The sequence below is a fragment of the Marinobacterium iners DSM 11526 genome, from assembly GCF_900107855.1.
Lineage (GTDB): Bacteria > Pseudomonadota > Gammaproteobacteria > Pseudomonadales > Balneatricaceae > Marinobacterium > Marinobacterium iners.
The window spans coordinates 180,079-234,191 of sequence record NZ_FNRJ01000002.1 but is presented as its reverse complement, the minus strand read 5'-3'; the positions used below and the strand labels follow the sequence as shown (position 1 = coordinate 234,191).

Below are 54,113 nucleotides of genomic sequence, written 5' to 3'. Positions count from 1 at the left end.
GTAGGACTTGTGTGCGGCACGGATCTGTTCCGCAAACACGCTGCCCAGCCAAAAGGCGCTTGCCACCACCCCGGCACTGCCAAACGCCTGTGACACCTGGCTGGCCCAGTGCGGGTTGTACTCGCTGGTATCGGTGTTAACGTAGATCTCGGGTGCTGGTGCCAGCGTCTTGATCGATAACTTGCCGAACTGAAAAAAGTCTTCATCGTTGATTGCCACGTTTTTTCCATCCTTTATTGCTTGCTCAGTGAACAGATACACGCTGTGTTCCTTGGTGTAGCCGATGTAATCAATGGTCTCGACGGTGCGCAGACCAATCATTTGATCGTGCACAATGCGGTCGAGCTGTTTGGTGCTGCCGGTGAACTGGGCACCTTTGATGTTCATCAGGCGGTTTTTGAACTCGCCTGCAGTGGTGATCTGTTTGGGTGTCATGGCGAGCTGGTGGACCGCCTCATCCGGTGTCTCAATGCGGTAGTAATAGGCGCTTTCGTCCGTGGTCTGGTTGCGCTGGAAATACAGCGGGCGTGGCACGGCGTTGCAGATGTGGGTTAGTACACCGGCGTTTTTCAGGGCTCCTTCGCGCTCCTCTGGTGTGAGGCTTGTAGCGTTTTCGGCATCACACATCCGCATCTCGCGGTCATAGGCATTCATGTCCAGCTTCCACCACCAAATCTTGCCGGCAAAATCAAACCAGAACTCGCGCTGTTCGCGTTGGTTGTACATCAATAAGGCTTTCTCGCCGGGGCTCTTGGCCAGCAGCAAATCCCCGTGATAGCGGTACTTGTCCAGATCCTTCGTGCCCAGGCGGTCCAGCTGCAGCAGGTCGTTCCAGTCGTAGCGGCGGCCATCCATCATCGGGATTTGTGCCGCTTCGCACGTCCAGCCACCGGCCTCGGCACGGTCGCGGTGCTTCAGCGTGGCCTTGCGGCCGGCGTGATCACCATCCTGTGCCCACACCAGCGTGGGCAGCTTGCCGCCGGCGGGGACTTCTTTGCGGATCGATTCCAGCAGCTGGTCGATATAGTTGGCCGAGCTGAGGTTCGACACCGCCGTAATGCCCACATGCATCAGCGCGATCGCGTCGAAGATGCCCTCGGTAATCCAGATCTCTTTCGCCTCGGCCAGCTCTTTCACGCTTAGGATCGGCGGCACCCAGGCCTGCCCCTTATAGGCACCGATAATGCGTGCCTTTTGTTTGCCGAAGCGCTGCGGCTTATCCAGCAGGCGTTCCCAGTGGCCGTTGGGCAGGGCGAAGCGCACAGTGGTGGTGCCCTGGTTAATGGTGTGGTCGTGGTAGAACTCTTGGGTGTACCAGCCACGGATGCGCATCAGGTCAAAGCCGCGGCCGTCGCGCAGGTAACCGTCTGCCACGGCAGTGGGGTTGGCCTGCCGCTCGGCTTCATCCTTCGGGGTGTAGCGCTCTGTCCAGCTCTCGAACAGTTCGGGGAACAGGTCTTTTACATGGTGCTGGGCACCGCAGCGGTTCTCGCGGCCGCATTTGATCATCCAGGGAGCGTCCGCATTGGTGAACGCTTCAGGCTGGTTGCAAGTGGGGCACTCGATCTTGCTGATGTAGTGCTTAACCACCTTGCCCTTTAGCTGCTTTTCCAAGCGGCTAACGATGTCGTCACGCAGTTGTGGGTTCATACCTGCTCGCCTTGTACTGCATCGTCCTGGAGGAGGTCGTCTATATCCATCTGCTTGCTGTTTTCGCGCTCGATCGCCGCTTGGCGAATGGCCGCGTCAGCCAGTGGCAGGTCGATCTCGGGGTTGGGGCAGCCTGATGGACTCATTGAGTGGGTAATCTCCATCTGGCCACGGAACGTCGCGCCACAGCCCACGTTGGTGCATTGCAAATAAGTGGACCGCAGCAGGGGATGCATGGCCACTGAGTTGCGCACACGCAGGCCGTGATGGCAGTGCGGGCACCGGAGTTTGTAGACGCTTCCGCTCATGGTGGAACTCCTTGTTAAACGTCCAGGCCCTGCTGATTGCCGATAGGTATCTCGATGGCGAAGGCCGCATTCGCCTTCTGGGCGGCGATGCGCTTGATGGTCGGATCTTTGATGCGGTCGATCTGAGAGAGGGTGTTGATCAGCTGACGTGCATCCTGGCTTTCTTTGATGGCGAAGCCGTCTGTTTCGTAGTGGTGCAGGGCGTCATCCCATTCGGAGTGCTTGGCTTCCAGCCAGTCGGCGGCTTCGTGGTTGCCCATACCGCGAATTTTGAGGGGGTTAATTATGTTCAGAAAGGCCGTTACTCGGTCGACTCTGATGCAGTACTGTGCCTTTTCACCCTGTGATTCAGGATTCTGGTAGGGCTTAACCCCTACCAGAAGTAGACCCAGCCTGTTAGTGAGGTACTCGTTATCTTTTATCTTGCGGCGCTGCGATACCCAGTCCAGACCGATCTGATCTGAGATCGGTTTCAACGGCACACGCTTATAACCGTCTTCACAGTCGATCACCGGCAGGATGGCATCACCAAAGGCGATGGAAATATGGATAGGGCTTTTCATGGCGTTACTCCTCAAACTGGCGGGCGGTTTCGGATACATGCTGGGCGGCCTGATTCAGGCGCATAAAGCGTTCATTGAGGCGAGCACGTTCCTCGGCGTCGATCTTGCCGTCGGCCAAGGCGTCTTCCAGCTCCTCGATAACCGCTACTGAACGGCTCATCAGGCAGGTACTGCTGCTGAGTACATCAAGGTCAGCCGGTGCGGTGGGCACCTCATCGGGGCGGAACCATACGGCGTCACCCTCGGCACCCAATGCATCAAGAATGCGGGCATCTTTGGTAATGCGCAGGATGTGTGCGGCCTCTTCCAGTGTGAGCAGGTGGGTGTCCACATTGGGGTTCAGCTTTTTCTGCAGCGTGCCCAACGGTTTGTTGAGCAACGATGCCAATACCGGCAGGCCACCGGGGTAGTCATGGGCCGCGTGGTAGCAGGCCATCAGCGGGCTGAGAATGCCGCCGTGGTCGGTGTGTCGCTTTTTCATGGGTATGTCCTCATGCCTGTTTATCGGGACAAGGCCCCGTGGCAGACGTGGGTAGTGGCCGTAGGTTAAGAGGCAGCAGACTGCCTGGCTTCGAGGGCTTCGCCGACCAGCAGGCGTCCCATGCTGGACATGGAGCGCACTTCACCTGAAGCCAACGCTTCTACTTGGGCGAACTCTTCAGGCTTAAGCATGACGGTCAGCGGCAGGTGGTTGCCACGTTTGGGTTTGCGATGACTGGCAGTGGTGGCTTTCATGGGTATAATCCTATTAACTGTTAATAACGGTTATGAACGGCCAAAGGCCAAGGAGCTGGTATGTCGAAGAAACAGAAGCGTTTGTTCCCTCGCCTGAGCGTGATGGACACGGGCGGTTTGGGTGACAACCTGTATGCCGCTGCGCAAGACGTTGAAGAGGTGCTGTTGGCCGGTGGAGCCGTGCCGGGTGAGGATTACACCCGGCTTGACCTGCTGAACCTGGTACAGCCTTTTGTGCGCGATGCAGTACGTGGGTTTGAGTCATCAACGCAGCCCTGGTCCTTTTCGGCTGATGAGGTCAACAAATGATGACCGGCCACCGGGGTACTGATCTGGCAGCAGTTGGCTCTCCAGCTGGTCCAGGGCCTCGGACTCACGCTCAAACAGGTTGTCGAGCAGGTCATCTAGCTGGCCCCAAACTTGATCAATGCCGATCTTTATTTGGTCTTCGTCAGATGTTTTCTGGCATAGCTTGATAACCAGTTGAGGTAAGTACTCAGCGCAGATCTGTGCTTTGAGGTTGGCGAGTTTCATCCGCGCACGTATCGGTGCGTTGTGAGCTTCAGCTTTTTTCAGGTTGTCATAGGCGGCTTGCTCTTTTGGTGGCAGCAGGCCTTTGCTGGCCGCAGCGGCCCGCGTCATACGCATGGCGGCTGGATCAAAAGTGTCGGCTGTGTTGGTGTTCATGATTGTTCGTCCTTTACTTGGCGGTTAGGGCGATGGGTAACGGTTAATAACCGTTCATGTAGGTAATGATGGTGAAGATTTCTTCACGCGTCAATAGATTGGTGTGAAAAACTTTTCATGAGTGATCTTGGCAGTCGTTTGAAACAGGAGCGTGAAGCTCAAGAGTTGAGCCAGCCTGACTTAGCTCAACTGGTCGGCACGACCAGACGAACGGTTATCGCGTGGGAAAAAGGTGACTCATCACCAACGGGTGTGCAACTTTCTTCACTGGCAAAAAACGGCTTCGATGTGCTCTACATCTTGACCGGTGAGCGGGCTGGTGAACCGGAGCCATTGAAACCCGACGAATCAGCATTGCTGGACAACTACCGCCACCTCTGTGACGAACAGCGCGAGGCGGTCTTCAGAGTCAGCGAGGTGATGTCCGCTGGCACCAAACAGGAAAAAAATTTCAGCCAGGGCTGAACATTTGATGTAACCAAAAAAGGAATGACGACATGGAACAGGGACGTTCTAAGACAGCAGTAGCACACGCCATCACTGAACGGTTTGCAGAAGAGATCAGCAAACTGGAACTCAGCATCGCTGAGATCGCCAGGCGTATCGATGTGAAGAAATACCGAATTCACGATGTATTGAGCTTTAAGCAACGCCTACCGACAGACCTTTTGGCACGCGCTGCCAGCCTGGGAATTGATGTCAATTATGTACTGACAGGCGTAAAGCCCGCGCTGAGCAGCCGTGAGGCGGCTTTAATTCAGAACTACCGCAGCGCCAGTTCGCAACAAAAAGACCACCTCGAAGCGGCTTTCAATGTGCTTGCGGAACCGCACAGACCGCGTCTCGTGAAACCAGAATCCAAAACAGTAAAGGAGTGCCGTTATGGCCATGGCTAAGTGTAAGGAATGTAAACAGGAAGTATCGAGCAAAGCCAAAGTGTGCCCGCATTGTGGGGTGAAAAACCCGACGATAACGGCCAAAGACCAGTTTGTTGGCGCGATTATTTTGGTCGTGATCATTGCAGGTTTATGGATATGGCTGAGCGGCGATAGTGAGCCAGAAAAGGCACCTGATCAGATAGCCGCTGAAAAGACTGAGCCTCAGCCAAGTCAGGCTAAAACCCTTAAGGGTGGCTATGGCGCCTGTATCTCAGAAGACCTATTTGATCAGCTGACCAGTGCGGCTGTTAATAATGATGAAAGGGCTATCAACTATCTGATGAGCAACGGGTGCCTGATGACAAAAGCCGGTGTCCCGATCTCTGTACTCGATACATCGTGGGGGACTGCCAAGGTCCGTGCTTACGTTGGTGATCAGGCGGTTGTTCTGTGGACGAACATCGAAAACATACAGTAACAGGCTTTCTTCAACACCTTGAACTGTCGGGGCGCTGATATGACCGACACGCAGGTTGTGACCATCACCTATACCGACCTCGGCGGGAACACCATCTCGAAGCGGTTGGCGATGCGTATGCGTAATAACCTCACGAGCAATATAAAAACCAAACCAAAAGTGGATGCACATGGAAATTAAAGTATTTCAAGGTGATGCAAACATTACTGATGTGGGTATTAAAAACCTATTCTCAGGGAAACGTAATGACCCTGTGTATGCACTTGTGGAGCTGGTTGCCAACGGATTTGATGCAGGTGCTACAAGAGTAGACGTAAAAATAAATTGGAATGACGCGCATGGTTTAGAGTCTGTCACAGTTCTTGATAATGGACATGGGATAGATACTGAGAAATGCGATGAGCATTTTGGAAGATTTAATGAGTCAAGCAAGGTTGATGACGATGACACGCAAGGTTCACAGGGCCGTGGTCGCGTTTCGTTTCATTTACTATGCGATTTGGCTCAGTGGTTTACCCGTTGTAATGGGGTGGATGCCTGCCTAAAAATTGAAAGTTCTAATGTTCGTCACTACGAAGGTAAATTTTTAGAAGAAAAGGAGCAGCATGCTCTTTTATATGACTGCCAGAATGGAACATGTGTTGAGCTAAGCCGTTTCCATAAAAATCTTCCGAGTGCTGAAGAGATAATAAAGCGTTTTTCTTATGAGTTTGGTTGGCGGCTTTTGCTTAATAATGAAGGTCGTAGTTTGTTTGTTAATGGTAGTGAAGTACCTATCCCACCATATGAAAAAGAAAGGCATGTTTTAAAAATAGATGACTATGATTTTGTTATCGATTTTGTCCGGTGGATAAAGAAGCCAGGTGAAGAGAAATCTTATAATTATCTAGTAAATAATAGTGGTCGAATTGTACATAGAGAATATAGTAAATTTAATAATAAAGCATCTTTCCATCTAAGTACTTACTCTTCATCTATTTGGAATGAATACTTCAATAAACATGGTGGTATGAATTTTGATCATGACGTTGATGCAAGCCCGACGACCCCTGTCTATCGTAAATTAAGATCTGAGATTGAAGCTAAGGGCCGCGAGATATATGATAATTTCTTGCGTAGAATGGCAGATCAGAAAATGGATGAGTTTGAGGAGAAAGGATATTTCCCAAGTTATAAAAAGCTTGATTCGTCATATGCAGAGTGGAGGAAGAAAAATACTCGCAACACTCTTAAAGAAATATATTATGCAGACCCGACTATATTTAATAATATAAAGTCAAAGCAGATTAAAATTATAATTGGATTGCTTGATAAAGTTCTTGTTTCCAACGAAAATGATGCTTTGTTAGATGTTCTTGAAGGCGTTATTAAATTGGAGCCTGAAAAAATGGAGCAGTTTGCTGATCATATCAGAAAAAGCTCGCTCGATAACATTGTAAGTACTATTGAAACGCTCAGTAAACGTGAGAGCATTATCAATGCACTAAAGTATGTTATGGAGGAGCAATATAAAGAAATACTGGAAACGCCTGATCTCCAGAAAGTGATAGAAGCTAATACTTGGCTTTTTGGTAATAAGTACACAATCATAGGTGCAGAGGAAGATGACTTCTATAAGACTTCGAAAGCACTCCGAGATAAAGTGGAAGGTATAAATTTTATTGACGAAAGTGACCTTGATAAAAGTGATCTCTTGTCGGAAGGATTTGATATAGAAGGTATGCGTGGTCAAGTAGACCTATTCCTTGCGAGAAAAAATATAGAGTTTGATACGAATGGTCGAGAATATTTCAAGGCAACTATTATTGAAATAAAAAGGCCGATTGTTTCACTTAATGATAAACACCTTGATCAGATTAAAAGGTATGCCAAAGTTATTAGTCAGTGCTCAGGATTCGACGCAAATAATCTAAAGTTTGATATTATTCTGGTTGGCAGAAAAATATCTGAAAAGTCTTTTGATATACCAAATTCATTAAAATCATGTGAGAAAGAAAATGATCCGGGTAGAGTATATATAACTTCTGACGAACGCATTAAATGTTACGTGAAGACTTGGGCTAGTATTTTTAATGAGTTTGAGTTATCCAATAGCTATCTTTTAAGAAATCTCAAAATGAAAAGGGACGTGCTTGAGGGTAAAGCAGGAAAAGAAGTTATAGCTGATGCTCAAGTTTCTATTCATTAATAAATCAATTGGCCACATGGCTTAGCTTAGTTAGCCATAAATACTCGTATGTAAGTTGATGTGAAAATAATTTAAGGACTGATAATGGATGATGAGTTTGAGTTCTTTTCGAAGCAAGAAAATAGAACAGTTCTTAATTCATTTAGAACTAGACTTGATATGTATTCGGAAAGCGATGAGTTTGCTAAAACAAGAAATTCTTATATTAGGCTTGTTGTCAATGCAATATCAAGAAACCCTAAGGAGTGGGATAGAAATTGCGAAATAAATATAAGCTGGATGGGTGAGCATTTCATCGATGAAATATCTGGAGATATTGATTTCTCAGATAAAAACAAAATGGATATTATCTTTTCCATATGTTTTAGGCTTGTTTTTGAATATTACCTTTCTGTTAAAAATGAACTATCGAATGACTTTAATAGGCTTAAAGATTTTGCTTTGAATAATATTGGTTTTTTTTCAGATGATGCAAGGTTTCAAATTGATTATGCATTCAGAGATATGCCTGTTGCAATATTTAAAGATATTGCAAATAGCGAATCCATTCAGAGTATAAGAAATCTTCATCAAGTCTCTGAATATGTGAAGAATACAATTGATAAATTTTCAAAAGAACTGGCTGCTAAAGAAAAAAGAGTGTCTGATCTTCAGGAATCATTATCAAAATATGAGTCAGCTTTTAACTTTGTTGGTTTGTATGAGGGGTTTGACGAGCTGTCAAAGGAAAAGAAAAAGGAAAAGCTCAACTTGTTTCGTGCGCTTTTGGCATCTGGTTTTTTTTGTTTGCTGCCATTTTTGTGTGAAGTTTTATTTATATATAAAAACTGGATCAATCTGGATATTTACATAAAGGCAGTCGCATTGTCCTTTATTCCTATGATCTCGATCGTAGCAATAAGTATTTATTTCTTTAGGGTGATATTGCATAGCTATAAAGGAGTCAGAGCACAGCTTCTACAGATTGAAATACGAAAAACGCTATGTAGATTCATTCAGAACTACAACGAATATTCATTTGACCTGAAATCACGTAATTCGGCTGCATTGGAAAAGTTTGAAAATATAATATTCGCGCCCATAGTGTCCGATGAAGAGAACCTACCGAGTGCTTTTGATGGATTAGAACAGCTTGGGAAAATTTTTCAGTCAGTTAAGAAAGGTGGGTAAAGTAACATGCGTACTATAAAAGTATGCTAGCCCTTCACCTCCATCTCCACCTTCGTCGTAAACCCACTCTCATTCAGTGAATGAGCCAGGCGCACGATGATCCAGTCGGCCCCGTCGATATCCGGCTTGTAACCCCTGACGGTTACAGCCGTTTCGGGTTTTAGCGTCGCTTCGCCCTTTGCCCGGTTAATAGTCAGCTTTGACAGTGCCCGGTTCAGTGCGCGCAGCTCGGCCGTTGCGGCCAGCATGGCCTCTTCTTGTGACGAGTAAGTATGGCTATGGCGCAGCACTTTTGTGACGTCTTCAGTGCCGGCGGTTTCGGTCTTTTGTTCGCCGGTTTCCGTGTCGTGCCAGTGCGCTTGTACACCGGTGTAGCGGTTGGGCCTGTCAGACCTACTGAAATGATGGGTGTCGCCATCCTGTCGGTGCAGTGTAATGCCTGGTACCGGTTGGCCCTCGGCAGTTTGCCCTGATCCGGCAGGCGAGAACAGCAGGCGCCCGTCTTTGATGGCATGTAACGCATCGTATCGCTGCCCCAGGCGTAGTAGCAGGTTGTGATCGGATTCATCGGTCTGGTCGATGTGCTCAATCACCACGTTTGCCAGGTCGGCGTGCAATACGGGCATCAACCCACTGCGTGCCGCTACGATGCCTAAAATGCCGCCCAGGGTGGTTTTATGCCAGCTCTCTTGCCGCTTTTGTTTCAGTGGGCTGACAAAGTCGGCAGATCGGGCGCGAACGGTGAGGATATCCGGTGGGCCTGAGAGGCTTGCCTCGTCGAGCAGGTATTTGCCCTTGTATGTCAGGTCGCCATCCCAGCCGATCCAGACCTGTATTTCAGCGCCACTGGGGGGGATGGGCACGCGGCCATCGTGGTCTGATATGACGATGTCCAGCTGGTCGGCTTTGTCGCCGCGCTCGTCGGTCAGTGTCAGGTTGACAAGGCGGCCACTGACCTGTGGGGTAATGTCGTTGCCATTGACCTGTAGCCGGTAGCTGGGTTTGTAGCCCCTCATCGCAGCAGCTCCCTGGCGTTGGTTAGCATGCCCACCATGTCGATCAGGTTGTCATCAACCCGGGCGATCGTCAGCGAGAATTCCAGCCGGCGTGGCCGGCTGTCGATTCTGTGCAGGGTGCCGGTTTCGGTCAGGCCTTCCATCACCCACAGCCCGAAAACGGTGCCGGTGGCGTCGACCAATACCTGTGGCAGGCCCTGATCGGCCTGAACGCGCAGTTGACCAATCGAGGTGGCATCGCCGGCCAGCTCAGGTGCGATCCAGCCGCTGAGGGTTATTACGTCATCCCCCTGGCCCACGTACTGCCGGGCAGGGCGTTGCCCCACCCGGTTGTTTGCAGCCCACCGCCAGTTGTTCTGGCGCTGCAACTGCTGGTAACTCAGGGTGTTAATGCCGAATACAAACCGGCCAAGGCACATCAACATGGTCAGTCCTCATCACTGAAGTGTGAGCGGGTAGCGGCCAGCTGCTGCTCGTGCAGGCGCTGAACCTCCACAGCCACCAGGCGTGCAACGGCATGTTCATCCATGCCAGGTGCGGCATGGACATGGATCTCGCCAATGCTCAGGCTATTGCTGGCCGGTGCGGCCTGCCGCGGTTGCAGGGCAGGGCGGTTGTCGAGCTGGATGCCGCCGGCGCCTGCAAAGGCTGGTTGTGCGGCAGTGTCATTAAAGCCCAGCTGCTCACCCAGCCAGCCGCCTGCGGCTTTGAGTTTGTCGAAGGCGCTGTTCTTCAGGTTGCCCAGGGCACTGCGCAGCTTGCCAGCCAGCTCACGGCCTTTTTCCAGCAAACGGTTGCTGATGCCTGCGATGCGCTCTAAAACGCCGCCTTCGCCGTCACCCAGCCCCTGCTGCAGGCCGCCCATCACATCACCGCCGTGTGCGGCGAATACGCGGCTGGGGGAGTGGATGCCCAGCTTTTCTTTGAACCAGCCCGATACGGATGCGGCGATGTTCGTGATTTTGTCCTTCACCTGCGTAATGCCACCGGTCAGGCCGTTGATCAGCCCCTGAATGAGGTTGCCACCAAACTCGCTGAACTTGGCGGGCAGCTCGATACCTATCAGCCCCAGGCCTTTTTGAATGGCGGTATACATCAAACTGATGGGGTTCCAGTTGAGAAGCAGCTGACCGGCTGCGCTGAGTGCCTTGCTGAATACTTCGCTCAGTTGGGCGGGCATTTCAATGCCCAGCTGTGACAGCCCTGCGCGTATACCCTTGTACAGCAGGCCGATAGGGGACCAGTTGATCAGCAAGGCAGTGACGCCGGCAATGCCGCCATCGAACGCCGCTTTCACTTGCTGCCATAGGCTTGCAAAAAATGCCTTGATTGGCTCCCAGTTGCGGTAGATCAGATAGGCAGCGGCGGCGATCGCGGCGATGATCAGGCCGATCGGGTTTGCAATCAGTGCGGCTGTGATGGCTTTAATGCCACCGGCAACCAACGGTAATGCAATTTTGCCCAGTGTCAGCAGCACGGGGCCCAGTGCTTTGAACATGCCCAGCAGGGGTGCCATTTTCATCAGCCCCGATATGCCAAACATGACGGTGCTGGCTGCGAGCCCCAATGCGCCAAGCACTGTGACAACAGTGGCCGTGATGGCTGCTATTCTGACTAGCCAAGCGGCGAGTTCCGGGTTCTCTTTCACCCAGGCAGTAACGAGCCTGACGGTGCTTGAGAGGGATTGAACCAGCTCACGCAGCGCGCCCGTTTCTTTTTCGAACAGTTGGGTTTTTAGATCATGCCAGGCACCGGTCAGCTTGCCGAAGTCGCCGTTCAGATCTTCATGCAGAGTTTTACCCAGCCTGTCAGCAGCACCTGTGGTCTCACCCAGAACATCCTTGGCGCCGCCCAATGCTTCCAGAAAGTCGGGGATTTTATCGATAGCCAGATCTTCAACCGGTGTGCCGAACAGGGCAACGGCCGCGTTGGCACGCTCAGCCGGGTCGGTCAGTTCCAACAGCCCTTTGACGGTTGCCTGCAGGGCCTTTTGGGCATCATCACCCCCCGTTGCTATGGCACCCGACATTGTGTGTGCATTCAGCCCGATCAGCTCGTATGCCTCAACACTGGCCTTGGACATGTCAGAGCCACGGATAGAGAACTCTTTGATGGCATCGCCGGTTTTGTCCAGAGCGTACCGGCCTTGTCCCGCCATCTGAACCAGAAGGCTCATGGCTTCCTGGCCGTTAAAGCCCATGCCCCTGAAGTGGGTGCTGTATTCATGCAGGATATCAGGCAGTTCACCTCGCATTTCGGCGGTGACGTTCTGCATGCCGCTGGTGATGAGATCAAAGGCCTCATCGGCACTGCTTGCCAGCCCGTTTTTCAGCATGAGCTGGGCCATCTGAATTGACTGGTTGGTATCGGTTCCAAAGGCACTGGACATGTGCAGGGCGTGGCGGGCAATGCGCTGCAGTTCGGCTGCACTGGTTTCGCCCAGGCGGCCAAAAGCCGACGCGGCACCATCAAGCGCGTTGGCAATTTCACCCACTTCAGCCAAGCTGCCATCGGCTTTGATAGCGTTGATAATGTCGGTGTAGCCCTCGGCCTGTGTGCTGTCTTGCCCCTGCCGGGCAGCGATCAACGAGCCACCGGCCTGTGCCTGTACAACGGGTGCCATCATGCCGCCCATCCCGCGCAGGGCCAGCGTGCCACCACCCAGTGCTGCAGCACTGTGGCCAGTCAGGGTCATGGCGTTACCACGGATTTTATCGGCTTTGGCCTTGATGGCGTTCAGGCGCTTTTGCTGGTCGGCCAGTGCGGCCAGCTTTTGTTTCTGTTCGTCGATGATGCCGTTGGCTTGCCGCATCTGTCGCTGCAGGCTGTTTTGGTGACGGTCGAGCCGGTCGGTATGGATACCACTTTGGCGAAGCTGTTGGCTTAACTGCTGCAATTTGTGTTGGTTGCCCTGGTGGGCAGTTTTCAGCTTGCGGGCCGCCGCACTGGCTTGCTCAAACTCGCGTTGCAATTTTTTGGTAGGGTTGGCCGTGCTTTTTAGTTCGCGTGCCAGTGCAGCCGCTTTCTGTTGTTGTTCACGCAGGGCATTACTGCTGTCACGGGTGGCTGACTCTAACTTGCGAAAGCTGGAGATATCCCGCTGTTGCTGCTTGAGGGCTTGAAGCTGCTCTTGCGCGGCCTTCAATGCATCGGCTGTTTTGCCACCGTCACGGGTAATGGCTTTGAGTGGGGCGCTGGCTTTGTTGATGGTGTCCAGGATCAGCTGGACGCGCAGATCACGCGCCATGGCGGCGCGCCTCTGAAGGATGGATCAGTCGCGAGGGGTACGGAATACGTTGCGCAAGGTGGCCGCGATGAACGAGCCCGCGCCGTACAATGCGCCAAAGCACATAAACAGCAGCAGTGCTACGAGTGTCCAGATAATCAGGTGCTCCATGGGGCTGGCTCCTGTGTGGGTGTGTGGTCATCATAGCAAATTCACGCTCCTGTTGCTGTTACGTGCCGCCGGAATCACCCTCCCAGCGCCTGCGCGCCCGTTCTCGCCAGTCCATCAGTTCAACCAGTTCCATGTCGGCCATGTCGCAGGGCCGCCAGTGGAACACCATGGCGATGTCCGCCATGGCTTCGTCTACGCTTACAGGTACGCTTCTTCCTTGCGCTGCTTCTGCACGAAAAAACCCACCAGCTCCGTGCCTACGGCGGTCAGGTCGGCGGGGTCCATGTTGTCAACGTCCTGCTCGGTCAGGGTGGGGTGGCTGATGCGCGGCAGCAGCTTTTTCAGGCTGTTCACGTCCAGCTGCAGCACATCCTGCAGGCTGAGGCCGCGCAGCTCGCCTGATTTCGGCTTGCGCAGTGTAATGGTGTTAATGATCTGCTCGCCGCGCTTGATCGGCTCGTCGAGCATGACGGAGTAGGGCGGTAGCTCTTTGGCTGTGGTGGTGACTTCGTTCAGGTTCAGATCAGATTTTTCGGTTTTCATGGTGTGCATCCCGTTGCAGTGAAAAGGGCCGGGCAGTTGCAGCTGACCGGCCAACGTCGATGATTAAAGGCCGATTGCGCGGCGCTGGTTTGCGAGGCGGTCTTCCCCGTCGACGATCTCAACCATGTTGATCAGGTCGATCTCGATCACGGGTTCACCGTTGATGCTGAGCTTGTAGTAGCTCAGTTCTGAGGTGACTTTAAATTCGGTGCCTTCGCCAGGCTTGGCGGTGCCCATGTCAATCTTGCTATGACGGCCGCGCGCGACTACTTCAACGGCATCAACATCGCCGGTGTCATCGCGCTGATATGCGCCGGCAAAACGCAGCTGAACGCCATCGTGGGTGGTGATGCCATACTGGCGCAGGGCATCGTCCATGAGCCCCCCGCAGGTCCATTCCATGGACAAGGCCTCCTGGCCATGATCCGTCTTGACGGGGCCGTTCATACCGCCACCCCGCCAGTCTTCCATTATTCGTTCCAGCCCCGGCAGGGTGACTTCACCCACTTCACCGACATAGGAGAGGCCATCGTTAAACAGGTTCATGTTCTTTAGTTTGCGTGGCAGAGCCATGGGGTGTCCCTCCTGTTATGCGGTGATCTGGCTGGCCAGATCGACCAGGTAGCGATCAGTAATGCGCTGGTGGAACATGAGGTTTTCCAGCGGCGGCACCGGGGTGTAGTCGTAGTCGATATAGAGCTTGCCGCTCTTCAGTGTTTCAGGACTGTTGACGCTGTCGTCATACCAGGCGGTGCCGTCGATGATGTACCCCAATGACTTCAGCTCGCGGAACTTGGCATTGATGCTCTCGATGATGTCGCGGATCAGGCTGGCATGCATCGGCTTGTCGATCGCCCACATGTGAGCATCGGCCATGGTGTCGGCGAGTACTTGGGCCGTGCGAACGTGGCTCTCAAACGCAAACAGCGGATCGTCTGTGCAGGTGCGCGACCCCCAGAAACGGAAGCCTTTGCTGTTGACCAGGGTGGTGACTTCGGCCGCGTTCAGGTAGCCGGCATCGGTTGCAGGGTTAAGCAGATCCCAGTAGATGTCTTTACTGATACCCGTCACCCCGTTTACAGGGACGTTTGACAGGGTTTTGTGCCAGCCTTGTTCTTCATCGATTTTGGCGCGCAGGCCCAGCGCACGGGCCGTGGCGTGCAGTGTTGTCGATGCATTGGCTTCGGAATCCCAGCCGATGAAGTCAGGCCAGATCACCATGACTTCACGCTGGCCGAAATTCTCGCGGTAGGTGACAGCCTCTTCTTTTGTCGCGGCCCCAAATGCACTGATATAGGCAAACGCTCGCAGCTGCTGTGCAATGCCTGCCAGCTCAGTCGCCACGGGCAGATCATCAAGCCCTGGCACACCCAGAATGCGTGGCTTCACACCCACGCTAGACTCGGCGGCCAACAGTGCTTTCATGCCGGTGTATTCACCCGTGGCGGTTACAGCACCGATCAAATTGGTGGTGGTTTCGGCTGCGTCGGCTCCTTCGGGCACACGTACAACGACAATCACGGGGTTGGTCTGATCTGCGATCGCGTCCAGGGCTTTTGCCAGGGTGCCGGTTGTGCCGGCTTTGCTGATCGCACGGGGCATGCTGGTGACAAGTACCGGTTTGTTGGCTGGGAAAAAGTCGGCATCTGCATCGTCAGCGGTGGCAACCAAACCGATCACGGCCGTCGATACGGCCCGGATCGAGCGGGTGCCTTCGTTGATCTCGATGACGCGGACGCCGTGATGGAAATCGGTCGCCATGGGGCTCTCCTGTTGATTCAGTGTCACCAACAGTGTGCCCCTGACACGCGCGCGGACGCACGGGGTGGGACTTGTATCGATACGCTATACAAGCCCGCCCTGTGATTTATTCGATAGAAAAGGTGGGGTTGTCCAGAATTTCGCGGGCACGTTCCAGCGTTAGGATGCCCTGGGCGACGACATAGGCGATGCCCTGGTTAAGCTCCGGGTCGTCTTGCGCGACCACCGGGGTAGCCTCAAGGTCGTCCATGAATATCTTGATCATGATATCGGTTTCAGTGGCTTGGTACAGTGCGACTTTCTCGGCGGTATAGAAACGCTTGCGGAAGTCGATTAATGGCCAGCGGAGTGGTTCTGGGGTGGTAGTTATAATAGGATCAGGTGCCTGCTCATAAAAATCGTAGTTATCTGCGACAAAGTTTTCTGAGGCGACTATACGGTTTATCTCTTCGCCGTTTGTATCTTTGATTATGTAAGTTGGCATATTTTTAACCCCACACTTTAAATAAAACTATTCCATCGCCACCATTACCTGAAGATGCACTCACATCCGTATTATTTGCCCCCCCAGAGCCCGCCCCTGCGATAGCATTTGCACTAAATCTTGTGGCTGAGGTTCCACCAAATGCCTCACTAATACCTCCGATACCTCCAACATTTAGCAAGAATCGATCTCCCGAAAATATCTGAGCTGAGTTTCCAATAGCGGTCGCAGGTCCCATATTTGCGGGCGCGCCTGCTGATAAACTATTATCTGAAGCGTTTGCCGCAGCTATGCCATCACCCGCAAGGCCTACTGACCCGCCGCCACCAGCAGCGTTGGCGTTTGTGACCGAAGATTGCGAATACGCATCACCGCCTTTCCCGCCGGTAAAATTAAAGTCGCCTCCAGAACCTACACCACCGAGACCACCTATACCGTCACGGCCAGAGACTTCGCCTTTCAGACCACCCGTGGCTGACATTGAGAAGCCGGCGATATTTATTACTGTTGTACCGCCATCGAATCCGTTTGCTAACGGACTGTTTTGGGATGCAGAAACACCTGCACCACCTGCACCGATAATAATTGAAACAGTATCCCCAGCCTTTAACTGGAGCTTTAATTTAATCGCCGACCCAGCAGCACCACCGCCGCCACTGGCATAATACAAGACACTACCACCTGAATTCCGTCGTACACTGGCAGCGCCCGAACCGCCACCTCCTACAACCAAAATATCGACTACCATGTCTGCAGGTACTACAAATGTCCCACTCTCTACAAACTCAATAAAAAAACCGCCGCCACCGCTGCCACCAAAGAACCGACTCAAATGACTCATTAAAATACCCTCCAGTCACCGCCAAAATAGATCAAATCAATCGCAGCGTTTTCAATATCTATATTCATGTTTTCCGCGAGTCCCATGATGGTTTTGCCATTGCGATTGATCACACAGTTATGTGTGCCGAAACTGCCGGTGGCATCGACAATACCGATTTTGTCACCGTTGCTCGGCGTATCAGGCAGGGTGAGCGTGACGGCACCGGCCGAGGTGTCTACTAGGTAGCGGGTTTGAAGCGCTGCCCCGGCATTGACTGCGATCGCTTCTATGCTCCACTTGCTTTCGCGCTGCTGGAGCTGCGTGCTGGTTTTTTCAGAGCTCCAAAGGCCTGAGTCTGATACTTCCGTGTCATCAATCAGCGAGTCCACGTGCTGGTTAACCTGCTCCTGCAGGGCGGTAATGGACTGTGACACCTGTTCCTGAATGTCATTAATCGACTGGTCCAGCGCCGTTTGCAGGTTGTTGAGCAGCTGCTGGCTGCTGCTGAGCAGCTGACTGGTGGATGCCAGCCGTGCTTCAGAGCCATCCAGCAGCGGCTGAATTTCCTGCTCGATCACTTGCTCGGTAAAGGCTGTGACTTGCTGCTGTGCCTGGTCCAGCACCTGGTTGATGTCATCCAGCACGGGCCGGATGTGCAAGTCGATACGGGTCAAGCCGAGGTCTCGCAGCTGGTTAACCTCGGTGCTCCAGCTGACTTTCAGCCGTTCCAGCATGTCGATCCGCGCGTCGATATCGGCCCAGATGGCGTTGAAGTAGGCCTGACCCAAGCGGGTCTGGCCATCACGCATCAGGTAGTTCTGCAGCCGGTTTGCCATGTGTGCCTCCGGTTACAGTGCAAAGTCGTACCGCTCGGCGACGTGGAAGCCACGGCGCGAGTCAGTTGTGTTGCCATCCAGCCGAATGGCGTATTCGGTGGTGGTGGCCCCCAGGCTGAAACGTGACTCAAGCCAATGGCTGCGACCGTCGACATAGTCGGTCGTTTGTGAGGTTGCGTTTACCGGGTTGCCATCCACGATCAGTGCGACGGCCAGCGTATGCACGGCGGCGTCGTAGTCTTCCAGCAGAGTGCGTACGATGATGGTGTCGCTGGCGGTTGCCAGGGTGCGTGTGGTGGAGTAGTGGCGGAAGCTCGTGCCGTTTTGGCGCAGGATCACTTCGCTGCCGTCCAGCTGCAGCCCCGGCATCAGATCGGTTGTGCCGGTGAATACGGCACGCAGGGGCAACAGCGGGGGCGATACGCTCAGGGCTTCAGCGTTGCCCGCTTCAATGGGGTACCACTCGCTGCCAATGCGGTATTCAAAGGTCAGCTCTGTGCCGTCTGGCCGGAAGCCCTCAAACAGCATGTCGAGGTCATGGATGCCGCCGGCCTGTTCCAGGGCCTTGAGCTGGATGACGGCACGGGGGCTGTTGAACTTGGCGAAGTTTAGCCGCAGCATCAGGTCACGCTCGCTGGCTTCCACAAAGTACTCACGGTCCTGTGAATACATCAGAATGCCCTGGGTGTACTCGGTGCCCTCGGTAAACCCGAGGCGATGGGCGCCGCCAGAAATTACCACCAGGGCATAACGCTTGCCCGCTTCGATAAACACGGGGCGAGACCAGGGCACACGCTGCCAGCCGGCTTCAAGGCCTGCAGCGCTGAGCGTGGCACTTGCGAGTACTTTCTGCGTGTCGGGCTGGCCATTCTTGACCGCAGTCAGCATGACGGTGACCGCGCCATCGGCGGCAACACTGGTAAAGAACAGCTCGGCACTGGTATGCCAGCCGGTCTGGGCGCTCAGGAATGTCTGGGCGAGTATGCTGCCCTGCACTGTGTGATTTGTGGCGGCTGCATCCCAGTAGGCTTCTTCGTATTCATCCACCCAGTATTGCGTAATGCGCACCCAATGGGTCAGGCCACCGGGGCCGTCACGGCGGCCGTGGTCATCAGCGACGTTAAAGGTCTCGCCGTTTTTGCTGAAAATGCCGGTGGCGATGTCGTACTCACCCGAGCGCCAAAACGCGCTGTTGGTGCAGACCGTGCGTGCCTCGCCATAGCGGATGCGCGTGCGGGTCATGGTGCGCTGGGTCGTCTCGATGGTTTGGTATTGGTACTGGTTGATGGTCAGCTCGCCGGCGCGGTTTTCCATCCTCAGGCGGACCTGCTCGGTGTAGGCCGGCAGCAGAAAGCCGCCTTCGCTCAGGCTGGCAGCGCCATCCAGGGGGTTGTCGATCGCCAGTGCTGTGGTGGTGGCGGCACCGGGTGTGCAGCGAACGCCTTCTTGCAGCAGTGCGCTGTAGTCAACCGGTGTGGTATCGGTTTCGCGGTCATCCAGGTAGTGGTCGGCGCCATAGAAGACGTAGTCGTCTGGCATCTCCAGGCGTTCTTTCACGCGGGCCATGTCCATGGCCAGCTGCATGGTGTGCTCAAGCGTGGGGCGGCGGGCAACGCTGTCAGCCAGTGCCGAAATGTCGCTCTGGATGTGGGCAATACGGGGCTCTGCCGTGGTGATCCAGCCTTCCAGGGCGTTGATGCGGCCGGCTACCTGCTGCAGGTTGGGCAGACGCCGAGCCGTTGCCAGCACGATTTCCTGAATGCCTGAGCTGTTCAGTCGCACATGGGCGATCAGGGTATAGCCAGTCGGCGGTTCTGGCCGTTCGGGTGTGGGTGATTCAAGCCCCTGGGCAATGTGGACCTCCGCGACACGGGTGCGTTGCATGGCGACCGTTTGAGGCTCTACCTCACGCGATTGCAGATCGATCAGGAAGTCACGCGGCTCCATGCTGGTATCGACTTCTTGCCCGATCAGCGACACGGCCAACCACTTTTCATCCTGCAGCGGCAGCATGGAAAACACGCTTTTCAGCTGGGTGCTTTCGCTGGCGTACACCTTGCCGGTGCTGCCGTCGTACAGGCGGCCGGGCTCGATGGATAGCTCGGTGGCTGAGTTGGAGCTCACCGCCATGCCGGTAAAGTGGCGGTCGTTTGAGATGGCATCTCGCACCACATGGCTCAGCGCTTCGTCAGCCCAACGCTGGGTGTTGTCGAGGTCTGCAGCCTGCAGCTCCTGGCGGTCGCGGTACAGTACTGATTTTTCCATGGTGAGCTCCTAGCGTTCAATAATTTGGCCGGCGATCACGTCACCGGCCAGCAGGTGTTGACGCGCAATCACAGCGCGAGAATTTCGGGTATCAATCAAGATTTTGTCTGCCTCGGCACGCATCCACTGCAGTGCCTTCAGTGGCGCATCCAGCCGGGCTGCTGATGAGCGGCCGGCGGGAAAGTGCCCGCCCAGGCAGTCATCGACATGCCCCGAACGGGATACCGTGGCCGCAACTTTGATGCGGGCTTCGATGTGGAAAGGCGGCATACCCAGCCGTGTGGCGCCCAAGTGCGCAGGGCTGGCCGTGGTGCGGCCGGTTACGGTTGGATCGTGCAGGTAAATGCGGCGGTAATAGCGCGTTTCGGTATCCAGGCGGCACAGGTGCCCACCCACTGGCAGGCCGAGCAGGTATGCCCCCGGTCGGGCAGCGCGATCGCTGACAATCTCAACATCGGTACTCAGCGGCTTTAGGGATGGCGCCACGGCGCGGATAGTGAGTGTGGCGGTGTTGTAGTGGTACGCCTGCTGGTTCAGCGTGTACAGGCGGTGCCGTGCGCTGCCGGTTGCAGGATATCCGGTGAACCCACCCACGTGCATACCCCATGACACACCGTTGCGTGCTGCGCTCAGGGTGGCATTGCCGGTAGCTGTGGCGGTATCCCATTCCAGCGTTGTCAGGTCGTCGGTTGACCCATCGGGGTGGTGGATGACTGTGCGGGCGGTTGACCGGTACACGGCATCGCTGCGGTGGGGTGCGTCACCGACAAAGCAGGCGCCCAGGGTAAAACTGGTGTTGTGGCTACGGCCCCGGCGTGGATAGACGCGCAACTGCGGCATGGCCGCGAGCCAGTTTCGGCGGGCCTGATCCGTCCAGCCACCCAAAAAGGTTTTGGCCGGGGGTGACACCAGGTGTGTCACTTTGGCATGAGCCAGGCGGGCGGCGGCTTTCAGGCCACTGGCTGTACCGATCTGGCCGTGCAGGGCATGGCTGCGCTGGATGATGTCGCGGCGTGCGGCCGGGTCGTTGGGCCATACGGGCACGTCTTCGCCCCATGCCAGCCATGGCAGTAACGGCTCGGGTATTGTGTCGGGGGTGTGCAGGGTGCGCAGCACATCCGGTGACAGGTCGTGAATGCAGGCCTGCTCCAGCGCGATATCCAGCTCTGTTTTGTTTTGTGGCAGCAGTGACTCAGTCATGGCGTACCTCGACTGTTACATCGATGGCGGTACAGACGGCCAATTCACCGGGGCCGCATGTGATGTCGGCCACTGGCTGGTCCAGCTGGACGGTGCGTGCCCCATTGACCAGCAGCGCAGCTTTCAGGGCAGGCAGGTGGATGTCTACGCGGAACTGAGCCAGCGATCGGGCTACGGCGGCAAGTTTTGCCCGTGCCTCTGAGGCAACTTGGGCTGGGTCTGGCCCCGGCGGCACGATGAGCGTCCCGGTTACCTGGTAGGGTTTGATGACCGCTTCACGGACGCGCAGGTCTACGCCCAACACGCGGGTGTCGTCGTCAAACAGGTGGGTATGGGCGGCAGCAAACGCGGGGCTGTTGCGGGTGCCTGGTACGTATGGCTCAGTCTCATTGTTGCCAAACAGAGCCTGCCCGATCGCACGCTGCTCGTCCGATACTGTGTCGGCTGCGGCAACGTCCCGTGTCAGCAGGCCCACATAGACCACGCCGGGTGTGGTCATCCAGGCATCGGCGGCCACCACATCGGGGTGGGCGTTGCGGGCGGCCAGCCGGTACCGGTTACGCGGACCCGTGGCAGACACTTGATAAAACGCCAGCTGGATACGTTCACGCAGGGCGGCATCTGGCTCGCCTGGCAGGCGGGTGATCTGGTACCGGGCGGCGATATTGTCCAGATCGGCCCCCATCGCCGTTGCCACCATGCCCGCCTGGGCGGCTTCGTTAATTCGTTGACGCAAGATCAGTTCACGGTAGGCATTCTCTTGCAGGTGCTTGGTCAGCGGCTCTGATTCCAGCTCCAGTGTTTGTGCGATCGCGGCTTGCTGATCAGCGGGGAATAGCGCAATCAGGGCCGCTTTGCGTTCAGCCAGTAGCGTCTCGTAGTCGAGGGTTTCGATAACGGCCGGTACCGGCAGGCGGCTCAGGTCGATGATGCTCATGCAGTACTCCCTACCGGTACGGTAATGGTCAGATCAGCGTCGAGCAGGCTGCACTTGACCTCGACGGTTGCCCCGGCCGGGGCATTGAACCCCATTTGAATGCCGGCGATTTTGACACGCGGTTCCCAGCGCATGATTGCGGCCGCCGTGGCGGCGTACAGGCGCAGCACAGTGGTGCGATTCAATGGCTGGTCGATCAAATCCGGTACCAGGCTGCCGTACTCGCGGCGCATGACGCGGCTACCGATCGGGGTGGTGATGATGTCGGCAATGCTCTGGCGCACGTGGTCTTCCAGATCCGCGATTGCCGTGCCGGTGGTTACGTTCATACCCAGCGTCATTTGGTTGGCTCTCCGGTCAGGGCGGGGCCTGGCGCCACTTTGTCATGTTTGTGGTGCTGGGCAGAGATGCCGTCAGAGGTCATATCGCCATCGGTTTGAGTGACTGGGCCTTTGAGGTACAGGTGCTCGTATTCCAGGGTGACGGTGCCGTTGACGCTGATTTTTACATCGCGCTCGACATTGGCATTGAGGTCACCCCGCGCGGGGCTTTTGCCTGATTCGGCTGTGCCGATGTTGAGGTCCAGATTGCCCATGGTGCGCACGCTAAGGCTGTTGAGCTGGCTGTCGTACATGATGACGCTGCCGTCATTGAACTCAATCAGGTCGATGTGGGGCTGATCGCTGGGGGTGTCGAGTTCCTGGGTGTACAGGATCTGGATGATCACCGCCTGTGCGGGGTCGCCCGAAGGGCAGGCCAGCACGACTTGAGTGCCGGTGCGCAGCGGTCGCCAGCGGCGGAAGTTGCGGCCCACCTCGGCAGGCCATGCCAGCCAGTTGGTGAGCAAGCCACCGGTTTTGACACGGAGTTTGCGCGCAGCGTGGTCCACCTCGGCGATGGTGCCCAGGCGGATGATGGATTCAATGCGGCGGTTCAGGTCGGCGGTATTCATACCCCGATAATGCACAGCCCTCGCGCGAGAGTAGAGCTAGGGTGTGTGTATATCGGGGTTATACAAGCAGGCCGCCAGTGGGTGGCGGCCTGCTGGGGTTTACTTCAGGGAATCAAGCGCGTCTTGCACTTGCTGCATGATGCCTGTCAGGCGTGAGTTCCAGCCCCGAGGGGCTGGTCAAGAACTGATTAATAGAACTGAAAGAGCTCTAAGATCAGGAGTTGGACTGGGAAACCATTTGCTGATGTGAATTTCTGAACACCCAATACTCGATATGGGCCGGCTTGAAGCTCTTCCCCTTGATGCCAGCTTGTATCAGCCATGACAAACTGAGGGTAGTTTTCGCCATTGAACTCATGCCTGAACAGCGTGATGTCACTCAGGCGCTGGATTGCTTGAAACCTTTGATCGTAGTTTTCTGCAATTACTACAGCGTTTTCGTAATCAGGAGCAGCCGTATAACCCTTCTCTAAGGCATTCACTTCAGTCAAAACGCCACACAATATCTTTTTGATATCAGGGTCTTTTTTCTGGGCCAATGCCAAGATTTCATTGTTTGTTTTGTTATGGGCTATGGAGGAAGCGGGGGAGTCGCACAACACATCTGCTAAAGCAGGGTTACTCAAAAGCAATAAAGCCAAGGCTATGTGTGAGAGTCGCATGTCTCAGTCCTTTGATGGTTTGTGGAATGCACAGTGTAAAGCGAAACCTTACCCAGCGGCCAGATGCTCAATCAGCAGATCCTGCACCAGGTCGATATCGGTTTCGGTCCATCCGACCAGTTCGCGCTGTTCGTACTTCACATCGGGGCCGCTTGGGGCCACGCGATCGCGCAGGCCGTAATGATGCACACGAGCAAGTATCGCGATATCGCCGAAGAACCCCGTGCTGACGCTGTTGGCGTTGTACTTGGCTTTCAGGTACTTGGTGGTGCGCAGCTTGGTGAACATCGCTTTTCGCCGTACCCGGCCGGTTTTGGCTTGCCCGCGTCTGGGGGCATAGGCGCTGCCATCGGGGTTGCGCTGTTCGGCGATGCGCTGGCGTTGCGATCGGCGCAGTTCGATGGAGATGGTACGGGCAAGGCGCTTGCGTTCCTTTGGCCCCAACTTTTCCAGCAGTGGGGTTGCCCATGTTTCCAGCCGCTGCAGGTCACTCATCAGGCGTCAGCTTTTCGTTATCGTGCCAGAGCGTTTTGAATAGCACCGGCTCGGGCAGGTTCCATTCCGGTACCGGCTCGGGCAGGTGCTCGGTGGTGTAGTTGCCTTCGGCGGTGCGGTTCACCAGTACCCGCTCGGTGAGGGGCAGAGTGATGCTGAGGTCGATCTTTCGGTGGTCGATGATGTCGGCCTCAAACTGGATCGCATCATCTTCCATTTCGGGCTGGGCGTGTTTGACCCATGCCAGCAGCGGTACCAGCACGGTATCGGTATGGTCGGCCAGATCGCTGATGATCAGGTTCAGGGTGTACTGGTATTCAAAGTGCAGGCTGGCTTGCAGCCGTGCCTGCAGGTTGCCGCGGTCGATGAAGATCTGCAGCTTCTCGGGATTGCGCTTGAGGTCACGCACGCTGGCGATCAGGTATTCACGCAGTTCAAGTGGCTTGCGCATAGACCTCTCCGGATGGGGCGATGTAGATGGTTTGGTCGTCATGGCCCCGGGTCATGTAGTCCTCGCCGTACAGCTGTACAGCACGGTACCAGCCGCGGCGGCGCAGGTACCACATGCCGTCTTTTTTCAGCCAGCGCAAAAATTCACGGTTGCTCTCGTCAAACCATTTTATGTCGAGCAGGCCCTGCTTCATGAGCTGGTACAGGGCATCGTGTATGGCGCTGCCGCGCATGCTGTTGGGGGTGTCGACGGTGGGGCCGGATGGGCCGTCCCATGCGTAGCCCGCTTCGAGCGTCAGGGTGCCGTCTGGCTGCAGGGTGATCCAGTCGGTTTTCAGGGTGCGATCCGGTTTGATACGCGTCTGGAAGGTCTCGCTCTCTGGCAGGTCGTATTTCCAGTTGCGCTTACGGTATTTCATCGGTCTGATCCTCTTCCAGCAGGTCCAGTAGATCGGTGCACAGGCCATCGGCCGGGTAGCCCGGCACGGCCACGCGAATCATCCGCAGCAGGATGGCACGGGCCACCGGGTCGGACTCTGCACAGTGGCGGGTTTGCAGGGTGACTACGTGCACGGTGCCATCCACGGCTGTGGCTGACAGGTCGCCCAGCTGGTAGCCGTCTTGGAAGCGCGGGGCTGAGCAGCCGACTAAGACACATGTGATAAGTAGTGCAACAAGGATACGTTTCATGCGGCAACCTCCTGATTTGAGTAACGGGCATAGGCGTCAGCCAGCCGGGTGTCGTACTTGTTTTTCTTGTAGCCGGGGCCGTTGTAGCGGCGGGCAAAGGCGGTCCAGTCGCGGGCCTGCAGGGTTTTCCACAGCTCTCCATCTGTCTGAATAAACGAGATGAATGTCCACAATTGGCAACGCTCATTAGTGCGCTGTTGAGCAACGAAGTCGTCTACGCTGTCGAAGCCCAGCCGCTCCCAGTGGAAGCCCATGATCTGAAAAAGCCCCCAACTACAGGATTCCAGCGCGCTCGTTGCGTGGATCTGGCTGGCGTTGCTAAGGCGGAAATGCTCAGCGCTGAGGCCTCGGTAGCCGCCGGGGGTTTTGTTGATCAGGCCGGGGTAGCGGGTGCATAGGGCGGCCACGTCCGCACGGCTGAAGCCGTTGGCCAACAGACGGCGGCGCATGATGTGGCGTTCGTACAGGATGGCGACACGGCCACCGGGCAAGAAGCCATTGCCACGGCTCTCGATCGCTTTCACCGCATATACGGCCGCAGGATCAACGTCCAGCAGGTCGGCGGCCTCGGCGATATCGTCATCCCCCAGGAAGTGATCAGCACTGCGACCGAGCAGGGCCTCGTAGGTCTTTTCACCGACCACGCCATCAACGATGAGGCGATGGGCATGCTGGAAAGCACGCACGGCGCGGTCGGTTTCGTTGCCGAAAACGCCATCGACAGCGATCAGATAGCCGTGGGTGCGCAGGTGGGTTTGGATCAGCCGAACGGACGGACCTTGATCACCGCGTTGCCAAAACTGCGTGTTGTTCAGTTCCACTGGTGCCCCCTTGCGAGTCGGATCAGTTGAGCGATATTGCCGCGTGCATACCAAGTGGCGGCTGTTAGCAGGCAGAGCATCAGGATGCCGATCGGGTGGATCTGAGTGCTGCTGATTTTGCCGGTGACGATGCACAGGGCGACCGAGCCGGTCACGACAATCACCAGCCAGGCCAGCAGTGATACATGCCGTTTAAAGCGGGCCGCGCCACGGCGGTAGAACAGCAGCCGCAGGCAGGTGCCGGCGGCGCTGACGAATACGATCAGGTCGAGCAGATTCATTTTCTCCACCACTCAATGATCAGTTGAATGAGGTTGCCGTCTTCCAGTTGCCGGATCATCGGCAAGGTCGCAGAGATGCAGAACACTGAACCCAAGAAGCTGGCAACTCCGGTCTGTTCGATGAATGTCAGACTTGTGATCTCTGGTGCTGCGATGTACCCCATTACCAGACTGATCATCAGGTAGACACCCCGCACCCAATGGCGCAGCTCTTTGGCTGACATGACGAACAGGGTGGCCCCCGCGAACGCGCCGATCAGGGCGTTGCCATCAATGCCAGGGAAGATGGCGGCCAGGCCGACACCGGTGGTGGCAACTGCAATGGCGGTGGTAGTGCTGGGCTCTGCCATGGGGCTCTCCTTAATCCCAGAGTTGGAGCGTTTTGGTGACCGGCGTGCTGTCTGCCAGGGCGGGTAACGTGATCAGGTGGCCGTGGGGCAATACGGGGCCTAACTCGCACAGGCCGGGGTTGACGGCGTAGACCTGCTCGGTGACGCGACCTGTGCGGCCGTAGTGTCGCCAGCAGATCAGGTCGACGGTGTCGCCTTGCTGAGCCCGCACCTGAGTGGCCATCAGATCAGATCCACTGTGGTGCGCTGCCGGCCGCTGATCTGGCGGATGGCCAGAATGGCCTGACGGCGGTACTGGTCGATGGTCGGGTCGAGGTTGTCAGCACGGTCGCCACCCTGCAGGGTGCTGTCGTAGTCGCGGTAGCGCTCGGTCAGCTCAGCCTTGGCGAAGTTGTAGACGGCGCGGCGGTACAGGGTTAGGTTGATGCTGTCGCCGTCGATCTCTTCTGCCGGTACCGCTGCCAGATCCGCATGGCCGGCCTGCTCCTGGGTAAACCGCCAAGCAGCCAAATCCGCATTGGTATCGATGATGCCGTTGATCAGCGCTTCGCGCAGTCGCTCGGGTGTGATCTCGGAGCCGATGCGCATCACCGCGCGGCAGTCGGTCAGCGAGACATGCGGCCAGAAGGCGCTGTTGGCGATATCGGGCTCTTCGATGCTGGGTGAGTTGGCGACGAATCCGGGTCCAGCCATGGCTTATCTCACTTTGAATAGGTGGGCGGTGGAGGTGTGCTTCAGTTGGTCAATGAGGAAAACCACATCAGCACACCTGCCGCCCGACGCGTTGGGACGCTCGGTTAAGCCTGCTCTGAATCAGAGCCGGGCTTGTTCTGTTGCAGCTGCTTTTCCAGCTGCTTGATCTTGGTTTTAACGCCGCTGCGGTCGTCGTAGTCGAAGGCGACTTTCAGGTGGTGCAGCGCTTCAGCCGGGTCGGAGGTTTCCAGCACAATGCCGATCGCTTTGTGCAGCTTCGCCTTCACCTGATCGGGCATGTCGTGGCTAGCCGTCAGCACGCCCACCTTGCGCAGCGCGTCCTCAGGAACAGCATCGTTGTTGACCAGCACTGCCTCGGCGAACTGTTCAGCCAGCAGGCAGGGCAGCGAGCGGCTGAACGCATCGGCCATGCTCAGGTTGTGACGCATGGCGTATTCGGCCAGCAGCAGCGCGACGTCGTATTCGCCGGCATCAATGCACCAGAGCATGAGGGTGGTCAGCACATCGTCTTGAACGCCGGCATCGGACTCCAGCACGCCTTTGATGTACGGCTCGTACTCGGGCAGCATTTCCCGCTTGAGCTCGGCGCGAGCCTTCATCGACTCGATGCCCTTCAAGCGGCGTTTGTCCTCGTAAAGCTTGGCCAGCATCAGCTCGTACTGGCTGGCATCTGGGCGTACCTGTGAGTCAGCGGCGGCAGCGGCTTCTTGCGCCGCTTTCACACGCATCAGGTGACGTTTTGCGGGTGAGATCATGTCAGCACCTTTTGATCAGTGGCTGGGCTGCTCCTTAAGGAGCAGCCGGAGCCTCGGTGACGATGTTTTCGATCAGGCAGCCCACACCGTAGTCTTCGATCACGTAGGCATCGTTGGATGACTCGTAGTTCTCGATACGGTCACGCTTGGGGTTGTCCATGAGGTGGCGACGGCGCGCACCTTCCTGGAAGTAGATCGACAGGTTATCCAGTCGGGTGATCAACATGGCGCCCGCCGGTACGAACGGTGCGCGTACAGCCGGCAGACCGCCGACACGCTTCTGGCTGATGATCAGGTCAGCCGCGAGAGTTTCGGTCGGGGCGTGGTTCTTGTTCACCAGTGGGAAGTACTTGTCGGCCAGCAGGTCGCGGCCCATGATCGCTACCAGCTCGGTGTCTTCGCGGTACCAGGGCTCGATCAGGTTGTTCACGGCGTCATATACCAGCGCGTCGATGTTGGCGTAATCACCGCCCTCATAGGCCCTTACCTCGCCAGAGGCATCCACCACTTCAGCCAGTACACGCTCAGCCGCTTCGCTGCGGTACTTCTGCAGCCAGCCGATGTTCACGTCCTGCAGCATCGGGTTGGTGGCGATATCAGAATCAGCTGAGTAGCTGACGCCGTTAAACCCGATGGTGATGCGGTCCAGTGCCTGACGGCGCAGGATGGCGTCACGGATGCGGGTCTGGAAGTCCGCGAACTTGGCCCACAGGTCCAGCTTGGCATAGGTGATATGGGTGTCGCTGTTGTTCTTGCGGCACAGGTAGCCGCGCTCATCCAGGTTGGTCGGATCTTTAGTCTGGCGATCCTTGGTGGTGGTGTCGGTGTTGCTGGCAATGGGACTGCCGATGCCAAGGCCCAGTTTGTCACCCTGCATCTCGGGCACACCGATGATGTTGATCTTGCTCAGGAAGTCGGAGCTTTCCTGCATTTTGGTTTCCAGCGTCTGCTGGATAGAGGGCTGCACGTTGAACTTCGCGCTCGGGTCAGCGACACCGTTCAGGGTGCCGATCTGAGCCATGTAGGCGTTGAACTTCAAGCGGGTTTCGTTACGCATGGTCTGTCTCCAGTGATTCGAGTGTGTCCGTTCGGCGGTACCGGCTTAGCAGTCGGTGACCTGCTCTCCTTTGCCGCCAGAGGCAGCCGGGCGTTGGGTGAAGTTCGGGGTGTTGTCGAGTTTCTGTTTCAGCTCGGTCAGGTCGTCCCGGGCTGCTTTCAAATCGGTTTGCAGCTGCTGGAGTGCAGAGCTGTCGCCACCGTCGCTCAGTTTGCTGAACTGGTCTTTCAGGCTGGCCAGTTCGCCGGCGATCGCCTCGATCGCTTCAGAAAACTCACCGTCTTTCTGGGTGCGCTGGCCTTCGTTGCGGCTCAGCATCTCTTTCACGCGGGTCAGTAGGGAGGTGTTGTCTTCGAACTCCAGCTCGACTTCACGGGCGGCGCTGAACACGTTCTCGGGCTTCTGCTTGCGAGCATTCAGCGGATTCTTTTCAGCCTGAGTAGCTGCAAATTCCAGCATTTCAGTGCCCAGCGAGGCAGGGGAGTCGGTCACGGCCAGGCCGACCAGGTACGCCTCGCCCTTGTCGGCAAAGTTGTGGTCGATTTCCATGCTGGTGTAGACCTTCTTGCGTTTTTTGTTCAGCGCGATCAGGTCATCGTTCGGCGTGATCTGGGCATACAGGGCCACCTTGTCTTCACCATCGATCTTGATGGTTTCGGTCTTCAGGGCGGTTACATCACCGAAGGCGCCGAAGCTGCTGTCCGGCGCCATGCCGCGCACATGCTCGCAGTTGACGCGGGCACCGTACTTTTCGGGGTTGTAGTTCGCGGCCATCTGGGTCAGCCAGGCGGCCTCGATTTTGCGGCCGTCCGTGGTGTCACCTTCAACACCTACGCGAAACCATTTGCTTTTCAGCGCCTTCTTGGCCATCGGTCTGTCCTCGTCTGATTTCAGCTGCTGCTGTTCGTTATCGATGAGGACAGGGTGGGCATATGCGCGCGGGGCTTCAATCGACGCCACTTGTATAGCGCGGCTATACACGGAACAAGAGGGGGATGGAGGCGGTTAGATCGCTACTCTGGCGGCATGAATGCACTGACTGACGTGACAGAGTTGGACCCGCGACGCCTTGCCAGGCTGCTGTACTGGCAGGGGTTTCGCGTTGCCCGTATTGCGGAGCAGCTGGGCGAGAAGGCCGCCACGGTTCACAGCTGGAAAAAACGCGACGCATGGGATGAGACTAAACCCATCGAGCGGGTCGAGTTTGCCGTAGAGGCTAGACTGATCCAGCTTGTAATGAAAGACCCCAAGGAAGGCCGCGACTTCAAGGAAATAGACTTGCTCGGTCGGCAGATCGAGCGTATGGCACGGGTGCGCCGGTATCAGGAGCCCGGCGGTCACGAGGGCGACCTGAACCCGAAGGTGGCCAACCGCAACAAGGGCGAGCGCAAAAAGCCGACGAAAAACGAGGTCACGGATGAGATCGCCGAGCTGCTCCGTGCCGCCTTCTTTGATGAGCTGTTTGACTACCAGAAACACTGGTACCGGGCCGGTGAAAAATACCGTATCCGGAACATCCTCAAGAGCCGCCAGATCGGAGCCACATACTACTTCGCCCGGGAAGCGCTGCTCGATGCGGTCGAGACCGGCCGCAACCAGATCTTCCTGTCGGCATCCAAGGCCCAGGCCCATGTGTTCAAGGAGTATATCCAGGCATACGCACGGGATGTGGCCGACTGGGAGCTGACCGGCGACCCGATTGTGCTGTCGAACGGTGCCACGCTGTACTTCCTCGGTACCAACGCTCGAACGGCCCAGTCATACCACGGCAACCTGTACTTCGATGAGTACTTCTGGACCTACCAGTTCCAGACGCTTCGTAAAGTCGCCTCCGGCATGGCAATGCACAAAAAGTGGCGGCAGACCTACTTCAGCACGCCATCCAGCCTGAGCCACGACGCATACCCGTACTGGTCCGGCGAGCTGTTCAACAAACGCAGGAAAAAAGCCGAGCGCGTCGATATCGATATCAGCCACGCAGCACTAAAAAACGGTCTGTATTGCCCGGACGGTCAGTGGCGTCACATCGTTACGGTGGAAGATGCGGTTGCCCAGGGCTGCGACCTGTTCGATCTGGATCAGCTGCGCCTGGAGTACAGCGAGCCGGAATACGAAAACCTGCTGATGTGCCAGTTTGTCGACGACAACAAGAGTCTGTTCGGCCTGATGATGATGCAGCGCTGCATGGTCGACAGCTGGGAAGTGTGGAGCGACTTCAAGCCGTTCGCACCCAAGCCGGTGGGCAACCAACCGGTCTGGATCGGCTACGACCCCAACGGCGAAACAGAAACTGGCGACAACGCAGGCCTGGCGGTGATCCTCCCGCCCGAGAAACCCGGCGGCAAATACCGCGTGATCGAGCGGCGCCAGTTCAGAGGGCTGGACTACGAGGACCAGGCAGAGCAGATCCGTCAGATGACGCTGAAGTACAACGTCACCCACGTTGGTATCGACACCACGGGCATTGGCTCATCCGTTTACCAGCTGGTCCGCAAGTTCTTCCCGGCAGCAGTGCAGTACCAATACAACCCCGAGGTGAAAGGCCAGCTGGTGATGAAAGCCTATCAGCTGATCAGCAAAGGCCGGCTGGAATTCGATGCCGGTTGGGTCGATATCGCGCAGGCCTTCATGGCGATCCGGAAGACCACCACGGCCAGCGGCCGTCATATCACGTTCATGGCCGGCCGCAATGGCACCACCGGCCATGCCGACCTTGCCTGGGCTGTGATGCACGCCCTGGCGAAAGCCCCACTTGAAACCGATGGCCCAACAACGGGTGTCGGCAGCAGCAGGATGGAGATGTTCGAATGAGCGAGACAGCAGAGAAACAGCCAGGCATTGAGGCATTCAGTTTCGGTGAGCCTATACCAGTACTCGATAAACGCGAGATTATGGATTACATCGAGTGCCTGCGGATGCAGAAGTGGTATGAGACGCCGCTGTCATTTGATGGGCTGGCCAAGTCATTCAGAGCGGCAACACACCAGTCGTCCCCGATCTACTTCAAGGCCAATATCCTGACCAGTTCGTTCAAGCCCCACCGGTTGCTCAGCCGTCAGGCCTTCAGGCGCTGGGCACTGGATTACATCATCTTTGGCAACGGTTATCTGGAGAACCAAACCAGCATCGGCGGCCGCTCGATGAAGTTGGAGCCCGCACTGGCAAAATATACGCGGCGCGGCATCGATCTCGACACCTACTGGTTCGTGCGCGGCTGGGGAAAGGAGCACGAATTCCGCAAGGGGAGCGTCTTCCACCTGATGGAACCTGATATCAACCAGGAGATCTACGGCCTGCCGGAATACCTGGCTGCACTCAACAGCGCCTGGCTGAACGAGTCGGCGACCCTGTTCCGCCGCAAGTACTACCTGAACGGCAGTCACGCCGGGTTCATCCTCTACATGACCGACACAGCCCAGAACGAAGATGACGTGGATAACCTGCGGCAGGCACTGAAAGACAGCAAGGGCCCCGGCAATTTCCGTAACCTGTTCATGTACTCACCCAACGGCAAGAAGGACGGCCTGCAGGTGATCCCGATCAGCGAGGTCGCCGCCAAGGACGACATCTTCAACATCAAGAATGTCACCCGCGATGACATGCTGGCCGCGCACCGCGTGCCGCCGGTACTGATGGGTATCATGCCCAGCAACGTGGGTGGATTCGGTGATGTGGAGAAGGCTGCTTTGGTATTCGCTCGCAACGAACTGGTACCGCTGCAAAGCCGCTTTCTGGAAGTGAACGAATGGCTGGGTGAAGAGGTGGTGAGGTTCGACCCCTACGTGATAGAAGAAGTGGCCGAGAAAGGAGGAGTTTCGCCCGTTAAATAAAAAGAGCTTCGCAAGAATTATAGCACATAACTCACTGATATAGATGGAAAAGCCAGCGGATAGCTGGCTTTTTTATTGCCAAGCTAATGGGTTTGCCTATGCTTACGGATCAAACCAAAACATGACAGGAGGTCATCAATGACCGATATCTACCAGCTCGAGGCAAGCAAGTTAAAAGTCCTTAAACTGCAGCTCAAGCATGGACTCCAGTTTAACTACACCTGTTACGACGATGGCGATGGTGTATGGAAGATAGAAGATGGTGTCTGCAAAGCACGAGAGGTAAGAATGTGCAGGCATCCAAACTCACCCTATCAGCCGGAATGGAGAGAGGTGGCAAAGGAAGAGCATCTGGTCTCGCACGTGGTTGTAGACTGGCCAGCCCTGTAACCTGATAAATACGCGTCAGTGCCATAATGGCGACACGATCTATAAAGCCGGCAGCCCGCCGGTTTTTTTGTGCCTGGTTACCCACAGCTACCTGACAAATGCGCTCGTCCCCCTCCACGCCTGCGGTGCTTCTTGAGCGTGTAATTATGCGATGCATGACAGGGCTTCAGGACAGGCCCGGTGCGGGCTTTTCGGAGGTTGGGGCAGGTGGTTGAATCATGCGGATTTATGCGGCCTCAGAGGGGGTTACAGCGCTTTGAGACGGCACCGGCTGTAGGCATTGTTCCAGCTTTGATGCCGGAGAAAGGTAACAAAAGTGATCAAGCTGAAAAGCTGCGCTAACTGATTGTTATGTATGGTTTTGTTTGTAACCTTCAAAAGGTGATGAAAGGTGACATAAAAGGTAACGCCTTTATAAGCTACTGATATTAATAGATTTTATTTTTTATCTATATCACCTATATAAAAGGTAACACGTCACTTTTTCATCACCGTTTCATCACCTTTTGCCGAACCAGAAAACGGCAATGCATTCAGCCAGTTATAACCGAATTGGCAACCTTGTTACCTTTGTTACCTTTTTCCGTAGCGATCCTGAGAAATTCACCAAACGCGCGCGCATGTAAGACGCGTAGGAAGCTGGGCTTTAAGGTTCATGCTTGCGTCTGAAGATCTTGTCGGTCGTGGAGATATACAGTGCATTAGGGAGAGATAACTGTTTGATTCACAATGGGCCATTCATGACGTCAGCAGAGGTGTGCTATAGAGGGTTAAGCCTTTTAAATCATTAGGTTGCGGGGGTAATTCCAGCTTTTTGACATGGTGGGGGTCGGCGGTTCGAGTCCGCCTAGTCCTACCAGATTTATAAAAAAGCCACTACGGGTCATGCCGAGTGGCTTTTTTTGTTACACTGCACCTGAATGTGGCTTGTACAAACTCTAGGGAAAAGGAGGGGGTATGTCGAACAGGGAAGATGATCAAGCGTTTGAAAGCTTGAGCGATCTGTTAGGTGTGGAGGATGATCTGGATGCAGTTCGTCCAGATCTATTCGAAACAGTTGCAGTTGATGCGGTCGACAGCTCACAGGCCAGGCCTAGTGTGGGTTTTGATGTTGAAGCTTTTGACCGCTCCCGCGCATTGGTGTTGTTGGGTAAAAGCACTGGTGGAATCTGTTTGCAGCAAGTGCGTGAATTTGCCATGGAGGCGCATGCAGGGCAGTGGCTTCGACATACTTCAGAGCCATACTGGAAGCATCTTTCTGAAGTTGCGGGGCTTGTGGCGACCTGCAACAACTCAGGCTCAAGGATGGTAGCGTTGGCCTGGTTGCATGATGTGGTTGAGGGTACAACTGTTACGCTGCGAGAGGTCGAGCGTACGTTTGGCGCTTCAATTGCTGACGGAGTGCGATGTCTGACTGGCTCAGCCAATAGTTCAATTTCGAGTGAAGAGCGTAGTCGGCGTGACCGGCAGCGGTTGGCGGCTGGTGATGCAGATGTGCATAGTGTCAAGTTGGCCGAAATTGCATGCCGTCTTTCATCCCTGTGTCGTCTTAATTCGGAAGTTGAGCTTGCGGGTTATCTTGAGGAAAAGCGCCTTGAAGTTGGCGTGCTGACCCAGGGTGATGATGGTTTGAAAAGACTGGTGCGCACGCTCTGGTCTGAAGCAAAGCGAATGGCTGGGTCGAGTAAGGTATAGTGCGTGTGCGTGAATTGTGGCTGGATGCCTTAGTGCGGCAGTTGCTTGTAGCTGCCGCCTGAAGTGCAAAGCTGAAAATTCAATGTTGCGTCAGTGGCTGGGCGCGTACTCAGTACCTCTCTGTGGTCCTGCTCGCTTAGCAGGTATGCATCACATAAATCGCATTTGATCAGTTCACTATCACTGATTTTGCTGATGCTGAGATGGTGTCGTGAAAGGACTCCGCTGCTCAATAGAGTGCGGCAGTGTTGGCATATCTGTTCCATGGTTGGATCCCTCCTGAGTACAAGCGTCCTGCTGATACCACTTTAGCTTATCCAAAGGTCATGAGCAGTAGGAATTTTTCCTAATTTAAATGTTTGTTTGGACCAAAAAAAACCCTGCATAGGCAGGGCTTTTTGGTTAATTGCAATCAGGCAGGATAATCACGCTGCTTTGCACCAGTATAGAGCTGGCGCGGGCGACCAATTTTGTTCGGGCTGGAATGGAATTCGTTCCAGTGCGAGATCCAGCCGATGGTGCGGGAGAGGGCAAAGATTACGGTGAACATGTTGGTCGGAATGCCTATCGCTTTCAGGATGATGCCGGAATAGAAGTCCACGTTCGGGTACAACTTGCGCTCAACGAAGTATTCATCTTCGAGTGCGATCTGTTCCAGTCTCTTGGCGATCTGCAGCTGAGGGTCGTTTTCGATACCCAGCAGAGCCAGAACTTCATCGCAGGTCTTCTTCATTACCTTGGCGCGAGGGTCGAAGTTGCGGTATACGCGATGGCCAAAGCCCATCAGGCGGAATGGATCGTTCGGATCCTTGGCCTTTTCGATGAACTCTGGGATGTTGGCCTCATCGCCAATCTCATCCAGCATGGTCAATACTGCTTCGTTTGCGCCGCCGTGAGCTGGTCCCCACAGGGCGGCAATGCCGGCTGCGATGCAGGCAAACGGGTTCGCACCGGAAGAGCCTGCCAGGCGAACGGTAGAAGTGGAAGCGTTCTGCTCATGGTCGGCATGCAGGATGAATATGCGATCCATGGCGCGAGCCAGTACAGGATTGACTTCATAATCAGCGCAGGGGGTGCCGAACATCATGCGCAGGAAGTTGGCGCCATAGCTGAGTTCGTTTTGCGGATACATGAACGGCTGGCCGATGGAATACTTGTAGCACATGGCTGCAAGCGTCGGCATCTTGGCGATCAGGCGATACGCGCAGACTTCGCGGTGGTGGGGGTTATTGATATCGAGCGAGTCGTGATAGAACGCTGACAGTGCACCAACAACACCGCACATGATGGCCATTGGGTGCGCGTCACGGCGGAACCCCTTGAAGAACTGGCTGAGCTGTTCGTGCACCATGGTGTGGTTAGAAATGGTGTTAACGAACTTCTCTTTCTCTTCTGCCGTGGGCAGTTCACCGTTGAGCAGCAGGTAGCAGACTTCAAGGTAGTCGGACTTTTCAGCCAGCTGTTCGATCGGGTAGCCGCGGTGCAGCAGCACGCCTTGGCCACCATCGATATAGGTGATCTTGGATTCGCAGGCCGCAGTGGACACGAAGCCGGGGTCGTAGGTGAACAGGCCTTTGCCGGTCAGTGGGCGTACATCTATGACGTCGGGACCTTCAGTGCCGGAATAGACCGGCAGTTCGATCGCTTCGTCCAGACCATCGACTGTCAAACGTGCTTTCTTGTCAGCCATCAGAGGCTCCTATCATTCTGTTTTGTATTGCTGCGGCTTGCTACTGAGCCGCTTCATAGGAAATGGCCCGAAAAAGGACCCACCCACTATAGAGTTTGAAACAGGATTGTCAATTAAGCCTTGGGGGTGAAATGTTGCATCGCAACAGAAAGAATTTTCCTAGCAATTCAGCTGCTTTGGGGAAATAAATAATTAGTTGTATGTCGACCTGAAAATAATTATACGAGCCAGTCAGCAGGTCTGGATCTTCACACTAGACTTAAGCCTTAGGTAGCGCTGGGCGCGTTGTATTCCAAGGGTGATCTGTCTATACTCTCGCACCTGAGTTGGCACCGTGCCCACTGGTTAAGTGTCAGTTCTGGCATCTCGAGGTACTACTCTCTGAGCACTTCCTAGCAACCTTGTCCTGCAACTGGACAGAAAAGTGTGAACTAGAGCCGTGAACAAGAAAAGACCTGTAAATTTAGATCTGCGAACCATAAAAATGCCACTCCCGGCGATCACTTCAATACTGCATCGCGTATCAGGTGTGGCGCTGTTCTTTGGCGCCATCTTTATGCTTTATGTATTAAGTATGTCGCTGGAATCTCAGGCCGGTTTTGACCGCGCTGCTGAGATGCTCCAGGAGTCATTCCTGGCAAAACTCATTGCATGGGGGCTGGTGTCAGCGCTGCTGTACCACTTCTTTGCAGGCATCAAGCACCTGATCATGGATCTTGGCCACTGTGAAGAACTGGATAGCGGTCGTTTGGCAGCCAAGGTCACTTTGGTGATAGCGGGCATCGCTATCCTGCTTGCGGGAGTCTGGATATGGTAACAAGTATCACAAGCTTTGGTCGTAGCGGCCTGTATGACTGGATGATGCAGCGCGTCACCGCAATTGTACTGCTGGCTTACACCATTTTTATGATCGGCTATCTGCTGATGAATCCGGAACTGGATTACAACCAGTGGAAAGAACTGTTCAGCGGTACGGTCATGCGTATCTTTACCCTGCTGGCAGTCCTGTCCATGGTGGCGCACGCCTGGATCGGTATGTGGTCTGTTTCTACTGACTACATCAAGGCGACCGGTGCTCGCTTCGTGTTCCAGTCCGCATGCGGCCTGCTGGCGTTTATTTACGTCGTGTGGGGCATCCAGATTCTGTGGGGTATCTAAAACATGTCTAAACTGCGTACGCTTACTTTCGACGCGATCGTCGTCGGTGGTGGTGGTGCTGGCATGCGCGCTGCGCTGCAGTTGGCACAGTCAGGCCTGAATACGGCCTGTGTCACCAAAGTATTCCCGACCCGTTCTCACACTGTGTCTGCTCAGGGTGGTATTACCTGTGCGATTGCCAGTGCTGATCCGAACGATGACTGGCGCTGGCATATGTATGACACCGTCAAGGGGTCAGACTATATCGGTGACCAGGACGCAATTGAGTACATGTGCTCCGTAGGTCCTCAGGCTGTATTCGAGTTGGATCACATGGGGCTGCCGTTCTCGCGTACCGAAATTGGCCGCATCTATCAGCGTCCGTTCGGTGGTCAGTCCAAGGGGCCGGATAACCCCACGCAGGCAGCTCGTACCTGTGCAGCGGCAGACCGTACCGGTCATGCGCTTCTGCATACACTGTACCAGGCCAATATGAAGGCCGGTACGACTTTCCTGAATGAATGGTATGCCGTTGATTTGGTCAAGAATGCCGATGGTGATGTGGTTGGCTGTATTGCCATTTGCATCGAAACCGGTGAGACCGTTTATATCAAGTCCAAGGCAACTGTGCTGGCAACTGGTGGTGCGGGTCGTATCTATGCATCCACCACCAATGCACTGATCAATACCGGTGATGGTATTGGTATGGCGATGCGTGCTGGTGTTCCTGTTCAGGATATGGAAATGTGGCAGTTCCACCCGACCGGTATTGCCGGTGCTGGTGTCCTCGTAACCGAGGGTTGTCGAGGTGAGGGTGGCTATCTGGTGAACAAGGATGGCGAGCGCTTCATGGAGCGTTATGCTCCGAACGCCAAAGATCTTGCAGGTCGTGATGTTGTTGCGCGCTCCATGATTCTCGAGATTCTCGAAGGACGTGGTTGTGGCGAAAATGGCGATCATGTTTATCTTAAGCTGGATCACCTGGGTGAAGAGGTGTTGCATTCACGCCTGCCGGGCATCTGCGAGCTGTCCAAGACCTTTGCTGCCGCAGATCCGGTGAAAGAGCCGATCCCGGTTGTGCCGACCTGCCATTACATGATGGGTGGTATTGCGACCAATATTGGTGGTCAGGCAATCTCTCCGGATGCTCAGACCGGTGAAGACAGGATCATCAATGGTTTGTTCGCCTGTGGTGAAGCTGCTTGTGTATCTGTGCATGGCGCCAATCGCCTGGGTGGTAACTCTCTGCTTGACCTTGTGGTATTCGGTCGTGCGGCGGGTATGCAGATCGAGCAGCAAATGCGTGAAGGCTACTCTGTGGCTGAAGCGACTGAGTCTGATATTGAAGCGGCGATGTCTCGTCTGAATCGTCTCAATAACAGCACAGGTGGCGAAAAGGTTGCGGATGTGCGCAAGGATCTGCAGAGCACCATGCAGCTGTACTTTGGTGTGTTCCGTGATGGCACCAGCATGCAGAAAGGTCTCGGCCTCCTGAAGGAGATCCGTGAGCGTGTTGCCAACGTACATCTTGAAGACAAGAGTCAGGCGTTCAATACCTCGCGTATTGAAGCTCTGGAGCTTGAGAACCTGATGGAAGTTGCTGAAGCAACCGCGATTGCGGCTGAGGAGCGCAAGGAGTCCCGTGGTGCGCACGCCCGTAACGACTTCACCGAGCGTGATGACGAAAACTGGTTGTGCCACTCCGTCTTCTTCCCGCAGAACAAGTCCGTTGGCAAGCGCGCAGTCAACTTCGCGCCCAAGACAATGGATCCGTTCCCGCCGAAAGTACGAACCTATTAAGAGGCTGGTGCGATGCTGGTAAGTGTATATCGTTACAACCCTGAAGTGGACGATGCTCCCTACATGCAGGATGTCCATATTGATATCCCGGGTGGCAAGGACATCATGGTGCTGGATCTGCTCCAGCTGCTGAAAGAAAAGGACACGACTCTTGCTTATCGTCGTTCCTGCCGTGAGGGCGTGTGTGGCTCGGATGGCATGAACATGAATGGCAAGAACGGTCTGGCGTGCATCACGCCGCTGTCTGAAGTGGTCAAGGATGACAAGCTGGTACTGCGCCCGCTGCCGGGTCTGCCGGTGATTCGTGACCTGGTCATCGATATGACTCAGTTCTACAAGCAGTACGAGAAGATCAAGCCGTTCCTGATCAATGACACGCCGCCGCCGGCGATCGAGCGTTTGCAGTCACCGGAAGAGCGTGCTGAGCTGGATGGTCTGTACGAGTGTATTCTCTGTGCATGCTGCTCCACTGCCTGTCCTTCCTTCTGGTGGAATCCGGACAAGTTTGTGGGTCCGTCCGGCTTGCTGCAGGCCTACCGCTTCCTGGCCGACAGTCGTGATACCGCGACCAATGAGCGTCTGTCAGAGCTTGATGATCCGTTCAGCGTATTTCGTTGTCATGGCATCATGAACTGTGTCAGCGTGTGTCCGAAGGGTCTCAACCCGACCAAGGCGATTGGTAAAATTCGCAACATGCTGATTCAGCAAGCAACCTGATCTTTCTCAGGTATAAAAAACGGCATCTTTGATGCCGTTTTTTTTGGTTCTCAGGCAGGAGGGTTCGGGCGTCATAGCCAAAAGGCCTATGTCGTCCATGTGGTATAATTTTATAGAATCCTCGCCTGCTAGCGGTGTTAAGGCCGCAATAAAAAGCGTAGAATTATCGACCGCGGCCGCACGCGATCCGTCGTTGCTGCGGGACGATACAAAAACGGTAATCAGCAGAGGGTTAACGGGCTGTTGGGTCAGGAAATAGTGCAGCCTGATCGCTACAGTGCCCTCTCAGAGCCAGGGTGAGATGATAATGCAAGATGGCATAATGGAGCAGATGTGGAAGAATGCCCATCTCTATGGGGGCAACCTTTCATATGTCGAACAACTATACGAAACGTACCTGATGGACCCGAATGCCGTTCCACAAGAATGGCGTGAAGAGTTCGATCGACTCCCTAAGGTTGGTGATAACATCACGCAGGATGTGCCTCACTCCACCATCCGGGAACACTTCCTTCTCCTCTCCAAGAATCAAAAGCGCGCCATGCCGGTTTCCGGCAGCAGTGTCAGCTCTGAGCATGAAAAGAAACAGGTTCGCGTTCTGCGGATGATCAATGCCTATCGCGTGCGTGGACACCAGCACGCTGATATTGATCCACTGAACCTGATGCAGCGTGAGCAGGTGCCTGACCTTGATCCGCGCTTTCATGAGCTTTCAGAAGCTGACTTCGATACCCGCTTTCAGCTGGGTTCACTGTTTTTTGGTCCCGAAGAGAGCACGCTGAAAGAAATCCTGGCTGATCTCAAGAAAACTTACTGCACTACCGTCGGCGTTGAGTATATGCACATCGTCGATACACAGGAAAAGCGCTGGATTCAGTCACGCATGGAACCTGTGCGCAGCCATCCTGTACTGACCAATGATGAGCGTAAGCACATTCTGGAGCGCCTGGTCGCGGCTGAGGGCCTCGAGAAGTATCTCGGCTCACGCTATGCCGGTGCCAAGCGCTTTGGACTTGAAGGTGGCGAGAGCCTGATTCCGTGCCTTGATGAGCTGGTTCAGCGTGCCGGTCGTGACGGTGCCAAGGAGCTGGTGATCGGCATGGCACACCGAGGTCGTCTCAACGTGCTGGTCAATCTGTTTGGCAAGAATCCGCAGGATCTGTTCGGCGAGTTCGAAGGCAAGCGCGTAATCGAAACCTCTGGTGACGTGAAATACCATCAGGGCTTTTCATCCAATGTGATGACACCGGGCGGAGAAGTTCACATCGCCATGGCGTTCAACCCATCTCACCTTGAGATCGTGTCTCCGGTGGTTGAGGGCTCCGTGCGTGCGCGTCAGGACCGTCGTAATGATCCGGTTGGCAATACCGTGATCCCGGTCGCCATCCATGGTGACGCCGCTTTCGCTGGTCAGGGTGTGGTGATGGAGACATTCCAGATGTCTCAGACTCGTGCCTACAAAACCGGCGGCACCGTCCATATCGTGATCAACAACCAGGTGGGCTTCACCACTTCCAAGAAGGAAGATGCGCGTTCCACTGAGTATTGTACAGATGTGGCCAAAATGGTGCAGTCTCCAATTTTCCATGTGAACGGAGATGATCCCGAAGCCGTCCGCTTTGTGACTCAGCTGGCACTGGACTATCGTAACGAATTCAACAAGGATGTGGTTATCGACCTGGTGTGCTATCGCCGTCGCGGCCATAACGAAGCGGATGAGCCTTCAGGTACTCAGCCGCTGATGTACAGTAAAATCAAGTCCCAGAAGACAACCCGAGAGCTGTATGGTGCTCGCCTTGTCGAAGAGGGTGTTATCTCGGCTGAAGAATCCAAGGCGCTGGATCAGGACTACCGCAAGGCACTGGAAAACGGTGAGCATGTGGCCAAGTCTCTGGTGCTGCAGCCTAACTCTGAGCTGTTCGTTGACTGGCGCCCCTACCTGGGCCATCAGTGGTCTTTCGAATGTGACACGCGGGTGGATGCCAAGCTGTTGAAAGAGCTGGCCAATAAAACCTGTGAGTTCCCGGAAGGGGTGGCGGTTCAGCGTCAGGTACAGAAGATTTACGAAGACCGCAAGAAAATGGCCGCCGGCGCCATGGAGATCAACTGGGGCTTCGCAGAGACCATGGCCTATGCAACACTGCTGGCTGAGGGCTATCCAATTCGCCTTACCGGTCAGGATGTGGGGCGTGGAACCTTCTCTCACCGCCATGCGGTGATCCATAACCAGAAGGATGCTTCCACTTATACTCCACTGCAGAATCTTGCAGATGGGCAGCCAGCCTTTGATATCTATGACTCCTTCCTCTCTGAGGAAGCGGTACTGGGCTTCGAATATGGTTACTCAACCACTACGCCGAATGCATTGGTAATCTGGGAAGCTCAGTTTGGTGACTTTGCCAACGGAGCGCAGGTCGTTATCGATCAGTTCATTACCTCCGGTGAGCACAAGTGGGGCCGTCTGTGCGGTCTGACCATGCTGTTGCCTCACGGCTTTGAAGGTCAGGGCCCCGAGCATTCATCCGCACGCCTTGAGCGTTTCCTGCAGATGTGTGCCGAACACAATATTCAGGTGTGTGTGCCATCCACACCGGCTCAGATTTTCCACCTGCTGCGCCGTCAGGTCGTGCGTCCGCTGCGCAAGCCGCTGGTTGTGATGTCTCCGAAGTCTCTGCTGCGTCACAAGCAGGCGATTTGTTCGCTTGAGGATCTTTCCGAAGGCACGTTCCAGCCGGTGATTCCGGAAGTGGATCAGCTGGATCCGAAGAAAGTAAAACGCGTGGTCATGTGCAGTGGCAAGGTTTACTACGACCTGTACAACCGTCGCGCCGAACTGGAAAAGGACGATGTCGCCATCGTTCGCATCGAGCAGCTCTACCCGTTCCCGGAACAGGGCCTGAAAGATGCCATTGCTGATTACACCAATCTGGAATCGGTGGTTTGGTGTCAGGAAGAGCCGATGAACCAGGGCGCCTGGTACTGCAGTCAGCATCATATGCGCAATGTGATGCAGCAGCATGATCCCAAGCTGCATCTGGTGGGTGTGGGTCGTCCCCATGCCGCAGCACCGGCAGTAGGCTATATTTCGGTTCACCTTGAGCAGCAAGAGCAGCTGGTCAACGAAGCAATCAACGGTTAATGACAGGTTCGCATACAAGACCTGAGCAGCATTAATAAAGGAAACAGCATGTCCATCGATATTAAAGCGCCGACTTTCCCTGAATCCGTTGCTGACGGAACAGTTGCAACCTGGCACAAGCAGCCGGGTGAAGCATGTTCAGCTGATGAGCTGATCGTTGACATCGAAACCGACAAGGTCGTTCTTGAAGTGGTTGCACCGGCAGATGGTGTTCTCAAGGAGATCGTCAAGGGTGAAGGTGACACTGTTCTGAGCGAAGAAGTTATTGCCATCTTCGAGGAGGGCGCGGCTGCGGCTGCGCCAGCACCGGCTGAAAAGGCCCCCACAGCCGAATCTGCCGATTCGCCTGCCGCGGAAGTGACCACTGACGCTGATAAGGTTGGTCCGGCCGCTCGCAAGTTGATCGAAGAGAACGGCCTGGATGCGTCCAAAATTCCGGGTACCGGCAAGAATGGTGGTATCACCAAGGAAGACGTACAGAACTTCCTGAAAAACAAGCCTGCTGCAGCTCCGGCGGCCGCTGCTCCTGCAGCCGCAGCTCCGGCACTGAACATTCCGGCTGGCGAGCGCACCGAGAAGCGTGTTCCGATGACCCGTCTGCGTGCCACCATTGCCAAGCGTCTGGTCGAAGCGCAGCAGAATGCGGCGATGCTGACCACGTACAACGAAGTCAACATGAAGCCGGTCATGGAGCTGCGCAAGCAGTACAAGGATCTGTTCGAGAAGGTTCACGGCGGCACGCGTCTGGGCTTCATGTCCTTCTTCGTAAAGGCGGCTACTGAAGCATTGAAGCGCTTCCCGGCGGTCAACGCTTCCATCGACGGTAACGACATGGTCTATCACGGCTACCAGGATATCGGTGTTGCCGTATCAACTGAGCGTGGTCTGATGGTACCGGTGCTGCGTGACACGGATTCCATGAGCCTTGCTGAAGTGGAAGGCACTATTGCCGATTTCGGCAAACGTGGTCGTGAGGGCAAGCTGGGCATGGATGACATGCAGGGTGGTACCTTTACCATCACCAACGGTGGTGTGTTCGGTTCTCTGATGTCCACTCCGATCCTGAACCCGCCGCAGACTGCCATTCTGGGCATGCATAAGATCCAGGAACGTCCAATGGCGGTCAATGGACAGGTTGAGATCCTGCCTATGATGTACCTGGCGCTGTCGTATGACCACCGTATGATTGATGGCAAAGAGGCGGTACAATTCCTCGTCACCATCAAGGATCTGCTGGAAGACCCGGCACGCATGCTGCTGGATGTCTGATCAGACCCGCAATCGAACGAGTGAAAAACAGGATTAAGTAATGTCAGATAAATTTGATCTCATTGTTATCGGTGCCGGCCCCGGCGGGTACGTGGCTGCAATTCGTGCAGCTCAGCTGGGTCTGAAAACTGCCTGTGTCGAGAAGTGGGTTGATGACAAGGGTACTCCGGTTCTCGGTGGTACCTGTCTGAACGTGGGTTGCATTCCCTCCAAGGCGTTGCTTGAAACCACGCACAAGCTGCATGAGGCTCAGCACGGTTTCGCTGCTCAGGGTATCGTGGCCGATAACGTGCGCATGGACACCAAGCAGATGGTGGCGCGCAAGGATCAGATCGTCAAAAACCTGACCGGTGGCATCGCGGGCCTTTTCAAGGCCAATGGCGTGACTCTGCTGCAGGGTACCGGCAAACTGCTGGCCAACAAGCAGGTTGAAGTAACGGCTCAGGACGGCAACAGCAGTGTTTATGCTGCTGATAACGTGATTTTGGCCTCTGGTTCCGTACCGGTCGAGATCCCACCGGCTCCGCTGACTGAAGGTCTGATTCTGGATAATGAAGGTGCCCTGAATATCGATGAAACCCCGAAACGTCTGGGTATCATTGGTGCAGGTGTCATCGGTCTGGAAATGGGCTCCATCTGGGCGCGTTGCGGCTCTGAAGTAACTGTATTTGAAGCGATGGATGACTTCCTGGCACTGGCTGACGTTGATGTCGCCAAGGAAGCCAAGAAACTGCTTACCAAGCAAGGTCTGGACATCAAGCTGGGTGCGCGCTGCACCGGCACCGAGATCATCGATGGCAAGGAAGTGAAGGTAACATTCGCTGATGCCAGCGGTGACCAGGAGATGGTGTTCGACAAGCTGATCGTAGCAGTTGGACGTCGTCCTCAGACTCAGGGCCTGTTGGCAGCAGACAGCGGTGTCAAACTGGACGAACGCGGCTTCATCTTCGTTGATGACAGCTGCCGTACTGATGCGCCAGGCGTCTACGCCATCGGTGACTCCGTGCGTGGCCCAATGCTGGCACACAAGGCCTCTGAAGAGGGGATTATGGTCGTTGACATCATTGCTGGCCACAAGGCTGCATTGAACTATGACTGCATCCCCAACATTATTTATACCTTCCCCGAGTTGGCCTGGGTCGGCAAGACCGAACAGCAGCTCAAGTCCGAAGGTGTAAAAATCAAGGTTGGTAAATTTCCGTTTGCTGCATCTGGCCGAGCAATGGCTGCCAATGCAACTGACGGCTTCGTCAAGATCATTGCTGACGAAGAGACCGACCGCATACTGGGCGTACACATGGTCGGTGGCATCGCCTCCGAACTGATTGCTCAGGGTGTGATTGCGATGGAATTCTGCGCCAGTGCAGAGGATCTGCAGCTGATGGTGTTCGCTCACCCGACCGTCAGCGAAGCTGTGCATGAAGCAGCACTGGCCGTGGACAATCACGCCATTCACATTGCAAATCGCAAAAAGCGATAACCTGAAGGGTTAATCGGTGGGGCAGAGATCCTGCTTTTGCCGATCTGCAGAGCAAAGGTGTATCCCGACTGACTGCACTCTGGTCGGGGTACCTGTATAACCGAAAATACAACGGATTAGAGCATGAACCTTCACGAGTACCAGGGTAAACAACTGTTTGCCGAATATGGTCTGCCGGTCTCCAAAGGGATCGCGGTAGATACTCCGGAAGCGGCTGCTGAAGCGGCTGAAAAAATTGGCGGAGACAAGTGGGTTGTAAAAGCCCAGGTTCACGCCGGTGGCCGTGGTAAAGCAGGTGGTGTAAAGCTGGTTGACTCTCCGGCTGACGCCAAGGCATTTGCCGAAAAATGGCTGGGCCAGCGTCTGGTAACTTATCAGACAGACGCCAATGGTCAGCCGGTTACCAAAATTCTGGTTGAAACCTGCACCGATATCGCTAACGAGCTGTATCTGGGTGCGGTTGTTGACCGCTCCAGCCGTCGCATCGTGTTCATGGCTTCCACCGAAGGTGGTGTCGAGATCGAGAAAGTTGCTGAAGAGACTCCGGAAAAGATCCTGAAAGCAACCATCGATCCCTTGACCGGCGCTCAGCCGTATCAGGGTCGTGAGCTGGCGTTCCAGCTGGGCCTGCAGGGTGATCAGATCAAACAGTTCGTCAACATCTTCCTTGGCCTGGCCAAGATGTTCGAAGAGAAAGATCTGGCACTGCTCGAAATCAACCCGCTGGTCATCACTGACCAGGGCAACCTGCACTGCCTGGATGCCAAGATCGTTATCGACGGTAACTCTGTTTACCGCCATAAGGATCTACAGGGCATGCACGACCCGTCTCAGGAAGACGAGCGTGAAGCGCGTGCAGCCGAGTGGGATCTGAACTACGTGGCACTGACCGGCACTATCGGTTGCATGGTAAACGGCGCAGGCCTGGCCATGGGTACCATGGATATCGTGTCTCTGCACGGCGGTTTCCCGGCCAACTTCCTGGACGTTGGTGGTGGTGCAACCAAGGAACGTGTAACCGAAGCGTTCAAGATCATCCTTGAAGACAAGAACGTTAAAGCGGTTCTGGTTAACATCTTCGGCGGTATCGTACGTTGCGACCTGATCGCTGACGGTATCATCGGTGCAGTTAAAGAAGTGGGTGTCAACGTACCGGTTGTGGTACGTCTGGAAGGTAACAACGCTGAGCTGGGTGCGCAGAAACTGGCCGAATCCGGTCTGGACATCATTGCAGCAACCAGCCTGACTGACGCTGCTCAGCAGGCAGTCAAAGCAGCGGAGGGTAAATAATCATGGCCGTTCTGATCAACAAAGATACCAAAGTCATCTGTCAGGGCTTTACCGGTGGCCAGGGTACTTTCCACTCTGAGCAGGCGATTGCCTACGGCACCAAAATGGTTGGTGGTGTAACTCCGGGCAAGGGCGGTACTGAGCACTTGGGTCTGCCGGTATTCAACACCGTTAAGGAAGCTGTAGAAGCGACTGGCGCTGAAGCGTCTGTTATCTACGTTCCGGCTCCCTTCTGTAAGGATTCCATCCTGGAAGCCGCCAATGCTGGCATCAAACTGATCGTTTGCATCACCGAGCACATCCCGGTAATGGATATGCTGCAGTGCAAAGTGAAGTGTGATGAACTGGGCGTGCGCCTGATCGGCCCGAACTGCCCGGGCGTTATCACTCCGGGTGAGTGCAAAATCGGTATCATGCCGGGCCACATCCACCTGCCGGGTAAAGTCGGTATCGTTTCCCGTTCTGGTACTCTGACGTACGAAGCGGTTAAACAGACTACTGACGCTGGCTTCGGTCAGTCTACCTGTGTTGGTATCGGTGGTGACCCAATCCCGGGCTCCAACTTCATCGACATCCTGGAAATGTTCCAGAACGATCCGCAGACTGAAGCGATTGTTATGATCGGTGAGATCGGTGGTTCTGCCGAGGAAGAAGCGGCTGCCTACATCAAGGCTAACGTAACCAAGCCGGTTGTTTCTTACATCGCGGGTGTTACTGCACCTCCGGGCAAACGCATGGGCCACGCTGGTGCGATCATCTCCGGTGGCAAGGGCACTGCAGACGAGAAGTTTGCGGCTCTGGAAGACGCTGGTGTGAAGACTGTTCGCTCTCTGGCCGATATCGGCAAGGCACTGTCTGAAGTGACCGGTTGGGCAATGAAGTAAGAGCCTTCGGGTTTCTTTCAAAAAGGCAGCTTCGGCTGCCTTTTTTGTTTCCGTGCGCCCCTATCCGCCCTCTGCTAGAATGCGCCTTCAGAAACACATTCCGAAGGTATTCCCTTGAGTCAACATCCCTTTTCAGTCCTGCCCTTGCGTGCCGAGCTGCTGGACAATCTCGCCTCGCTTGATTATCACTTGATGACCCCGATTCAGCATGAGAGTCTCCCCGTGATTCTGGACGGCAAGGATCTTATCGCTCAGGGCAGAACCGGATCAGGTAAAACGGCGGCCTTCGGTCTGGGTGTGCTGCAGCAGCTTGATCCCACACGTTTTCATGTTCAGGTGCTGGTGCTCTGCCCGACCCGCGAGCTGGCTGATCAGGTTGCACAGGAATTGCGCCGTCTTGCGCGTCAGATCCCCAATGTCAAAACGCTGACATTGTGCGGAGGGCAGCCGTTGGGGCCACAGATTGGCTCACTGGAGCATGGTGCCCATATCGTTGTCGGTACCCCTGGGCGCCTTGAGGAACACCTGCGCAAGGGCACTCTCAAACTGGACAGGTTGCAGGTGCTGGTGCTGGATGAAGCCGATCGCATGCTGGAAATGGGCTTCCAGGCTGCGGTGGACGCGATTGTTGATCAGACGCCGGCCAAGCGCCAAAGCCTTCTGTTCAGCGCAACCTATCCACGTGAGATTGAGGACATTGCCAGCCGTATTCTAACCAACCCGGTTCGGGTGGAAGTGGCCTCGCTGCATCAGTCCGGCAGCATCCGCCAGCATTTTCATCGTGTTGCCGAAGAGGAGCGTCAGGCGGCTTTGACGGCACTGCTCTACCATTATCGTCCGGTATCGGCGGTAGTGTTCTGCAATACCAAGCAGGAAGTGCGCGATCTGGAATCTTTTTTGCAACAGGAGGGGATTGCCGCGGTGGCTCTGCACGGTGATCTTGATCAGCGCCAGCGTGATCAGACCCTGGTGCGGTTCTCCAATCAAAGCGCTTCTGTATTGGTGGCTACTGATGTTGCAGCCAGGGGGCTGGATATAGAAGGGCTTGATCTTGTGGTCAACTATCGTCCCGCCAAGGAGTCTCAGGTGCATGTACATCGCATTGGACGCACCGGTCGTGCCGGCCAGAGTGGTGTGGCAGTAACCCTGTTCAGCGACCGGGAAGGTCACAAGCTTGCGGGCATTGAAGCCCAGCTGGATATAATTGCCACGGAAGAGCCTTTGCCCGCCGCGCGTGCTGATGGCAGTTATCGTCCACCGATGGCAACGTTGCAACTTGATATCGGTAAAAAACAGAAGATCCGCCCCGGAGATGTTTTGGGTGCATTGACCGGTGGCGAGGGGCTTCAGGGTGATGAGGTCGGTAAAATTCGCGTGTTTGATTTTTGTACCTATGTGGCGGTCAGTCGGCCGGTGGCGAAAGAGGCGGTACGTAAGCTGTCTCAGGGCAAGATCAAGGGCCGCAGCTGCCGTGTACGACAGTTGCGTTGAGGAAAAGACATGAAGATCTGGGTCGATGCTGATGCCTGTCCGGTGGTGATTAAAGAGATACTCTTCAGAGCGGCTGATCGGACTGGGCTGGAGCTGACACTTATTGCCAATCATGCAATCAAGGTGCCGCCCTCCGCGAATATCCGCGCGATCCAGGTTTCCGGTGGGTTTGACGTGGCTGACCACGAGATCGTACGCCGCTGTGAGGCTGGTGACCTTGTGATTACCAGTGACATACCACTGGCGGCAGAGCTGCTGGACAAGGGCGCGATGGCTCTAACGCCGCGAGGCGAGCAGTTTACGGCAGAAAATATTCGTGGTCGGCTGAATATGCGTGATTTTATGGAAACGTTGCGCGCCAGCGGCGTACAAAGTGGCGGTCCTGCGGCCATGAGCCAGTCCGACCGCCAGGCCTTTGCCAATCAGCTCGACCGTCTGATCAGTAAGGCGCTGCGAAGCAAGGGTTAACCGATACGGTGGGGTGGAAGTTCAAAACCCTGTACCCGGCGTCCGCTAAGGCGGATCAGGCCGTTATAGCGCTCATCTCCAGTTGATGTGAAACTGAATTGGTAGCAGCGCTCCAGTTCGAGAAGGCCTTTGGAATTGCGCCTCGGTTTCATGCTCTTCAATGCGATACTCTCATCCAGTAGCTGTACGTCCTGTTGCTGGCAATAGGCCCGTACCTGGCGCGTGGCATACTCACGTACCTTCAGATTCTGCCACCACATCAAACACAGACAGGCTGTCAGCGCCAGCCAGAACAGATCAGACAGCTCAATCCACATAGAGGTCTCCTTCAAGGGGGGGGCTCATAATACCAGCCGTTGCGTTAAAAATAACCCTGCGGAATTGAGGGGTGAAAATACCTGATCAAAATGCTAGGTTAATGGCATTGAACGTTAGGGGGTGGTCATGTCTCATTTGCAAGGCCTGGACGGGCTGGTATTTGACAACAGTTATGCACGCTTACCGCGGCACTGGTTTCAACCGACACGTATTTGTCCGCTGAAGCATGCCCATTTAATCAGCTTTAATCCGCCGGTTGCACGCCAACTGGGCCTTGATCCCTGTGGAGTTAGTCCAGGCCTGCTGGCACAGGTATGTGGTGGTGAAGTCGACTGGCCGGGTACAGAGCCGTTGGCGATGAAGTACACCGGCCATCAGTTCGGAAGCTACAATCCGGATCTTGGTGACGGGCGCGGTTTGTTGCTGGGAGAGGTGATTGGCCCAGAAGGGCAGCGGTTGGATCTGCACCTTAAGGGGGCAGGCAAGACCGCCTTTTCCCGTTTCGGTGATGGTCGTGCCGTATTGCGTTCCAGTATTCGCGAGTATCTGGCCTCAGAAGCAATGTGTGGTTTGGGCATTCCGACAACACGTGCGCTGTGTCTGCTGGGAAGTGAAGAGTACACCCTGCGCAATGGCATGGAGCCCTGCGCCATGTTGCTGCGTGTCACCTCCAGCCATATCCGTTTCGGGCACTTCGAGTACTTCTATTACAGTGGTCAGCATGATGATCTGCATCGGCTTGCCCAGTATTGCATAGAACGCTATTACCCACAGTTGCAATCAGCCGAGCAGCCCGTGGCTCAGATGTTTGCTGAAGTGGTGCGACGCAGTGCTGAGCTGGTGGCACTCTGGCAAGCCTACGGTTTCGTGCATGGTGTGCTGAATACCGATAACATGTCGATCATCGGTGAGACCTTCGACTATGGCCCATTCACGTTCATGGACCATTATGAACCGGATCATGTAGCCAACAAGAATGACCATGCCGGGCGCTACGCCTTCTCACGTCAGCCATCCATTGTGCTGTGGAATCTCTCAGCACTGGCCCAGGCGCTGCTGCCACTTATAGAAAAATCAAGGTTGGAGGCCGAGCTGGATCGCTTCGAAGAGCTCTATGAAGCGGCAAAGCTGAAGAGAATGCGGGCACGTCTAGGGCTGCAAGCTCCCCGGTCGGACGATGCCGACCTGATTGTCAGGCTGGAAGCGATCTGGACTGAACAACGGATGGATCACAACCGGTTTCTGCGTCATTTGTGTGAATGGCAGCCGGGCGATACCTCCTCTACCAACAGTCTGCTTGCGTTGGCGAGGCAGGAGAAGGCAGTTGCGGACTGGTTGCGGCAATACGAGATGCGCCTTGAGTATGAGGCGGCCAGCACTCCGATCCGTCAGGCACAGATGCGCTCGGTCAATCCGCGCTATATTTTGCGCAACTATATGGCGGAGGAAGTCATTCGCGAAGCTCATCAGGGCGATTACCGTCCACTGAACGCACTGCTACCATTGCTACGCCATCCCGGTGATGAGCACTCTGAATTCAGTGCCTATGCTGATGCTCCACCGGACTGGGCTGCCGCAATCCATCTGACCTGTTCTTCCTGATGCCGGGCGGTGAGCTACAGACAGAGGACCTCATTCCCTGTAGATTAAGGGTTTGAAATCAAGGCACTGAGTCACAGGTCCGGTCATGGAAAAACTACTGCTGCTGATCCAAAACAACTGGCTGAATGCTTTTGCAATCACCTGGTTTCTGTTCTGCTTTCGTGGCTATATGTATTACGCTGCCAGCCGTGCCAAGCACACGTCCTGCCTCGTCAGCATGCTGCACATGTACCGAACCGAATGGATGCTGCGCATGATGACGCGTGAAGTGCGTATCGCCGATACCACCGCCATCGCCAATCTTGAGCGTACGGTTGCGTTCTTTGCCTCGACCACGATACTGGTGCTTGCGGGTCTGATTACGGTGATGAGTTCGGCTGAAAAGGCGATCAATCTGGTGCAGGATCTGCCATTTGTAGTGGTTGCAACCCGGCAGGAATGGGAGCTTAAACTTCTGCTTCTGATCGTGCTGTTCATCTACGCCTTCTTCAAATTTACCTGGAGCCTGCGCCAGTATGGCTTTGTATCGGTGATGATCGGTGCTGCCCCCCTGCCGGCAGAAAACCCGTCCGAAAAGCAGGTGCGTGCCCACGCAGAACGCATTGCCACCATGGCTTCCATGGCCGCAAACAACTTCAACCTCGGTTTGCGCACCTACTATTTCAGCATTGCCGTGCTGGGCTGGTTCATGAATGCCTGGGGCTTCATGCTGCTGACAATGGTGATTGTCTTTGTCCTGTATCGACGGGAATTCACCTCCACCACGCTTCAGACCTTAACCATGAGCAGTGGAGCGGAGAAATGACGCAGGGAGAATATGCAGGGCGCTGCACACGGTTTCTGAACGCCCAGCCTCATATGATGAAGCTGGGCATCCGCCTGATACAGGCGGAGAAGGGGCGTGCTGTACTGGTATTGCCGGTGCAGCCTCAATTGATCAGCCCAGTACTGGATACCTACCTGCACGGCGGTGTACTGACCACACTGGTGGATGCCGCCAGCAGTGTTTCGACGTTGTGCGCCCTGGATCGGTTTGAGCTTTGCCCGACGCTGGATCTGCGTATCGACCATATGCGGACCCCGGCCCAGAGTCAGCCCCTCTACGTAAATGCAGAATGCTACCGCGTGACCCGTAGCGTCCTGTTCACGCGTGCGTCGGTTTATCAGGACGATCCCGAACGGCCGGTCGCCTATGCCATTGCAACCTTCATGCGGCCTGAGGGTGGAAGCACCGAGTCCGAGTTTCGTCGCCTGATTGAGGGAGGGGACAATGCAACAACTGCTTGAGCTGGTACGTCAGGCACAGGAAAGTGGAGATTATCAGCCGCTGGTCGATCTGATCCCCTATGCGCGGGTATTGGGTGTGCAGTGTGCATGTTATGGTGAGGAGATTATCTTTCGACTGCCGGCCAATCCCGGCAACATTGGCAATCCCACCATTCCTGCCATTCACGGAGGTGTGATTGCATCCTTCATGGAATTGACAGCGCTGTTCCAGCTCACCCTGCAGCTGCCGCAGCCTGGACTGGCCAAGATTATCGACTTCTCACTGGATTACATGCGGGCGGGGCTTGATAGAGACACATTCGCCATTTGTGATGTCAGCCGACAGGGGCGTCGGGTCGGCAACTGCTCGGTGTTGGCCTGGCAGGAACGCAAAAGCAAACCGATTGCACAGGCGCGTGCACATTTTCTTCTGGATGCCGGTACTTTAACGCCTGTTCAGCGATAAGCGCTTGAAATCTCGGGGCGGGCCCCCATATCCGT

General features: G+C 55.3%; 63 protein-coding genes (1 of these 63 running past the window's edge). 26 read left to right on the top strand and 37 right to left on the bottom strand.

What is annotated here, in order from left to right; genetic code table 11:
* The 5 genes from BLV48_RS04100 to BLV48_RS04080 all read right to left on the bottom strand — a co-directional run.
* Positions 1-1,650, bottom strand: partial view of a toprim domain-containing protein gene (locus tag BLV48_RS04100; RefSeq protein ID WP_091823517.1) — the 5' portion only. The gene continues 1,020 nt to the left of window position 1, outside the view; only the first 1,650 of its 2,670 coding nucleotides appear in the window; its start codon is at positions 1,648-1,650; its stop codon lies off the left edge, out of view.
* On the bottom strand, positions 1,647-1,958 hold the full coding sequence (locus BLV48_RS04095) for an Ogr/Delta-like zinc finger protein (RefSeq protein ID WP_091823515.1): 312 nt from the start codon (positions 1,956-1,958) through the stop codon (positions 1,647-1,649). Before BLV48_RS04095 ends, BLV48_RS04100 begins: the two co-directional genes overlap by 4 nt.
* 14 nt (positions 1,959-1,972) lie before the next feature.
* Positions 1,973-2,521 carry a phage antirepressor N-terminal domain-containing protein gene (locus tag BLV48_RS04090; protein WP_175527573.1) on the bottom strand — a complete coding sequence of 183 codons (549 nt, stop codon included), beginning with the start codon at positions 2,519-2,521 and terminating at the stop codon, positions 1,973-1,975.
* A 4-nt stretch (positions 2,522-2,525) separates the two neighbouring features.
* Positions 2,526-3,002 (bottom strand): phage regulatory CII family protein, encoded by a 477-nt coding sequence (locus BLV48_RS04085; RefSeq protein ID WP_091823509.1) that lies wholly within the window; start codon positions 3,000-3,002, stop codon positions 2,526-2,528.
* 65 nt (positions 3,003-3,067) lie between these two features.
* Positions 3,068-3,256: a hypothetical protein gene (locus BLV48_RS04080; protein ID WP_091823506.1), complete on the bottom strand. Its 189-nt coding sequence runs from the start codon at positions 3,254-3,256 to the stop codon at positions 3,068-3,070.
* Positions 3,257-3,316: 60 nt separating this feature from the next.
* Here BLV48_RS04080 and BLV48_RS04075 point away from each other — a divergent pair, with 60 nt between their 5' ends.
* On the top strand, positions 3,317-3,565 hold the full coding sequence (locus tag BLV48_RS04075) for a hypothetical protein (protein WP_091823504.1): 249 nt from the start codon (positions 3,317-3,319) through the stop codon (positions 3,563-3,565).
* Here the strand turns inward: BLV48_RS04075 and BLV48_RS04070 are convergent.
* Positions 3,521-3,943, bottom strand: a complete 423-nt coding sequence (locus BLV48_RS04070; RefSeq protein ID WP_091823501.1) for a hypothetical protein — start codon at positions 3,941-3,943, stop codon at positions 3,521-3,523. The genes BLV48_RS04075 and BLV48_RS04070 overlap by 45 nt on opposite strands.
* 117 nt (positions 3,944-4,060) lie before the next feature.
* Here BLV48_RS04070 and BLV48_RS04065 point away from each other — a divergent pair, with 117 nt between their 5' ends.
* The 6 genes from BLV48_RS04065 (at position 4,061) to BLV48_RS04045 (ending at position 8,657) form a co-directional block, all read left to right on the top strand.
* Positions 4,061-4,408, top strand: coding sequence for a helix-turn-helix transcriptional regulator (locus BLV48_RS04065; RefSeq protein ID WP_091823498.1), 348 nt, complete (start codon positions 4,061-4,063; stop codon positions 4,406-4,408).
* Positions 4,409-4,440: 32 nt separating this feature from the next.
* Entirely contained in the window at positions 4,441-4,839 is a 399-nt protein-coding gene (locus tag BLV48_RS04060) for a helix-turn-helix transcriptional regulator (RefSeq protein WP_091823495.1), read from the top strand.
* Positions 4,826-5,299, top strand: a complete 474-nt coding sequence (locus BLV48_RS04055) for a hypothetical protein (protein ID WP_091823492.1) — start codon at positions 4,826-4,828, stop codon at positions 5,297-5,299. The genes BLV48_RS04060 and BLV48_RS04055 overlap by 14 nt, the downstream gene beginning before the upstream one ends.
* Positions 5,300-5,338: 39 nt before the next feature.
* Positions 5,339-5,479 (top strand): hypothetical protein, encoded by a 141-nt coding sequence (locus BLV48_RS18930; protein WP_175527572.1) that lies wholly within the window; start codon positions 5,339-5,341, stop codon positions 5,477-5,479.
* Positions 5,469-7,487 carry an ATP-binding protein gene (locus BLV48_RS04050; RefSeq protein ID WP_091823490.1) on the top strand — a complete coding sequence of 673 codons (2,019 nt, stop codon included), beginning with the start codon at positions 5,469-5,471 and terminating at the stop codon, positions 7,485-7,487. The genes BLV48_RS18930 and BLV48_RS04050 overlap by 11 nt, the downstream gene beginning before the upstream one ends.
* 84 nt (positions 7,488-7,571) lie before the next feature.
* Positions 7,572-8,657 (top strand): hypothetical protein, encoded by a 1,086-nt coding sequence (locus BLV48_RS04045; RefSeq protein WP_091823487.1) that lies wholly within the window; start codon positions 7,572-7,574, stop codon positions 8,655-8,657.
* 26 nt (positions 8,658-8,683) lie between these two features.
* On the opposite strand, the gene BLV48_RS04040 is transcribed toward BLV48_RS04045, so the two are convergent.
* The 29 genes from BLV48_RS04040 to BLV48_RS03905 all read right to left on the bottom strand — a co-directional run bounded on the left by BLV48_RS04040 (position 8,684) and on the right by BLV48_RS03905 (position 30,016).
* Positions 8,684-9,673: a contractile injection system protein, VgrG/Pvc8 family gene (locus BLV48_RS04040; protein ID WP_091823485.1), complete on the bottom strand. Its 990-nt coding sequence runs from the start codon at positions 9,671-9,673 to the stop codon at positions 8,684-8,686.
* A complete protein-coding gene (locus BLV48_RS04035) occupies positions 9,670-10,098 on the bottom strand; it encodes a phage tail protein (RefSeq protein ID WP_091823482.1) in 429 nt (142 codons plus the stop codon). Before BLV48_RS04035 ends, BLV48_RS04040 begins: the two co-directional genes overlap by 4 nt.
* A 2-nt stretch (positions 10,099-10,100) precedes the next feature.
* A complete protein-coding gene (locus tag BLV48_RS04030) occupies positions 10,101-12,920 on the bottom strand; it encodes a phage tail tape measure protein (protein ID WP_091823479.1) in 2,820 nt (939 codons plus the stop codon).
* A gap of 24 nt (positions 12,921-12,944) precedes the next feature.
* Positions 12,945-13,070: a hypothetical protein gene (locus tag BLV48_RS19445; RefSeq protein ID WP_302847863.1), complete on the bottom strand. Its 126-nt coding sequence runs from the start codon at positions 13,068-13,070 to the stop codon at positions 12,945-12,947.
* 58 nt (positions 13,071-13,128) lie between these two features.
* Positions 13,129-13,254, bottom strand: coding sequence for a GpE family phage tail protein (locus tag BLV48_RS04025; RefSeq protein WP_091823476.1), 126 nt, complete (start codon positions 13,252-13,254; stop codon positions 13,129-13,131).
* Positions 13,255-13,268: 14 nt separating this feature from the next.
* Positions 13,269-13,613, bottom strand: coding sequence for a phage tail assembly protein (locus BLV48_RS04020; protein WP_217632944.1), 345 nt, complete (start codon positions 13,611-13,613; stop codon positions 13,269-13,271).
* 63 nt (positions 13,614-13,676) lie between these two features.
* Positions 13,677-14,186, bottom strand: coding sequence for a phage major tail tube protein (locus BLV48_RS04015; RefSeq protein ID WP_091823473.1), 510 nt, complete (start codon positions 14,184-14,186; stop codon positions 13,677-13,679).
* Between the two features lie 15 nt (positions 14,187-14,201).
* Complete coding sequence (locus BLV48_RS04010; RefSeq protein WP_091823470.1) at positions 14,202-15,374, bottom strand: phage tail sheath protein; 1,173 nt, start codon at positions 15,372-15,374, stop codon at positions 14,202-14,204.
* A 106-nt stretch (positions 15,375-15,480) separates the two neighbouring features.
* The gene (locus tag BLV48_RS04005) at positions 15,481-15,858 is read right to left on the bottom strand and encodes a hypothetical protein (protein ID WP_091823467.1); all 378 of its coding nucleotides are present in this window, start codon (positions 15,856-15,858) and stop codon (positions 15,481-15,483) included.
* 4 nt (positions 15,859-15,862) lie between these two features.
* Complete coding sequence (locus tag BLV48_RS04000) at positions 15,863-16,699, bottom strand: glycine-rich domain-containing protein (protein WP_091823463.1); 837 nt, start codon at positions 16,697-16,699, stop codon at positions 15,863-15,865.
* The gene (locus tag BLV48_RS03995; protein WP_091823459.1) at positions 16,699-17,517 is read right to left on the bottom strand and encodes a hypothetical protein; all 819 of its coding nucleotides are present in this window, start codon (positions 17,515-17,517) and stop codon (positions 16,699-16,701) included. The genes BLV48_RS04000 and BLV48_RS03995 overlap by 1 nt, the downstream gene beginning before the upstream one ends.
* A gap of 12 nt (positions 17,518-17,529) precedes the next feature.
* On the bottom strand, positions 17,530-19,782 hold the full coding sequence (locus BLV48_RS03990; protein WP_091823456.1) for a hypothetical protein: 2,253 nt from the start codon (positions 19,780-19,782) through the stop codon (positions 17,530-17,532).
* A gap of 9 nt (positions 19,783-19,791) precedes the next feature.
* Positions 19,792-20,982: a phage tail protein I gene (locus BLV48_RS03985; protein ID WP_091823453.1), complete on the bottom strand. Its 1,191-nt coding sequence runs from the start codon at positions 20,980-20,982 to the stop codon at positions 19,792-19,794.
* Positions 20,975-21,919 (bottom strand): baseplate J/gp47 family protein, encoded by a 945-nt coding sequence (locus BLV48_RS03980; protein WP_091823450.1) that lies wholly within the window; start codon positions 21,917-21,919, stop codon positions 20,975-20,977. Before BLV48_RS03980 ends, BLV48_RS03985 begins: the two co-directional genes overlap by 8 nt.
* Positions 21,916-22,260, bottom strand: coding sequence for a GPW/gp25 family protein (locus tag BLV48_RS03975; RefSeq protein ID WP_217632943.1), 345 nt, complete (start codon positions 22,258-22,260; stop codon positions 21,916-21,918). The genes BLV48_RS03980 and BLV48_RS03975 overlap by 4 nt, the downstream gene beginning before the upstream one ends.
* Positions 22,257-22,871, bottom strand: a complete 615-nt coding sequence (locus BLV48_RS03970) for a phage baseplate assembly protein V (RefSeq protein ID WP_091823447.1) — start codon at positions 22,869-22,871, stop codon at positions 22,257-22,259. Before BLV48_RS03970 ends, BLV48_RS03975 begins: the two co-directional genes overlap by 4 nt.
* Positions 22,872-23,059: 188 nt before the next feature.
* A complete protein-coding gene (locus BLV48_RS03965; protein ID WP_091823444.1) occupies positions 23,060-23,533 on the bottom strand; it encodes a hypothetical protein in 474 nt (157 codons plus the stop codon).
* A 48-nt stretch (positions 23,534-23,581) separates the two neighbouring features.
* Complete coding sequence (locus BLV48_RS03960; RefSeq protein ID WP_217632942.1) at positions 23,582-24,028, bottom strand: phage virion morphogenesis protein; 447 nt, start codon at positions 24,026-24,028, stop codon at positions 23,582-23,584.
* Complete coding sequence (locus tag BLV48_RS03955) at positions 24,021-24,479, bottom strand: phage tail protein (protein ID WP_091823437.1); 459 nt, start codon at positions 24,477-24,479, stop codon at positions 24,021-24,023. Before BLV48_RS03955 ends, BLV48_RS03960 begins: the two co-directional genes overlap by 8 nt.
* Positions 24,463-24,897 carry a hypothetical protein gene (locus tag BLV48_RS03950; protein WP_091823433.1) on the bottom strand — a complete coding sequence of 145 codons (435 nt, stop codon included), beginning with the start codon at positions 24,895-24,897 and terminating at the stop codon, positions 24,463-24,465. The genes BLV48_RS03955 and BLV48_RS03950 overlap by 17 nt, the downstream gene beginning before the upstream one ends.
* Positions 24,884-25,168, bottom strand: a complete 285-nt coding sequence (locus BLV48_RS03945) for a hypothetical protein (RefSeq protein ID WP_091823430.1) — start codon at positions 25,166-25,168, stop codon at positions 24,884-24,886. Before BLV48_RS03945 ends, BLV48_RS03950 begins: the two co-directional genes overlap by 14 nt.
* A complete protein-coding gene (locus tag BLV48_RS03940) occupies positions 25,165-25,989 on the bottom strand; it encodes an N-acetylmuramidase domain-containing protein (protein ID WP_217632941.1) in 825 nt (274 codons plus the stop codon). The genes BLV48_RS03945 and BLV48_RS03940 overlap by 4 nt, the downstream gene beginning before the upstream one ends.
* Positions 25,980-26,270, bottom strand: a complete 291-nt coding sequence (locus BLV48_RS19110) for a phage holin family protein (protein WP_091823423.1) — start codon at positions 26,268-26,270, stop codon at positions 25,980-25,982. The genes BLV48_RS03940 and BLV48_RS19110 overlap by 10 nt, the downstream gene beginning before the upstream one ends.
* Complete coding sequence (locus tag BLV48_RS03930; protein ID WP_091823420.1) at positions 26,267-26,620, bottom strand: putative holin; 354 nt, start codon at positions 26,618-26,620, stop codon at positions 26,267-26,269. The genes BLV48_RS19110 and BLV48_RS03930 overlap by 4 nt, the downstream gene beginning before the upstream one ends.
* 10 nt (positions 26,621-26,630) lie before the next feature.
* Positions 26,631-26,843: a tail protein X gene (locus BLV48_RS03925; RefSeq protein WP_091823417.1), complete on the bottom strand. Its 213-nt coding sequence runs from the start codon at positions 26,841-26,843 to the stop codon at positions 26,631-26,633.
* Positions 26,843-27,313, bottom strand: a complete 471-nt coding sequence (locus tag BLV48_RS03920; protein ID WP_091823414.1) for a head completion/stabilization protein — start codon at positions 27,311-27,313, stop codon at positions 26,843-26,845. Before BLV48_RS03920 ends, BLV48_RS03925 begins: the two co-directional genes overlap by 1 nt.
* A gap of 104 nt (positions 27,314-27,417) precedes the next feature.
* Positions 27,418-28,089 (bottom strand): phage terminase small subunit, encoded by a 672-nt coding sequence (gpM, locus tag BLV48_RS03915; protein ID WP_091823411.1) that lies wholly within the window; start codon positions 28,087-28,089, stop codon positions 27,418-27,420.
* Positions 28,090-28,123: 34 nt separating this feature from the next.
* A complete protein-coding gene (locus BLV48_RS03910) occupies positions 28,124-29,146 on the bottom strand; it encodes a phage major capsid protein, P2 family (protein WP_091823408.1) in 1,023 nt (340 codons plus the stop codon).
* Positions 29,147-29,191: 45 nt separating this feature from the next.
* Complete coding sequence (locus BLV48_RS03905; RefSeq protein ID WP_091823826.1) at positions 29,192-30,016, bottom strand: GPO family capsid scaffolding protein; 825 nt, start codon at positions 30,014-30,016, stop codon at positions 29,192-29,194.
* Between the two features lie 156 nt (positions 30,017-30,172).
* Here BLV48_RS03905 and BLV48_RS03900 point away from each other — a divergent pair, with 156 nt between their 5' ends.
* The 4 genes from BLV48_RS03900 (at position 30,173) to BLV48_RS03885 (ending at position 35,061) form a co-directional block, all read left to right on the top strand.
* On the top strand, positions 30,173-31,957 hold the full coding sequence (locus BLV48_RS03900; protein WP_091823405.1) for a terminase ATPase subunit family protein: 1,785 nt from the start codon (positions 30,173-30,175) through the stop codon (positions 31,955-31,957).
* Positions 31,954-32,976 carry a phage portal protein gene (locus BLV48_RS03895; protein ID WP_091823401.1) on the top strand — a complete coding sequence of 341 codons (1,023 nt, stop codon included), beginning with the start codon at positions 31,954-31,956 and terminating at the stop codon, positions 32,974-32,976. Before BLV48_RS03900 ends, BLV48_RS03895 begins: the two co-directional genes overlap by 4 nt.
* 138 nt (positions 32,977-33,114) lie before the next feature.
* Positions 33,115-33,366 (top strand): hypothetical protein, encoded by a 252-nt coding sequence (locus BLV48_RS03890; protein WP_091823398.1) that lies wholly within the window; start codon positions 33,115-33,117, stop codon positions 33,364-33,366.
* A 957-nt stretch (positions 33,367-34,323) separates the two neighbouring features.
* Entirely contained in the window at positions 34,324-35,061 is a 738-nt protein-coding gene (locus BLV48_RS03885) for an HD domain-containing protein (protein ID WP_091823395.1), read from the top strand.
* A gap of 412 nt (positions 35,062-35,473) precedes the next feature.
* Here the strand turns inward: BLV48_RS03885 and gltA are convergent, their stop codons facing one another.
* Positions 35,474-36,751, bottom strand: a complete 1,278-nt coding sequence (gltA, locus tag BLV48_RS03875) for a citrate synthase (protein ID WP_091823387.1) — start codon at positions 36,749-36,751, stop codon at positions 35,474-35,476.
* A gap of 439 nt (positions 36,752-37,190) precedes the next feature.
* On the opposite strand from gltA, the gene sdhC reads away from it, so the two are divergent.
* From sdhC to BLV48_RS03820, 11 genes are all read left to right on the top strand, one after another.
* A complete protein-coding gene (sdhC, locus tag BLV48_RS03870) occupies positions 37,191-37,568 on the top strand; it encodes a succinate dehydrogenase, cytochrome b556 subunit (RefSeq protein WP_091823384.1) in 378 nt (125 codons plus the stop codon).
* Entirely contained in the window at positions 37,562-37,909 is a 348-nt protein-coding gene (gene sdhD / locus BLV48_RS03865; protein WP_091823381.1) for a succinate dehydrogenase, hydrophobic membrane anchor protein, read from the top strand. Before sdhC ends, sdhD begins: the two co-directional genes overlap by 7 nt.
* Before the next feature lie 3 nt (positions 37,910-37,912).
* Positions 37,913-39,688 (top strand): succinate dehydrogenase flavoprotein subunit, encoded by a 1,776-nt coding sequence (sdhA, locus tag BLV48_RS03860; RefSeq protein ID WP_091823378.1) that lies wholly within the window; start codon positions 37,913-37,915, stop codon positions 39,686-39,688.
* Between the two features lie 12 nt (positions 39,689-39,700).
* A complete protein-coding gene (locus tag BLV48_RS03855) occupies positions 39,701-40,405 on the top strand; it encodes a succinate dehydrogenase iron-sulfur subunit (RefSeq protein ID WP_091823375.1) in 705 nt (234 codons plus the stop codon).
* A 307-nt stretch (positions 40,406-40,712) separates the two neighbouring features.
* Positions 40,713-43,544: a 2-oxoglutarate dehydrogenase E1 component gene (locus BLV48_RS03850; protein WP_091823371.1), complete on the top strand. Its 2,832-nt coding sequence runs from the start codon at positions 40,713-40,715 to the stop codon at positions 43,542-43,544.
* Between the two features lie 48 nt (positions 43,545-43,592).
* Positions 43,593-44,813 (top strand): 2-oxoglutarate dehydrogenase complex dihydrolipoyllysine-residue succinyltransferase, encoded by a 1,221-nt coding sequence (odhB, locus tag BLV48_RS03845; protein ID WP_091823368.1) that lies wholly within the window; start codon positions 43,593-43,595, stop codon positions 44,811-44,813.
* A gap of 40 nt (positions 44,814-44,853) precedes the next feature.
* The gene (lpdA, locus tag BLV48_RS03840) at positions 44,854-46,293 is read left to right on the top strand and encodes a dihydrolipoyl dehydrogenase (protein ID WP_091823364.1); all 1,440 of its coding nucleotides are present in this window, start codon (positions 44,854-44,856) and stop codon (positions 46,291-46,293) included.
* 123 nt (positions 46,294-46,416) lie between these two features.
* Entirely contained in the window at positions 46,417-47,583 is a 1,167-nt protein-coding gene (sucC, locus tag BLV48_RS03835; RefSeq protein ID WP_091823361.1) for an ADP-forming succinate--CoA ligase subunit beta, read from the top strand.
* Positions 47,584-47,585: 2 nt separating this feature from the next.
* Positions 47,586-48,467: a succinate--CoA ligase subunit alpha gene (gene sucD / locus BLV48_RS03830; RefSeq protein WP_091823358.1), complete on the top strand. Its 882-nt coding sequence runs from the start codon at positions 47,586-47,588 to the stop codon at positions 48,465-48,467.
* Positions 48,468-48,581: 114 nt separating this feature from the next.
* Positions 48,582-49,958 (top strand): ATP-dependent RNA helicase DbpA, encoded by a 1,377-nt coding sequence (gene dbpA / locus BLV48_RS03825; RefSeq protein ID WP_091823355.1) that lies wholly within the window; start codon positions 48,582-48,584, stop codon positions 49,956-49,958.
* A gap of 9 nt (positions 49,959-49,967) precedes the next feature.
* On the top strand, positions 49,968-50,426 hold the full coding sequence (locus BLV48_RS03820) for a YaiI/YqxD family protein (RefSeq protein WP_091823352.1): 459 nt from the start codon (positions 49,968-49,970) through the stop codon (positions 50,424-50,426).
* On the opposite strand, the gene BLV48_RS03815 is transcribed toward BLV48_RS03820, so the two are convergent.
* Complete coding sequence (locus tag BLV48_RS03815; protein WP_091823349.1) at positions 50,423-50,743, bottom strand: DUF3301 domain-containing protein; 321 nt, start codon at positions 50,741-50,743, stop codon at positions 50,423-50,425. The genes BLV48_RS03820 and BLV48_RS03815 overlap by 4 nt on opposite strands.
* Positions 50,744-50,870: 127 nt before the next feature.
* Between BLV48_RS03815 and BLV48_RS03810 the strand changes: the two genes are divergently transcribed.
* The 4 genes from BLV48_RS03810 (at position 50,871) to BLV48_RS03795 (ending at position 54,078) form a co-directional block, all read left to right on the top strand.
* Positions 50,871-52,346 carry a protein adenylyltransferase SelO gene (locus tag BLV48_RS03810; protein WP_091823346.1) on the top strand — a complete coding sequence of 492 codons (1,476 nt, stop codon included), beginning with the start codon at positions 50,871-50,873 and terminating at the stop codon, positions 52,344-52,346.
* A gap of 85 nt (positions 52,347-52,431) precedes the next feature.
* Entirely contained in the window at positions 52,432-53,151 is a 720-nt protein-coding gene (locus BLV48_RS03805) for a DUF599 domain-containing protein (protein WP_091823342.1), read from the top strand.
* Positions 53,148-53,633, top strand: coding sequence for a PaaI family thioesterase (locus BLV48_RS03800; RefSeq protein WP_091823339.1), 486 nt, complete (start codon positions 53,148-53,150; stop codon positions 53,631-53,633). Before BLV48_RS03805 ends, BLV48_RS03800 begins: the two co-directional genes overlap by 4 nt.
* A complete protein-coding gene (locus BLV48_RS03795; protein WP_091823336.1) occupies positions 53,617-54,078 on the top strand; it encodes a PaaI family thioesterase in 462 nt (153 codons plus the stop codon). Before BLV48_RS03800 ends, BLV48_RS03795 begins: the two co-directional genes overlap by 17 nt.
* Positions 54,079-54,113: the final 35 nt, after the last annotated feature.

Bases quoted from the DNA above. Each gene is read 5' to 3' on its own strand.
- BLV48_RS04095 (WP_091823515.1), bottom strand. From the start codon at position 1,958: ATGAGCGGAAGCGTCTACAAACTCCGGTGCCCGCACTGCCATCACGGC.
- BLV48_RS04090 (WP_175527573.1), bottom strand. From the start codon at position 2,521: ATGAAAAGCCCTATCCATATTTCCATCGCCTTTGGTGATGCCATCCTG.
- BLV48_RS04085 (WP_091823509.1), bottom strand. From the start codon at position 3,002: ATGAAAAAGCGACACACCGACCACGGCGGCATTCTCAGCCCGCTGATG.
- BLV48_RS04080 (WP_091823506.1), bottom strand. From the start codon at position 3,256: ATGAAAGCCACCACTGCCAGTCATCGCAAACCCAAACGTGGCAACCAC.
- BLV48_RS04075 (WP_091823504.1), top strand. From the start codon at position 3,317: ATGTCGAAGAAACAGAAGCGTTTGTTCCCTCGCCTGAGCGTGATGGAC.
- BLV48_RS04070 (WP_091823501.1), bottom strand. From the start codon at position 3,943: ATGAACACCAACACAGCCGACACTTTTGATCCAGCCGCCATGCGTATG.
- BLV48_RS04065 (WP_091823498.1), top strand. From the start codon at position 4,061: ATGAGTGATCTTGGCAGTCGTTTGAAACAGGAGCGTGAAGCTCAAGAG.
- BLV48_RS04060 (WP_091823495.1), top strand. From the start codon at position 4,441: ATGGAACAGGGACGTTCTAAGACAGCAGTAGCACACGCCATCACTGAA.
- BLV48_RS04055 (WP_091823492.1), top strand. From the start codon at position 4,826: ATGGCCATGGCTAAGTGTAAGGAATGTAAACAGGAAGTATCGAGCAAA.
- BLV48_RS18930 (WP_175527572.1), top strand. From the start codon at position 5,339: ATGACCGACACGCAGGTTGTGACCATCACCTATACCGACCTCGGCGGG.
- BLV48_RS04050 (WP_091823490.1), top strand. From the start codon at position 5,469: ATGGAAATTAAAGTATTTCAAGGTGATGCAAACATTACTGATGTGGGT.
- BLV48_RS04045 (WP_091823487.1), top strand. From the start codon at position 7,572: ATGGATGATGAGTTTGAGTTCTTTTCGAAGCAAGAAAATAGAACAGTT.
- BLV48_RS04040 (WP_091823485.1), bottom strand. From the start codon at position 9,673: ATGAGGGGCTACAAACCCAGCTACCGGCTACAGGTCAATGGCAACGAC.
- BLV48_RS04035 (WP_091823482.1), bottom strand. From the start codon at position 10,098: ATGTTGATGTGCCTTGGCCGGTTTGTATTCGGCATTAACACCCTGAGT.
- BLV48_RS04030 (WP_091823479.1), bottom strand. From the start codon at position 12,920: ATGGCGCGTGATCTGCGCGTCCAGCTGATCCTGGACACCATCAACAAA.
- BLV48_RS19445 (WP_302847863.1), bottom strand. From the start codon at position 13,070: ATGGAGCACCTGATTATCTGGACACTCGTAGCACTGCTGCTGTTTATG.
- BLV48_RS04025 (WP_091823476.1), bottom strand. From the start codon at position 13,254: ATGGCGGACATCGCCATGGTGTTCCACTGGCGGCCCTGCGACATGGCC.
- BLV48_RS04020 (WP_217632944.1), bottom strand. From the start codon at position 13,613: ATGAAAACCGAAAAATCTGATCTGAACCTGAACGAAGTCACCACCACA.
- BLV48_RS04015 (WP_091823473.1), bottom strand. From the start codon at position 14,186: ATGGCTCTGCCACGCAAACTAAAGAACATGAACCTGTTTAACGATGGC.
- BLV48_RS04010 (WP_091823470.1), bottom strand. From the start codon at position 15,374: ATGGCGACCGATTTCCATCACGGCGTCCGCGTCATCGAGATCAACGAA.
- BLV48_RS04005 (WP_091823467.1), bottom strand. From the start codon at position 15,858: ATGCCAACTTACATAATCAAAGATACAAACGGCGAAGAGATAAACCGT.
- BLV48_RS04000 (WP_091823463.1), bottom strand. From the start codon at position 16,699: ATGAGTCATTTGAGTCGGTTCTTTGGTGGCAGCGGTGGCGGCGGTTTT.
- BLV48_RS03995 (WP_091823459.1), bottom strand. From the start codon at position 17,517: ATGGCAAACCGGCTGCAGAACTACCTGATGCGTGATGGCCAGACCCGC.
- BLV48_RS03990 (WP_091823456.1), bottom strand. From the start codon at position 19,782: ATGGAAAAATCAGTACTGTACCGCGACCGCCAGGAGCTGCAGGCTGCA.
- BLV48_RS03985 (WP_091823453.1), bottom strand. From the start codon at position 20,982: ATGACTGAGTCACTGCTGCCACAAAACAAAACAGAGCTGGATATCGCG.
- BLV48_RS03980 (WP_091823450.1), bottom strand. From the start codon at position 21,919: ATGAGCATCATCGACCTGAGCCGCCTGCCGGTACCGGCCGTTATCGAA.
- BLV48_RS03975 (WP_217632943.1), bottom strand. From the start codon at position 22,260: ATGACGCTGGGTATGAACGTAACCACCGGCACGGCAATCGCGGATCTG.
- BLV48_RS03970 (WP_091823447.1), bottom strand. From the start codon at position 22,871: ATGAATACCGCCGACCTGAACCGCCGCATTGAATCCATCATCCGCCTG.
- BLV48_RS03965 (WP_091823444.1), bottom strand. From the start codon at position 23,533: ATGCGACTCTCACACATAGCCTTGGCTTTATTGCTTTTGAGTAACCCT.
- BLV48_RS03960 (WP_217632942.1), bottom strand. From the start codon at position 24,028: ATGAGTGACCTGCAGCGGCTGGAAACATGGGCAACCCCACTGCTGGAA.
- BLV48_RS03955 (WP_091823437.1), bottom strand. From the start codon at position 24,479: ATGCGCAAGCCACTTGAACTGCGTGAATACCTGATCGCCAGCGTGCGT.
- BLV48_RS03950 (WP_091823433.1), bottom strand. From the start codon at position 24,897: ATGAAATACCGTAAGCGCAACTGGAAATACGACCTGCCAGAGAGCGAG.
- BLV48_RS03945 (WP_091823430.1), bottom strand. From the start codon at position 25,168: ATGAAACGTATCCTTGTTGCACTACTTATCACATGTGTCTTAGTCGGC.
- BLV48_RS19110 (WP_091823423.1), bottom strand. From the start codon at position 26,270: ATGAATCTGCTCGACCTGATCGTATTCGTCAGCGCCGCCGGCACCTGC.
- BLV48_RS03930 (WP_091823420.1), bottom strand. From the start codon at position 26,620: ATGGCAGAGCCCAGCACTACCACCGCCATTGCAGTTGCCACCACCGGT.
- BLV48_RS03925 (WP_091823417.1), bottom strand. From the start codon at position 26,843: ATGGCCACTCAGGTGCGGGCTCAGCAAGGCGACACCGTCGACCTGATC.
- BLV48_RS03920 (WP_091823414.1), bottom strand. From the start codon at position 27,313: ATGGCTGGACCCGGATTCGTCGCCAACTCACCCAGCATCGAAGAGCCC.
- gpM (WP_091823411.1), bottom strand. From the start codon at position 28,089: ATGATCTCACCCGCAAAACGTCACCTGATGCGTGTGAAAGCGGCGCAA.
- BLV48_RS03910 (WP_091823408.1), bottom strand. From the start codon at position 29,146: ATGCGTAACGAAACCCGCTTGAAGTTCAACGCCTACATGGCTCAGATC.
- BLV48_RS03905 (WP_091823826.1), bottom strand. From the start codon at position 30,016: ATGGCCAAGAAGGCGCTGAAAAGCAAATGGTTTCGCGTAGGTGTTGAA.
- BLV48_RS03900 (WP_091823405.1), top strand. From the start codon at position 30,173: ATGAATGCACTGACTGACGTGACAGAGTTGGACCCGCGACGCCTTGCC.
- BLV48_RS03895 (WP_091823401.1), top strand. From the start codon at position 31,954: ATGAGCGAGACAGCAGAGAAACAGCCAGGCATTGAGGCATTCAGTTTC.
- BLV48_RS03890 (WP_091823398.1), top strand. From the start codon at position 33,115: ATGACCGATATCTACCAGCTCGAGGCAAGCAAGTTAAAAGTCCTTAAA.
- BLV48_RS03885 (WP_091823395.1), top strand. From the start codon at position 34,324: ATGTCGAACAGGGAAGATGATCAAGCGTTTGAAAGCTTGAGCGATCTG.
- gltA (WP_091823387.1), bottom strand. From the start codon at position 36,751: ATGGCTGACAAGAAAGCACGTTTGACAGTCGATGGTCTGGACGAAGCG.
- sdhD (WP_091823381.1), top strand. From the start codon at position 37,562: ATGGTAACAAGTATCACAAGCTTTGGTCGTAGCGGCCTGTATGACTGG.
- sdhA (WP_091823378.1), top strand. From the start codon at position 37,913: ATGTCTAAACTGCGTACGCTTACTTTCGACGCGATCGTCGTCGGTGGT.
- BLV48_RS03855 (WP_091823375.1), top strand. From the start codon at position 39,701: ATGCTGGTAAGTGTATATCGTTACAACCCTGAAGTGGACGATGCTCCC.
- BLV48_RS03850 (WP_091823371.1), top strand. From the start codon at position 40,713: ATGCAAGATGGCATAATGGAGCAGATGTGGAAGAATGCCCATCTCTAT.
- odhB (WP_091823368.1), top strand. From the start codon at position 43,593: ATGTCCATCGATATTAAAGCGCCGACTTTCCCTGAATCCGTTGCTGAC.
- lpdA (WP_091823364.1), top strand. From the start codon at position 44,854: ATGTCAGATAAATTTGATCTCATTGTTATCGGTGCCGGCCCCGGCGGG.
- sucC (WP_091823361.1), top strand. From the start codon at position 46,417: ATGAACCTTCACGAGTACCAGGGTAAACAACTGTTTGCCGAATATGGT.
- sucD (WP_091823358.1), top strand. From the start codon at position 47,586: ATGGCCGTTCTGATCAACAAAGATACCAAAGTCATCTGTCAGGGCTTT.
- BLV48_RS03820 (WP_091823352.1), top strand. From the start codon at position 49,968: ATGAAGATCTGGGTCGATGCTGATGCCTGTCCGGTGGTGATTAAAGAG.
- BLV48_RS03815 (WP_091823349.1), bottom strand. From the start codon at position 50,743: ATGTGGATTGAGCTGTCTGATCTGTTCTGGCTGGCGCTGACAGCCTGT.
- BLV48_RS03810 (WP_091823346.1), top strand. From the start codon at position 50,871: ATGTCTCATTTGCAAGGCCTGGACGGGCTGGTATTTGACAACAGTTAT.
- BLV48_RS03805 (WP_091823342.1), top strand. From the start codon at position 52,432: ATGGAAAAACTACTGCTGCTGATCCAAAACAACTGGCTGAATGCTTTT.
- BLV48_RS03800 (WP_091823339.1), top strand. From the start codon at position 53,148: ATGACGCAGGGAGAATATGCAGGGCGCTGCACACGGTTTCTGAACGCC.
- BLV48_RS03795 (WP_091823336.1), top strand. From the start codon at position 53,617: ATGCAACAACTGCTTGAGCTGGTACGTCAGGCACAGGAAAGTGGAGAT.